We start from the raw sequence: 57,671 nt of genomic DNA, 5'->3' as shown, positions 1-57,671 counted from the left end.
CATTTCAGAAAAGCGTTTCGTCCCTTTTAATAAATCAAATAATATTAATCCTACCCAGCGTGTGCTCAGCAGGTTCATCGCCTTTTCAAAACGGGGACATAAGGCTTCCATATCTATCACCTCACTATTAATAAACCTAAGATCCATTTATTTTATCGCTGATAGTCAATAATTACAAAAAGTAACTTGTTAATATAGTAGCATAATTTTCTTAATCCGTAAATAGTGGGGCGGGAGTACCAGTCTGATTAAGACAATAGTCATTAAAGAATATTTGGTAATTTATTTCATTTTGTGAAATAATACGTATATAATCTTTTGTTATGGAGGTATATTATGATCAATGAAAAAATGAAAGAAAAATACGCCGAGCTGGCACTAAGGACAGGTGTTAACCTGCAGAAAGATCAGGCTTTAATGATCAATGCGCCGATTGAAGGGGCGGATTTCACCAGAATAGTTGTCAGAAAGGCATATGAAATGGGCGCAAAAAATGTACATATCAATTGGGTTGACGATGAATTGACTTTGTTAAAATATGAAAATGTGTCGGACGAGGTCCTTACTGATATTCCACAATGGAGGGTGGATATGCAGAACAGTTTCGCTGAAGATGGAGCTGCAGTCCTGAATATTCGTTCCACCAATCCGGATTTGCTGAAGGATATTGATCCTGCCCGTGTGGCCAAAGCAACTAAAGCAGCTTCGGAAGCGATGAAAAATTTCCGTAAATATACGATGAACGATAAGATTGCCTGGTCGATCATCTCGATCCCTACCGGAGATTGGGCACAGAAATTTTTTCCCAATAAGTCAAAAGAGGAAGCTGTGGAGAGTCTTTGGGATGCTATTGTGAAAATAGTACGTGTCGACCAGGACGACCCTGTTGCAGCATGGGAGGCACATAACGCGACACTGAAAACGGCCCGGGAAGTGTTAAATGAAAAAAATTATCAAAAGCTGATCTTTAAAGCACCGGGGACAAATTTGGAACTGGAGCTGCCTGAAGGGCATATTTGGAAAGGCGGTGCAGCGGAAACAGAAGGCGGAGTTACCTTTAATCCGAACATGCCTACTGAAGAGGTATTTTCCCTGCCGCATAAATATAGGGTTAATGGAACTGTTGCGAGCACAAAACCGTTAAATTATGGGGGAAGCCTGATCGATAACTTTAGTCTGACCTTTAAAGATGGAAAAGTGGTTGATTTTAAAGCAGAGCAGGGCGAGGGTACGTTAAAGCATCTGCTTGATACCGATGAAGGAGCACGCCGTCTTGGCGAAGTGGCGCTCGTTCCGCATGAATCTCCGGTATCCCAGTCCGGGCTTGTATTTTACAATACATTATTCGATGAAAATGCTTCCTGCCATATTGCATTGGGTAAAGCCTATCCAACGAATCTGAAGGGCGGTTCAGAGATGAATGAGGAGGAGCTGGACCAGCACGGTGTAAACGACAGCCTTACGCACGTCGACTTTATGATCGGCTCTGAAAAACTGGATATTGACGGTGTGAAGGCTGATGGGACTACGGAAGCCGTATTCCGTAATGGAACATGGGCATTGAATGTAAAAGGGGACTAAAGATATTAGGCAACCGGGCATAACCCTCTGTTCATGAAAAACAGCATAAATTATCTTTATTATGAAGAAGCAGATTGAAAGTAAACGTCAGTGTACAAAATTTTCATACGTGGTATACTATGATTAGAAAATCATATAATACTAAAAACCGTCCCATGCTGGTAACATGGAACGGTTACAATAGACTAACCCCATCAAGAGAGGTTAGACACAAGAAAGGATAATCCCTCAAGCGTCTGGCAAATTACAGCATGAGGGATTATTCATTTTTATCGGACATGACCAATGCGATTAACATGCCGAAAGAAATCATCAGCGTTAAAACATCATTCATACCCATAAGCATCACCTCCTTCCCCGGGAAAGTTCCCGAAGGAGGTATGCCCAACCCCTCATGTGAAACCAGCCTATTGTTCTTTTCAGTATACCATATAAGAACCTGTGTTCCCATATATATTCTAAAATCCTCCCTGAAATAAAATATTCCGGGGAGGATGTTTTAAATGGTTCAATTTATTACTGGTACCGCTCTGCCATATTTGCCATGGTGCATTTTATTTTGCTGTAATTTTAGTTTGTTCAACTGAATAACACCAGTGACAATTCCAATTATGAGCAGAGTATTTTAGTTCATTCATCTGTCATTGTCTTTTTAAAGCACATATACATAAACACTGCTGCACCTATCACCCAAACAGCAATGATCCCCAGGGGCAGCCAGGAGGTGGTGTCATGTATTTCAATGGCCTGCATAATTGGAAAGGTATCGGCAACTTTTAAGGCGATACCGTCTTCGTTCAGCCCGAACATCTCAATCATCGGTGTGAAACCGAACAGAAACATGACTGGCATAAGGTATACTGAGGTTGCCGCAATTGACTTTGTGAAGAGACCAATCCCAATTCCAAGCAAAAGAAAAAATAAAAACAGCAATATTAATCCAATAATGACTCTGAAGTTCAGGAATGGTTCAATATCTGTAATCAGTAGTGAGACAGTCAGAGATATAAACGTTATAAGTCCGGTCACTAAACTTTTTCCGACAATAACATCCATCATGGATGCAGGTGACTGAATAAGCCCCCGCAATGTCTTCTTTTCATTTTCTTCAGCCATCATCGTCATCATACTGCTTGATGTTACCGCTGAATAGGTTGTCCCCACAATAACATAGAGAAGGAAAACAGGGAACTCTTCATTACCTCCGCCCATCCGGGTATAAAGGAGCGCCAATACGATCGGAATCAGCGGCATGGTTAAAAGCATCATATTTTTCATGAAGTCTTTTAAATCTTTTTCAAATATGGCAGTAATCCTTTGTATATGCATTATACAAGCTCCTTTCCAGTCACTTTTAAAAAGACTTGACCAAGTGTTGGGTTGTCTGTGTGTATTGCCCTTACTTGTCCGCTTGCGATCAGTTCCCTGATTTGATCGGCATTTTCGGCTTGGTTTTCAATAACCAGTCGTTCTCCTTCAAATGTTTCCACATGAAAAGCATGGGTGGAATATTTGTAGCGAAGAGCATTAGGACTGTCCACTTCCTGCAGTTCACCATTGTGCAGGAATGCTACACGGTCACATAACTCAGTTGCTTCTTCCATATTATGCGTAGTCAGGAAAATCGTTGTTCCAGCCGCGTTGAGCTTCTTTAGCCCACGGTGAATATGTGCCATATTCCCCGGATCCAGTGCAGATGTCGGTTCGTCCAGATAAACAAGGTCAGGTTTATGCATCAGTGCTTTTGCCAGCAGTACACGCTGTTTCATCCCTTTGGACAGCTTCGAAACCGTTTTGGAACCCTCATCCTGCAAATTAACTTCATGAAGGATAACGTCGATTTGCTTTAAAGGCGCATTGTATAATTTACAAAATAATTTCAGGTTATCGCGGACGGTCAGACGCTCATATAATGCACTGTTATCCGATAAAATCCCGATTTTGGATTTGAAATCAGCAGTTCCAAATAGTTTTGAATCATTCCCGAGGACGTTTACTTTGCCGGCAGTTTGCGCCAATTCACCGGTTAAAATTTTAATAGTTGTTGTTTTACCTGATCCGCTTGGTCCGAGCAACCCGAAAATTTCACCTTTTTTTACATTGAAACTGATATTCTTAATAGCTGGATTTGAACCAAAAACTTTTTGCATTCCAGTGATTTCAATTGCATTTTCCAACTGAAAACCTCCCTCTATATAATTAAAATATCTTCAAAATGCTCTTGTTTTCTTAGAATTTCATAAACATCCACTTTGGAATGTGTTGGAGCTAATCCTTTATAACACGGAATACAGAATATTCTTACTGGGGTATATCCATCCTATCAGCCAAATTGTGAACATTTGGTGCTTAAATGGTATGACCATGCTTCATTCTCCACGCTTCTTATGGTCGCTTACCCTCCCATGTATCACGGGATGTTATCCACACATTCCCTCGTCCTGCGTATCCACAAGGTGGAGGTCGGATATGCTCCTTAGCTGGGTCATATGCCCGAATGGTGTAAATAAGCTCCGACTCTGCATTGTTGGTGTTTGTTTAATTCTAGAATTCCAAGTGCATTTATCCATCCATTTTGTTCATAAAGCCTAAGCAGCCTGTAATGATTCTATTTGAGGTAAACCTTTTAGTAACTTGCTTCCATCAAATTCACATTGTTTCTTGCCTATGGTGAACATAACACGTATTAATTTCCCGCATAACGCAATAAGTGATTGCTGTTTCTTTAACGGATTGTTGGGGCGGGTAGTGTAATACCTGTGCAGTGCCTTAAACGTCGGGTTACTCGCCACTAGGGGGCGTACAGCCAGATATAGGGCTTTTCGCAATTTTTTTCTGCCACGTTTGGTGATTTTCGTTTGCCCTTTCAATCTCCCGGAGCTGTGTTCCCGTAACGTTAAACCCGCCATGTTTACCAATTGCTGTGGGTGATCATACTTGGTGAGATCCCCTACTTCAGAAAAGAACGTGGCAACGGTTATGGCACCAAGCCCCTTAATATTTATCAATTCCTCAGCACCCGGTATATCTTTCAATAGCTCTGTGATTTCCTCATCCAACTCTGTTAACTGATTTTGATACAGCTCATACTGGTCTAAAAGGCTGTGTAGTTCTTTTCTTGCGAACCTGAGCCCAATTTCAATGCCAATGCTCTTCTGTGCTTTCTTGACTAATTTCCTTGCCCGTTCTATACCCATGCCGCGTTTGATAACGGTTTTCCACGCTGCCAGCACTTCTTCCGGAGTCATTTGACGGATCTCATAAGGGAACGGGAACTCGCGCAGTGTGAATAACGCTGTCTTACCGGACCAGTCTTTAAAGACGTCATCAAATTCCGGAAAGTACCGCTGAATATGATTCTGAACGCGACCTTCGATGATCATCAGCTGCTTGATGAGTTGATCTCTTAATTTGATCCCTTCCCGTAATTCGGCATAAATGCCGTCGAGAAGATTTGGTACGGAGTATCTCCCATCTTTCACAAGCTGTGCAATAACGCGCGCATCTTTGGTGTCATTTTTCGTTGGTGAGTTGTCATCAAGTTCTTTGGACTTCTTAACGTGCATTGGATTTACAACCACAAAGCGAATGTCTTTGGCTTTTAGATAGTAAGCCAAACCAAGCCAAAAGTGTCCGGTTGGTTCTGCACCAACAATCACTTCGCTTTTGTTGTTTTTCTCCTGCAATCTGGAAATCCAGTCTAAAAGCTGTTGAAAGCCATGTATGCGATTGTCAAAGACCAATTTCTTACCCAATTCCACGCCCCGATCATCCTGGGCACGTGCCACATGTTTATCCATGGCAATATCGATTCCTACTATCAATGTGGATGGTGTGATTTGCGCTAATTTAAGATTTTGATTATAATTCATTACGAGTCCTCCTTGGTATTTATTTAATTTAGGGGTCATGATCATGACACCCAGTACTATACCAAGAGGGCTCATTTTTGTTCAAACCTCAAATTTCTTCATTACAGGAATGCTCCTTATGATGTTGTACATTCATCGTAACGGGAAATACCGGCAGAAGCAGCCATATTACGGTGGAATGTATCATAACAAGGTTCAAATGTACTGGATGAAGGATGAAAATACAGCCGTACAATCTATAAGCTTACGCAAAATAAAATGAACTGTACTTATTTCAGGCTGAATTTTTCCTGGATATCCTGAATTTTGTTCCGTGACAGTGGAATGGTCGATTGAGACTTGTTATCAATTCGGAGAGAGTACGTGTTTTTTGACCATGTAATAATTTCACGTACCTTTTGCAAATTCACGATATATGACCTGTGACAGCGGTAAAATCCATAAATCTCCAACTTTTTTTCCACTTCTCCGAGTGTGAAATCCAACGCATAGGATTGGTCATCGATGACGATCATTGCCTTTCCATCCTGACTTTCGATATAGTCGATTTCAAGGGGATCAAATAGAATCATTTTATCATCCACTTTTGCCGGAACCTTGAATAATTTTGTGGTTACTGTTGGGTTGGAATTTTCTGCAGCAGTTTGTTCTTCCTCTTCATCGGTTTCAATTTTCCTGATGCCTTTTTCCTGCAGCTTGTATGCCATCTCCCCAACCAACAATGCGTGTTCCATATTGGATACCAAAACAAGAACCGGTACATTATTATCTTTGATCTTTTCAATCATATGAATAAAAGTATTGATCGTTTTGATATCAACACCATGAATTGGCTCACGGAATACCATTGGATTCATTCCGCTCATATAGTATCTGGCAAAGTAGACCCGGCGAATTTCAGAATCAGAACATTTATATAATGGGGTTTTTGCGCAGGTCTGAAGCTCAAACAACACGAGTATTTCGGGGATTGGTGTGTTAAAGCCGAACCATTTATGATAAAAAGTAATATTATCTTCCACTGTCAGCCGTTTGTATAAACCATCCTGAAAGTCAAAAACGGAAATTTTTCCGTTACTTTGAAGGGTTTTTGCCAGTTCAGCCTGCATGTCTGTATCGCTGTAAAGAGACGTTATGCAGGAATCTTCTATTGTAAGGGAAAATGCCGGGAGATATTCACTGTCTGCAATGTCATTATCTATTTTAAAATGTGCCATTTGTCATTAGCTCCTGTGTAGAAAAGTCATTTAAGCATAAATGTAGTATATCATGAAGTTTCAAGGTTATCTTTTTTCTTATAATCTAAATTAAATTCAATTGCTCCATCAAAAACTCATGCGTTCGCGAGGCCGCGATAGGCTGTACTGATTTTAGAATTACATGCCATACGCAACAAGGTGGTTTCCTTTACATAATAAAACCGTCCTAAAGCAAAATGCCTCAGGACGGATTTTTATGCCAGTTCATTTTTAACCAACACTGCCTTAATGGTACTGTATTCATATTCTTCAGGCAGTGCTTCCTTCAATGATCTCAGTCGGGGCTCCTCTAAAGATTCCCGGGCTTTCAGCACAGCAGCTTCCTCTGCTTCATTAAAAAATATCTCCCAGGCAATCGGGTGGCCATCTTTATACGCTTTAAACAAGTGTTCTTCAATCGTTTGTTTTTTTACTTCTCTGATGACGGAAATATCTTTTACAGACTTGCCTGATTGAAACATCTGATAGCTGATCAAATGGCTTGGCTTGTCCTCTTTTATCCGATTTGTCCGCTTTTTTGGCTTATCGTCGATCCGTACTTTTTCTTTTATATCCGGATTATGCTTGCGCCACTCCTGTATCACCTGCAGAAATGTTTCTCCGTACTGCTCATATTTTCTTTCGCCAATTCCCTTAATGGTTAGCATATCTTCCCTGGTGACAGGGAAATATCTGCTCAGTTCTTTTAATGTCATATCGGAAAACAAAACATATGGCGGCACATTTTTCTCGTCTGCCAACTCTTTTCTCAGCTTGCGTAAAGCCTGAAATAAGTCTTCATGATAATCTGCTGTCTCTGTTGCCGGAATGGGGGCCGTCCGCATGAGAACGGTCCGGTTGCCTTTCAGCACCTCAAGTGATTTTTGGTTCAGTTTTAATGTCGGAAACTTGCCTTCCTCTGTTGCCAAAATCTGTTCTGCAACGAGAAAATGGATCCATTCTGTAATCTCTTTTTCCGTATAGGCCGACAACAGTCCATAGGTGGAAAGCTTACTCAATCCGAACATATTTATTTTCTTGTCCCTGGATCCCTTCAGTACTTTGGCTGTCATGGAAATGCCAAATCGCTCGTCCATCCGCTTCACACAGGAGAGAATCATTTGGGCCTCGGTCGTCATATCCGTTTCTTCCTGGCGGCTGACACAATTGCTGCATCTGTTGCATGAACTTCCTGTATTTTTGTCATTGAAATAATCCAAAACATAAGATGTCAGGCAACCTTGGGTGTGACAGTAGTTAATCATAGCCTGCAGCTTTCTGTACTCTCCCTGTTTTCCTTCTTCATCCATGTTGGATTGCTCGATTAAAAACTTTTGCAGCTGGATATCCTGGGCAGAAAACAACAGAATACAATCACTTTTAATCCCGTCGCGCCCTGCTCTGCCAGCTTCCTGATAATAGGACTCAATATTCATCGGCATGGCATAATGAATCACAAATCGTACATTGGATTTGTCTATCCCCATACCAAAGGCATTGGTGGCAACCATGACGTTCACTTCATCATGAATAAAAGCAGTCTGTGCCTGTTTACGTTCTTCCTCAGACAGCCCGGCATGATATTTCGCCGCTTTAAAACCCCGCTGGTTCAACTGCTCGCATAGGGTATCCGTCTGTTTTCGGGTAGCTGTATAAATGATGCCGGACTCCGATTCATGCTCTTTTAAAAAGGAGCGGACATATGTGGCTTTATCTTTTCCCTTCACTACATGAAAGGCAAGATTTTCTCTTTCAAATCCTGTATGTACCACTTGATTGATGTTCAGCAGCTGTTGGATATCCTGTACGACCTCTTTCGTAGCCGTAGCTGTCAGCGCCATAAAAACCGGAATGTTGGACAGTTTTTTTAAATTGGGCACGATCGATCGGTAGCTTGGTCTGAAGTCATGTCCCCACTGGGAAATACAATGTGCCTCATCGAAAGCTACCAGTGACAGTGGAATCCTGCTCACAGCATTCGCAAAAAACCCGGATTCAAAACGTTCCGGGGCAACATAGACGAACTTATACCTGGACTGCATCATATTTTGCAGACGTTCCTGCTGCTCAGGGGCGGTTAAGGAGCTGTTTATGTAAGTGGCTGGTATGCCTAGCGAGGTGAGTGCGTCCACCTGATCCTTCATAAGGGATATGAGCGGGGAAATAATAATTGCTGTGCCGTCGAGACTTAACCCCGGTATTTGATAGCATAAGGATTTACCCCCGCCGGTTGGCATCACAGCCAGTGTATTCTCAAGATTTAGCGCGTAATTAATCGCTTCCTCCTGACCGGGTCGAAAATTTTCATACCCAAAATACGTTTGCAGAATATTTTTCTCTTTTACGGTCATGATGAGCCTCCTTTCATACAGGCTATTTTATCATATATATAGTATAAATAGACTGTTCGTTTGGTAAAAAACATTTGGAAGAAAAGTAAATCATGCTTATGAGCTGGCATATAAGGCTTTTCCACACGAATACACTGTCAGGGAATAAATTTTTTAAGAAAAAATGTTTACATTCTCCGAGTACCCAGTTAAAATGGTTTTTATCTTTTTGTTTAGGAGGGTAAGCGTGGAACCTTCATTATTATTTCAAATCATGCTGATAGGCATTTTGGGAATAGGCTCCCAGTGGCTGGCATGGCGTTTTCGCATGCCTGCTATTGTTATTATGTCCATTACTGGACTGTTGGCAGGGCCATTTTTAGGAATTATTAACCCTGAAGAAGACTTTGGGGATTTATATAGTCCGATTATTTCCGTAGCTGTAGCCATTATTTTATTTGAAGGCAGTTTAAGTTTGAGTTTTAAAGAACTGAGAGGGCTTGAAAAACCGGTGTTCCGTATAGCATCCGTAGGCGCTTTTATTGCCTGGATACTTGGATCACTGACAGCACATTATGTTGCCGGACTTTCATGGGCAGTAGCCTTTGTTATCGGCGGTTTGTTTATCGTTACCGGGCCTACTGTCATTATGCCGTTATTAAGACAGGCGAAACTGAGGCCGAGACCCGCAAAAATCCTGAAATGGGAAGGGATTATTGTCGATCCGATTGGTGCATTATTGGCAGTGTTTGCATTTGAAATCATTACATTTTTATCCGCCAATGACCCGGATGTAACACAATTGCTGCTCTTCTTTGCAGCTTCTGTTTTTGCTGCAGTATTTGGCTGGGCCTGCGGCAGGGGGCTGGGCTGGGTGTTTGAATCAGGGCATATCCCGGAATTTTTGAAATCACCTGCAGTCATTACAGTAGTTATTCTATGCTTTACCGGCGCAGATGAAATCATGCATGAAACCGGACTGCTGTCTGTAACTGCTATGGGGATCACCTTGGCAAACATGGGCATCAGCTCCATATCCGATATGCGCCATTTTAAGGAAAATATTTCTGTATTGCTTATTTCAGCCATCTTTATTATGCTCACAGCTTCTTTGCAGCTGGACACATTAATGCAGATGTTTAGCCCGAATATCATTGGATATGTACTATTAATGATGTTTATCGTCAGACCGTTATCCATATTTTTATCAACCATCCGCTCCGGACTGTCCTTGAATGAAAAATTACTGGTGGGCTGGATTGCCCCAAGAGGAATTGTTGCTTTAACGGTTTCAGGTTACTTTGCAGGGGTGTTGCTGGAAGCAGGATATGAAGATGCGGAAATTCTGACGACCCTGACCTTTGGGCTCGTGTTTTTTACGGTGATTGCGCATGGCTTCTCCATTGGCTGGCTTTCCAGGAAGCTGAATTTATCGATGGAGGGGCGGCCGGGCACCCTGATTGTTGGTGCAAATCCATTTACCGTGGAGCTGACCAAGTCATTAAGGAAAGCAGGTATTCCGACGATCATTGTGGATTCGTCCTACAGAAGGCTGAGCGAAGTGCGAAAAGCAGGATTGCCGTTTTATCATGGCAGCATTCTTTCCGAGCAAACGGAATACAATCTGGATACAGTACCTTATGAGTATTTAATTGCTGCTACCGACGATAATGCCTATAACTCTCTGGTCTGCACCACGTTTATGCCGGAATACGGGAGGACGAATGTATTTAAGGTAAGTCCGTTTCGTAAAAATAAAAACGGTAAACCGGAGATCGTTTCCAAAGTAGGAGGTAGAATTCTGTTTAATAAGAAATTCCCTATGGAGGAGCTTAATGAGAAATTGGAAAACGGGTATATATTCCGTCAAACGACATTGACTCCGCAATATAATTATAAACAATATGTGGCGGATAAAGATGATTCAACTGTTTTTCTCTATTTAATCAAACCTTCCGGACAGCTGAAATTTTATTCGGAGGAAATGCGGACCGTTCCAACGGTTGGAGATACAATTATCAGTTTAACTCCGCCAATAAAGGAAAAGGCAAAGATCAAGGAAAGAATAGAAGTGCAGCGAAATGGGAATGGGAAGAACGGTAAAGAATAAAACCTGGTGCTGATCGCGCCATGGGACATCTCCATATATCACAGTAAAATACGAGGGTTCACGTTTCTTCAATTCCCGATAAAAAAGCTCTTCTTTCTGTGAATCAGGAAGAAGAGCTTTCTATACATATAAATTATTTCATTTGTTCCAGCTGGCGGTTCACCTCGCTGATTTCTCTCTCCAGCCGAATTAACTGTTGTTCAGCAGAAGACACCCTGCCGCGCACATATTCCAATTTATCCATATCACCCTGAATACGGGTATAGTCCGATTTTAATTCGTCCAGTTTCTGCTCCAGTTCTTTTTTGGTCATCCATATCACCTCACTAACAGTTTAGCGGATTATCACTTTACTAAACAACTATTTCGAGTATTATAGAAACTAAAAAGGGGAGGTCCTATGAGGATTATAACCGAAACCTCTGTAAAATCCTATGCGGAAAAAGTGGAAAAATTATTGTTGGAAAAAGAAGCGTGCAATAATTTGATGCTTGGATTGCTTGACCGCCTGAAGACGGTCAGTATGGAATGAAACGGACTATGAAGAGGCGGTCCAGCATAAGGCATTGATGGAACCGCCCCCTCAATCACTCCCTAAATGAGCGCATCCTTCTCATCTTTCTTCGACTCCCTGTATGTCTGGTAGAAATGGACGATTATTGTCCGTAAAAGCGCATAAAACGGTACAGCAAACAGGATGCCGATAAATCCGGCGATGCTTCCGGCTGCAAGCACGACCGTAATCACCGTTAATGGGTGAAGTTTCAGTACCTGTCCCATCACATTTGGAGAGATAAGGGAACTTTCTATTTGCTGGGCAACAAACATAATGAGAGAAATCCATAACAAATTCAACGGATCCTGAAGCCCTCCCACGATTAAGGCGGGAATAACAGCCAAATACGGTCCGAGAAATGGAATTACATTTGTGATCATGCCGAATAAAGCAAAGGCAAGAGCATAATCCAGTCCGATAATAAGGTAGCCAATCAGCAATAATACACCAACGAAAAAACTGACCAGCAGTTGTCCCTGAATAAATGAAGACAGCACATTATCCATTTTGGAAAGCAGGCTTTTTATATTGTCTGCTTTCTTTTTGCTGAAAATCTGGGTCATAAAAGGGGATAGCTTGTGCCCGTCTTTCAGCATAAAGAACAGGAAAAACGGAATAAGAAAAATCCCAAGTACAACAGATACTACCTGACCGATAATTCCGCCAATCATCCCAAAAAGATTATTTGCCACCCCTTCCAAATGCTGCGGGATATCTGCAATGAAATCATTGATCATACTTACCGCCTCATCCGGAAAGGTCTGGTAATTGTTCTGGAACCAATGGAACGTTTCCTCTGCCCACTTGACCATCTGCGGAATGCTGTCAACCATATTGTTAATCTGCTGCTGGGCAATCGGCCAAATATAAACAATAAATAAGGAAACGACTAGAATAATAGTTAAGTAAACCAGAAGGATGGAAATAATCCGGTTTATCTTAAATCGCATAAACAGATGCATCAGTGGTTTTGTTAAATAGTATAGAATGCCTGCACCTATAATCGGCAGTGCTACAGCACCAATCAGTCTGACGACAGGGATGAAAAGAAAATCCGTTAATGAAATAAGCCAGACAAGAAGGAAAAACATAATAAAAAAGAGCATAATCCGATACCAGCGTTTTTGAACCAACCTCATCACTACTTTCTGCTTAATTACCTATAGTATAACGAACATACTAAATATAAGTTTCATTTTTTCATATTTTTCATTTTACCTTTAAACCAATTTAATAGAAAGTATTCTATGCTTAAAAAATACCGGCCTGTCCCCCTTTGCTATATAAATGGCAAAATGCGAAGAGCGCCACCTCTCTTTGCTGGGAAGGCATTTAGAACAGTCCCAGGAACCTATCATCATTCGACAAAATTCGGGAAGTGACACATCTTTTCGGTGGGACGAGGAACCACTGTACCGTAGTCCCAGGCACCTACCTCTATTTTTGCCTAATTTTGGGCAGGTTAAACGAGGGCGTGGAATATTTCCTGTGGCTGTGCTAGAATCGAGCCATATACATATAGTTGGAGGAATGAACGATGGTCGAGTGGGAAAAAGTTTATCAAAAATGGCGTGCATTTCAACAGCTGGATCCAGACTTAAAGCGGCATCTGACTGAAATGGAAAGCGACAGACAGGCACTGGAAGATGCTTTTTATACAGAATTAACATTTGGAACAGGTGGCATGCGGGGAATTCTTGGACCGGGCATCAACCGCATGAATGTCTATACGGTAAGAAAAGCCGTGCACGGACTTGCCAATTATCTGCTGCATACAAAGAGCGATGCAAAAGAACGTGGTGTCGTCATCGCCTATGATTCACGTCATATGTCGAGGGAATTTGCTGTCGAATCGGCAAAAGTGCTTGGTTCTTCAGGTATCCGCACTTACGTGTTTGACACATTAAGGCCCACACCACTGCTCTCCTATGCGGTACGTTACCTGGATACCGCTGCAGGAATTATGATTACCGCCAGCCATAACCCGCCGGAGTACAACGGTTTTAAAGTTTACAATGAAGTTGGAGGGCAAATTACACCTGAGGAAGCGGACAAAATTATTGCTTCCATACAGGAAGTGGAGAATGAATTGGCGGTTCCTTTTAAAGAAGCGGATGAACTGGAAAAAGAAGAATTGCTCATCTGGCTGAAAAAAGAAGTCGATCAAGCATATTTGCAGCAGTTAAAAGGTATTTCCAAAATAGATGAGCAAATGCAAACGGAAGAAAAGAACCTGCAAATTGTCTTTACGCCGCTGCACGGGACAGCCTTGTATTTAGTTGCACAGGGACTGGAGCAACTTGGCTTTTCCCATGTGGAAGTAGTGAAGGAACAGGCAAAGCCCGACCCGGAATTTTCCACGGTTTCCTCGCCGAACCCGGAAGAACACCAGGCATTTACCCTGGCGATTGAAGAGGGTAAACAAATGGGCGCAGATATTTTGCTCGGAACAGACCCTGACGCGGACAGACTGGGCGTCGCCGTAAAAAACGAGGATGGCGAATATCAGGTGCTGACAGGGAATCAGCTCGGGGCACTCCTGCTTGATTATATTTTATCCCATAGTGATGCACAATCACTGAAAGACGGCAGGATGCTAAAAACAGTAGTAACCTCTGAATTGGGTCAGGCAATTGCTGATCACTATGATATTAAGACGATCAACACATTAACCGGTTTTAAATATATTGCCGATAAGATCCGTCAGTTTGAAGCAACAGGAGAAAGATTTCTCTTTGGTTATGAAGAAAGCTACGGTTATTTAATAGATGCATTTACAAGGGATAAAGATGCGGTTCAGGCTGCCGTCATGGCTGCGGAAATGGCATATTACTGGAAGAAAAAAGGAAAAACCCTATTGGATGCGTTAAACATATTGTTCGATAAGCACGGTTATTATCTGGAAGGTCTGTCATCATTGAAGATGGAAGGGAAGGCAGGATCGGAAAAAATTAATAAAATCATGTCGGAAATCCGGCGGAGACCACAGAAAGAAATTGCAGGCATGGCCGTCAAAGCCGTAGAGGATTATGCTTCCCGGGAAAGAACTTTTTACGGTGAGCAGGATAAAATGGAAACGATAGAACTGCCGAAAGAAAATATGGTGAAATTTCTGCTGGAATCCGGTGGCTGGGTCTGCCTCCGCCCTTCAGGTACAGAACCAAAGATTAAATATTATTATGGTGTTTGCGGGAAAACCGCTAAGGAAAGTGAAGAAAAGCTTCAATCATTGAAAGTGGCAATGGATGAAATGGTTCAGGAAATCATTTCGCAGGGTGATACTGAATAATATAGCACCGAAGTTTTTCAGGGGCTTGTACTTTTTTTGTTGACATTTTTCTTCGTTAGCGTTTTAATAAGAATAGAATAAAGGGGAGTAGCTGTACAATCCAAGTCGTCATTTCACGAGATAATCTTTCTCCGGCTGGGTTGGCAACTCACGTTGTTTGCGAGACCTTTACCACGAGCGGGTAAGGTCTCTTTTTTATTGGTCTTGCCTGTTGGTGAGATCATTTTTTATGAGGAGCGTAACCATGGACAGCGCATTGCTTATAGAATATTTATGGGTGCTTATCATTTTAATTGGACTCGAAGGTCTTTTGGCGGCGGACAATGCCCTCGTGTTGGCGATTATGGTAAAGCATTTACCGGAAAAACAGCGGAAAAAAGCATTGTTTTACGGGTTGGCAGGAGCTTTTGTTCTCAGATTGGGCTCTTTATTTGTCATTTCCTTCCTTGTGGATGTGTGGCAGGTACAAGCCCTGGGAGCAGCATACCTGCTGTTTATTGCGATCAAGCATTTATATGGTAAATTAAAGCCGGCTAAAGAAGTGCAGGCGGATATGAAAGCAAAGGAACAAAAAGGAAGCGGGTTTTGGATGACCGTTGTGAAGGTGGAATTTGCCGATTTGGCTTTTGCTGTAGATTCCATTCTGGCTGCTGTTGCCTTGGCGGTAGCGCTGCCGCCTACCGGGCTTGGTACGATTGGAAGCCTGGATTCCGGCCAATTTTTTGTGGTGTTTGCAGGTGGGATGATTGGCTTAATTATCATGCGTTTTGCAGCAAATATTTTTGTGGAATTATTGTATAAACGGCCCGGCCTGGAAATAGCAGCTTTCCTTATCGTTGGCTGGGTAGGGGTAAAACTTACGATGATTGTACTTGCTCATCCGGATGTTGCCTTGATTCCGCATAACTTTCCGGAATCAACGGAATGGAAACTCATTTTCTATATCATTTTAATTGGTATAGCAGCAGCAGGTTGGTTTTTATCAGGAAGAAGTTTGAGGAAAGTAAAAGAGAATGGATAATAGGTAATTGCTTCTTAATGGTCATGGTAATAATCAATAAGGAGTGATGTTGCATGCCTGTACAAATAAAACGCATTTATGAGGAAAAAAAGACAAATGATGGTTTACGGATACTTGTAGACAGGGTTTGGCCGAGAGGTGTATCGAAGGAGGCTGCTGCGCTGGATAAATGGATGAAGGAAGCAGGGCCTTCCCGGGAATTACGGCAATGGTTTAACCATGACCCGGAACAATTTGCCTTATTCAAGGAAAGGTACAAAAAGGAATTGGAAAGCGGCAAACAGAAGGAAGCATTGGACAAGCTGAAAGATATGACGAAAAAGCATCATAAACAAGTAACCCTTCTTTTTGCGTCGAAGGAGGAAAAGTACAATCAGGCTGCGGTGCTGAAAGAAATATTGGACAGGCAGGAATAACGCATGGGGAAGCACTGAACAAGAGGCGTTATAATAAAAAACATGACTTGGATGATGATTCTTTCAAAAGGCGTTATACTGGGGATGTTTACGTGACAATTATTAGATTGAGGTGGTTATGTGGCAGAACATCATTTTCATTTAAAAGCCGACTGGCCGGGTGGAAGAAACAGTGATGGCTATATAGAGGCAGGTAATTTAAAAACGAAAATCTCGATTCCGCCGGAAATGGATGGACCGGGGGTAGGAACCAATCCGGATGAAATGCTGCTCGGGGCAGCGGCAACATGCTATTTAATTACGCTGGCTGCGATGATTGAGCGTGCGGAACTCCCTTTGGCTGACATGAGCCTGGAGTCAGAAGGCATTGTAGATGTTACCAACGGTGTATTTACGTATAAAAAAATTATTCACAGACCGGCAGTTTCTTTAAGATCCGATGCGACAGATAAAGAGCACCGAACACTCCACAGGCTGGTTGAAAAAGCGGAGAAAAGCTGCATGATATCGCGGGCAATTAAAGGAAATGTGGAAGTGGAGCTGGAGTTTAACGGGTAAAGACCAGAGAGCTCTTCTATGGTATGTCATTGCAGAGAAAAGTCAAAATGAAGTATCAAAGAGCTCTTCTATGGTATGTCATTGCACGGAAAACGCAAAATGAAGTACCAAAGAGCTCTTCTATGGTATGTCATTGCAGAGAAAAGTCAAAATGAAGTATCAAAGAGCTCCTCTATGGTATGTCATTGCAGAGAAAAGTCAAAATGAAGTATCAAAGAGCTCTTCTATGGTATGTCATTGCAGAGAAAAGTCAAAATGAAGTATCAAAGAGCTCTTCTATGGTATGTCATTGCAGAGAAAATTCAAAATGAAGTACCAAAGAGCTCTACTATGGTATGTCATTGCAATGAAAAGTCAAAATGAAGTACCAAAGAGCTCTACTATGGTATGTCATTGCACGGAAAACGCAAAATGAAGTATCAAAGAGCTCTTCTATGGTATGTCATTGCAATGAATATTCAAAATGAAGTATCAAAGAGCTCCTCTATGGTATGTCATTGCAGAGAAAAGTCAAAATGAAGTATCAAAGAGCTCTTCTATGGTATGTCATTGCAGAGAAAAGTCAAAATGAAGTATCAAAGAGCTCTTCTATGGTATGTCATTGCACGGAAAACACAAAATGGTGTTCCCGGGAAAGGTATCCGCTTTTTATCAAGGCAACATCATCCCTGAATCAGCTTCTTTAACTTCGATACATCCTGTTTTTCTCCGGTTTCATCATAGTTTGCGAAAGGGCAACTATAAGTTTGCACACGCTCTACTACATTTTTAATCGTAAATGCTTCCGGCCGCAGTCCTTCTTTCACTTCTTCCCAAAACAACGGAGCCGCCACAGTAGCTTCTTTTGTTTTTCTCGGGGAGTAGGGTGCTATAAGGGTTTTATCTTTCCCGTGCTGCACATAATCGATGTATAACCGTCCATTTCTTTTGCTTTTCATGCGCTCCGTCGTAAAAAGTTTAGGGTAAGCTCCTTCCACGGTATAGGCGATGGCTTGTGTGAACAGGCCGGTTTCTTCATAATTCATGCTTCCCTCCGGAATAGGGATATGAACCTGCAGCCCTTTATTGCCGGATAATTTTACAAAAGAAACAAGGTCCAAATCATCCAATATGTTTTTAATTAATAGGGAAGCCTTTACTGCCAGGTCAAATTTGCTTCTGTCGGGAGGATCCAAATCAAAAACAATTTCAAGCGGGTGATCGTTTTTAATACGTTGAAAAGGAACATGAAATTCAACGGTTCCATGATTTGCCAACCAGACGACAGCACTTAAATCATTCGCCAATATCAGTTTACCGTCTTCTGTTTTTACATATTTCATGAAAGACGGTGCATAATCAGGCAGGTGTTTCTGAAAAAAATATTCCCCTTCCACCCCATCAGGCGCACGGATAATCGTTAAGGAGCGATCCTGCAAAAAAGGAAACATATAAGGAAAAGCCTCGCGTATATAAATGAGCAGATCTCCTTTTGTATACCCATCATCAGGCCAGAAAACTTTATCCGTATTCGTATATTCCACGTTGGATGGCAGCATCGCCAAATCCAGTTGCAGCTTTTTTAAATGACAGGATGCAGCGGGAGCTTCAGGCAGTAGTTCAGAAAACTCCGGTTCACGAAATTCTCCCTCATACAAATCCAGTGTGCGAACGGAGGCACAAATGGCAGGAGGCAGATGATAATGATTGCCATGTCTTTCTCCCTGCGATGTAAATAATTTTCTTACCGTTTCCTCGGCATCCTGGTCCAGCCCGTGTTTACACTTGCCGATTTCTAAAGTGGAAGCCTCGGTATAAACCTGAATGGTAAAATATTGATTTTCCGTATTAAATGATGTTAAGAACCCTTGAACATGTCGCCAGTTTTTAATTTTCATCCAGTCACGATGATTTTTTCCGGAAAGATAGAGACTGCCCTTTCGCTTGGCAATAATCCCTTCTCCCTTATAGGTAAAGACGATTTCCTGCAATTCATTCTTATTTTCAAAGGTTCTCACAGGCTGTAATTGTTTCGTATTAGGCGAGTTCTGAAACACTTGCAGCAATTGTTTCTTTCTGTCCAATAGTTTTTGTCTCTCCAGTGACTTTCCTTTTACTTCAAGCAAATCAAAGGCCATAAAACTTGCAGGCCTGGCTTTGGCTGCTTGATTGATGGAATCCTTGTTTTTTAATCTGCCCCGTTTTTGAATCCGGGAAAAATTTGCCTGAAATGCATTATTCAGAACGACCAGTTCACCGTCCATCTTCATTGGCAGCAGGGGTTCCAGGTCCTTTTCCAGATGGAGGCATGCTTCCACGATTTCGGGAAAGCGGGAAGTCAAGTCTTTCCGGTTTTTACTGGTAAGCCGAATTTGGTTTTTTTCCCAATGTAAAATACAGCGGAATCCGTCATACTTCACTTCATAGACCCAAGTGTCCCCGGTAGGAATGTCCTCCGTCCTGACCGGTTTCATAATTTTCATCAACAGCACCTCACTATGTTTAACTTGGCACATACGGGAAAAAATTAAACGGCTAACAAGGATAAAATACTTTCGCGCTGACAAACTATAAAAAAGGAGGTTGTGTATATGCATACAATGTGGAAAGGTACGATCAGCTTTGGACTGGTCAACATTCCTGTAAAAATGCACGCGGCGACCGAAAATAAGGATGTCCGGCTGAGACAGCTGCATAAGGAATGCGAGTCGCCGATTAAATACGAAAAAGTCTGTCCGGTCTGTGACCGGGAAATAGAAAATGAGGAAATTGTCAAAGCATATGAGTACGCGAAAAATAAATTTGTGATCTTGGACGAGGAAGAATTGAAAGCCTTGCAGAAAGAACAGGGAGACAAAGCAGTGGAAATTATGGATTTTGTTAAATTGGAGGAAATTGATCCAATATACTTTGAGAAAAGTTATTATTTATCTCCAAATGATGGGGGATCGAAGGCATATGGGCTGCTGAGGTCCGCTTTAAATGATACAGGAAAGATTGGCATTGCCAAGATGATGATCCGTTCCAAAGAGCAGCTTGCTGTCATTCGGGTTTACGATAACACGCTGGTGGTGGAGACGATCCATTACCCGGATGAAGTCCGTGATGTGCAGGACGTTCCTAATGTTCCGGAAAAGGTGGAAACTGCCAAAAAAGAACTGGATACGGCAAAAATGCTGATTGATCAGCTGACAACGGAATTTGAACCTGAGAAATATACGGATGAATATCGGACAGCGCTGCTGGAGCTGATTGAACAGAAGAAAAATAATGAAGAAGTAACAACAGCAAAAGATGTGAAGCCAACAACCCCGACAGGTGCCGACAATCTTATGGATGCCCTCCAGGAGTCGCTGGACAAGGCGAAGAAAGAGAAGCCGAAGCCTAAGCAGCCCAAGAAAAAGAAAAGTGGAGGCGCAGCACGGAAGAAAAAAACAGGCACGTAGAAACAAAGAAAATGACTGCAGTTGTAGTCATTTTTTTATGAAAAAGTGTAAATGCTCCGGACAGAAACAGGATTTCTGTGGGGTGGGGCTTACCAAACAGGGGATCAGTCACTGTAATATTTAGGACCGTCTCCATGTTTCTGCCACACTTTTTACATGGGATTTACAAATTACTAACAAGTCAGTGAAACAGCTTAATTTATAAGGGGGAAGGTGTAAAATGGGGTATAGAGGAGTATACCAAGTAAAGGGATGAGAAACTGTGGAAAGAAATGCATTTGTGGATAATGCGAAAGTGATTTTAATTTTTCTAGTTGTTTTTGGACACATGATCCAACCCTTTGTCAGCGGATCGGCTCCAATGAATACCTTGTATATGTGGATTTATACCTTTCATATGCCGGCATTTATTTTGCTTGCCGGATTTTTTGCCAAGGGACTGGGCAATCTTAAATATGTCATTAATTTAATGAAAAAATTGATTGTACCCTATATTATTTTTCAACTTATTTACACCGGCTACTATTATCTTATCGGAAGGTCGGGATGGCAGACGGAACTATTCAGTCCGCACTGGTCCCTATGGTTTTTATTCAGCTTGTTCTGCTGGCATATACTGCTATATTGGTTCAAAAAAATTCCCCCTGTCTGGGGCATTGTGATTGCGGTTCAAGTTGGATTAATTGTGGGTTATTTCAGTGAAATTGGGCATACGTTCAGTTTATCCCGTACCTTTGTATTCTTCCCGTTCTTTCTGATCGGGTATTGGGTGACGGAAAAACAGCTGTTGAAGACGGTAAAAAATAAACAGATGAAATTTATTTCCATAGGGATAATGGCTGCACTGGCTATTGCCATCTATGTCCTGCCGAATTTTCAAACAGGCTGGCTGCTTGCGTCAAGTTCCTATAGTGATCTCGGGATGCCGGAATTTGGCGGTTTAATACGGCTGCTCGTCTATACTGTTTCTGCGTTAATGGTGGTCAGTATATTTGCGTGGATTCCAACCAGGCACTACAAATGGACGAAACTAGGGACGCGAACATTGTATGTGTATTTATTGCACGGATTTTTCATTCAGTTTTTCCGTCAGGCCGATCTGTTTGAAGTAAATAACGTGTTTGATGTGCTTGGTCTGGCAGCATTATCTGCAGCACTCGTGCTGTTGTTGTCCAGCAGGCCGATAGTCGGAATCTGGCAGCCATTGATTGAAGGTAGACTCTCGATCTTGAAGAATGCTCTTAGGAACAAATGGAAAAATGATCCGAAAACAGAGTCATAAACGGTTATGGTTGTTGAAGAGGCTGAAATTAAAAATATGAAAACAAGATATGATTGAAACAAAAACGCAGTCTGAAACGTACCATTAATACCCCCTTTTTTAAAAACAGACGGCATTCGAGGCCGTCTGTTTTATTTTTTTCGCACATTCGACAAAATTCGAGCATTTTCGGGGAGTGACAGGCACCACCCCTTAAAAAATGATATGTGCGATCAGGACGATGATTGGCAGGGTGATGATTGTTCTCAGCAGGAAGATGACGACCAGATCCAGGAAGGATACAGGTATTTTGGAACCGAGAAGGAATCCACCTGTTTCGGACATAAAAATAAGCTGTGTGACCGATAATGCTGCGATAATAAATCGAGTCATCTCCGCTTCGATTTCTGAAGCAAAAATGGCAGGAAGGAACATATCCGCAAAACCGATTAAAACCGTTTCGGATGCTTCCCGGGCAAAAGGCACCTGCATTAATTCAAGCAATGGAACGAATGGCATTCCGAGCCATTGAAACAGCGGCGTATTATCCGCGATAACAAGGGCAATCAGACCAATCGCCATGACGACCGGAGCAACACCCATCCACATATCCAAAATGTTTTGCCCGCCTTGTTTAAAGAAATTATAAACACTTTTTTCTTTTTTGCTTCGTTCGAGCGCTTGGACATAACCATGTGTAACAGCATTATGATCTTCAGGAATTTTCTCCTCAATTCCTTGCGCATTTTCATCGATATACGTGTCTTCCTTCCGGGAAAGCGGCGGAATACGCGGCATAATTAATGCAGCAATGAACCCGGAAAAAATAACAGTTAAATAAAATGGCAGGAACATATGCTCAAGCTCAACATGTGCGATAATGACGAGGCTGAATGTGATCGATACAACGGAAAAGGTTGTTCCGATGACGGCAGCTTCCCGTTTCGTATAGTATCCGTCTTCATACTGCTTACTCGATAAAAGCACCCCGATCGTTCCGTCTCCAACCCATGATGCAAGAGAATCAATCGAAGCACGCCCGGGCAGCCGGAATAACGGCCGCATTATTTTTGTCATGAGACTGCCGAAAAATTCCATTAACCCAAAATTCATGAGTAACGGTAAAAACAGTCCGGCAAATAAGAATACGGCAAAAAGGACATGCAGCAAGTCATCCAATAGAAGCTGGCCGGTATCCGGTCCATGGACAGCTTCAGGACCAATCTGAAAGAATACCATTACTGCAAAAATCGCTGCAAGCACTCTAATGACAGTCCAGGATATACTTACGTGAAATAAATTATGAAAAAAAGGTTGCTTTTTAAATGTATCCGATCCACCGAATTTGGCTATAAGTGTGAAAACAGCTGTTATAACAATGATGACCATCATAATGGCAGATAATTGTCCAGCCAGCATGTCCTGTACAAAGTTGGCCAGTACAGCGATCGGGATGGTGAAGCCTTCTTCTGTATTAACCGGGGTGATAAATAAAAACACGCCGATGAAAGAAGGTATTATAAACCGCAGATGATCGCTGAGTTTATATTTATTATTCATCGTAAACCCCCTTGCAAAAAATAATGTATTATTTTTCTATTATAAGTGAAGAAATGGTATATATCCATTTAATTTTAAAAAGTGTATGAATAAATTTCCGAGTAAATGTTAAAGGATTGTTAAAATGGGGAACAGATAAAGATAGTTGTTATTGTCATGTCAGGGGGCGTGGATTTTTATGTATATTTTTCGACGCATCCATTAATTACTCCATTGATGTCCTCATCTTTGTTATACTAAAGATATAAATTCATGCATCTATCAAAGTTTGGAAAGGGTGTTTTTAATGAATGATTTAATCAGAAAAGGTTTTTTACTCGGTTTGGGAGCAGCAGTAACGAGCAAAGAAAAATTTGATCAAAAGCTGAGGGAAATGGTGGACCAGAATGAATTAACCCAGGAAGAAGCAAAATCTGTTATGCAGGGTTTTATGGACAAAGGTGAAATGAAAAAGGACGAATGGAATGCACGTCAATATGAACAGGCGCAGAAATTTGCCAAAGAAATCGGGCTGGCAACCAAAGAGGATATAAATGAATTGCGTGCACGGATCACCCAACTTGAAGCAATGCTTGACAAAAACGAGTTATAAACCGAAAAGCGGAAGAGAACCGGAAAAACATTACTGCATCAATCACCCATTTTTATTCGGTTTTCTTCCGGCCCTGTATGGCAGGGAAAACATGTCGCAAAAACCGTCTCAGTATCCCGAAAACATCCTGATAAAAGAATTGTCAAAAAAAGCAGTTATCTGTAAATTCAGCTTATTTTTTATAATTAGTTGATTTTTGCTTTTCTTCACGTTACAATGAATTATATTACAAAACTGTGTTTGGGGGGAAGTACAAAATGAATAATTTTGTACAACTTTGTGAGAACACAAGGGAAAAGCTTGGACGGCAGCTGAAAGAAAACGAGAAAGCGTTTTTACAATGGATGTACGAAAACTACAAAGATGAAGAAAAGAAGAAAATACAGGGGATTACGAGCCAATAACCATACAGGAGGTAGAAATTTGCAATGCAGCTTCTAGTCTATATCATAGTAGCTATTATTGTCGGATTAATTATGGCAGCGTTATTCGGCTTTAAGTATCCCGGTAAATGGATTGGTGCCGTCGTAGCAGGTTTATTAGGTGCATGGATAGGAGACGTACTAATAAGGGAATTGGGCCCGACAGTCGGCGGTTACTACATATTTCCGGCAACCCTCGGCGCAATTGTCGTCACATTAATCATCGGGTTGCTCGGAAGAAAAGCAAACGTAAAAGAATAGATGCAATAAGGAAGGTACGCTTGTTGTAAAGGAAATACATGAGGCATAAATGGAATATGATGTGCACCCCTGAAGTTAGACCAAAACCTAACCTCAGGGGTGTTTTGTGTGTTTTGACAATTCTCCTCCATGTCTCAGGTTGTCAGGCAGGAAATTGCTCCCCAAATCCGTTATCATGTACAATGGAATCAGCATTAATGCAAAGGAGCGTTAATAATGGCTGTTGATAACGAAAAAGTATTACAGAAAATGATGACGGAACTGCAGCAGGCAAAACAGTTAAAAGATAATGATACGGCTATGCTGAAGCATATTCAGCATATTCGTCTGCTGTGTGATTTGTTTTTGGATGAAGAGAACATGGTGACACAGCAGAAACAACCGGATGCCATAGAAGAAGCGGAAATGAAAGCCATGCTTGGAGAGAAGGCTTATGGGTTAGAAGTAAGCAGACAGCAGGAGAAAAAGGCAGAAATAGATCACGATGGAGCAAATGGTAAATCCATTTTTGACTTCTAACACTCAAAAATACTATACCTTCTATCGGGAAATTCCAGGAGGTTCTATATAAACAGTAGAGGTGAACTTATTATGAAAATTTTTTTATTGCTCGGAGTAATTAACGGATTTTTAGCTGTAGCATTAGGGGCATTTGGCGCCCATGGACTGGAAGGCAGAATATCTGAAAAAGCACTGGGAACGTGGGAAAAAGCGGTAAATTATCAAATGTTTCATACGATGGCCCTTCTCGTTACAGGCCTTCTATTGGCGAAAATCACCTCCGGTGGCATCCACTGGGCGGGTTGGATGTTTTTCATCGGTATCATTCTGTTTTCCGGCAGCCTGTACTTGTATTCAACAACAGGTGTCAGAACTTTTGCGATGATTACCCCTCTTGGCGGTGTTGCCTTTTTAATCGGCTGGGTACTGCTCGGAACAGCCATTGTAAGGTATTTGTAATAAGCATTAGAAGAAAAAGATAAGATATGTCGTAAATATAAATAAGAGCAAAGCACGGGAAGCATGTTTCAGAGCTTCCTGTGTACGATACGTATGAAATTCTATGAGGGCCGTTAAAATAAGGCTGATGACCAATAGATAGAGGCCGAGAAATAAAAAAATAATATACGTTTGGATGATGGCAAATAAGCCTAATACGAATACAAGGATGATCGTAATCAATTCAAGGCGGATGAACTTTTCATAAGGATGTCTCATAATACAGCCCCTTCCGATGACATTACAAACAGATAAGAAGAAAAGGATGACACCTGAAACTGTGTGTCATCCCTATTTCTGGCAGGTAAGCAGTATAAAACTTACTTATCAGCATTCGTTCTGGACTTTAGGTCATACCCATTGTGATCCTGCGGCCGGCGCTTCATCCTGAAATTTGCCTCTCCCGGCTTATTAACGTCATAACGAGTCTGAGAAGAAAGCAAAATACACTTTTAAGAATTCCTTTTCCGGCAAGCCGAGCTTTCTAATTACACCTGTTTTAACGCGGCGGGTATGCTGCCAACTGTTCATTTCCGGCAAAAGGATACGCATACTCAATTTCTTCATCAAACGTGACATAATCCAAATAAACCATAAGTAATAAGTATCTCCTGTCTGTATCAGGATCACTCAGAATGAGGTGATCCCTTCCTGCTGCTTCGATTACCCCTCTGAAAATTTTCGCGTTCCATTGATTATTATACTCAAATGTCATGTAGACGGTGGCAAGTTTTCCCCTGTTTAACCGCAAAATGTTTTCAATATATGATTCCTGAAGGGGAAGCATTCCGGGTGTCTGCTGCTGTTGCTGCTGTTGGGGCATCTGCTGCTGCGGTTGAGGCTGCTGCTGCCGGTAATTATACATTGGGTAATACGCCGGGGAAGCAGCCGGATAATAATACATTGGATATGCCTGATAAGGGTTGCCTTCCTGCTGCTGGTACTGTCTGTCATCATTTTCGCTCATATAAAAACCTCCTTATAAAAATATACGGATTTAAATGGGAACCGATAACAATATCCGCTCCCATTAATGTGGAGAAGCATCAATATCGATATACTTCCGGACATTCAGCCTGGGTTGGACTGTAATAACAATGTGCTTTAAATCTCCCTGTATTCCACTGGCCAAACCATTGCTCAGGACAGGTGCCTTCCGGACGAAAGAACCACAGTGAATTCGTTGCAGGATGCTGGCGTTCCCCTTGAATCACTCTCCGTGCCAATCGTCTTTCCGATTCTCTTGCCCGTTGGTAAAAATAACCTTTCTGTGTTGCTTCAAAGCCGCCGGGGCTTTGGAATACCATATCGTTAATACTTCGGATATCCGGAAAATCGAGACAAACAGCAATGACCCGGTTAATTCCCGTATTGCCGACCATGAGCATGCCCAACTCCCCATCTTCTTCGGCTTCAGCACGCATCAGCCTTGCCAGCAATTTAACATCACTTTCGTTATATGCAACAACACCCATACATCATTCCTCATTTCTGTTCAATCTTGATGCAAGACATTCTATTTATATGTATGTTATTTGCCCGGAAAAAATGACAAGGAAAAATATAGGGGTAACAAGTCAAACAGAGGGAGAAGGGGACTAACTTTTTGAACATTAAACAGCGAAGCGGAAGAGACAAAAAAATAGCATATGAAATCGAGAGATCCCACATGCTATTTGTACTATATAAATTCAATTGAATATCATCTTTTGCCATCCATCAAATTCAGACTGAAAAATAGTCTGCAAGCTGTTCTTTCGGAAAATGATTACCCACAAAGAACTCCCCAAACTCTCCGTAACGGGAGCTCACTTCATCCCAGCGCATTTCATAAACAATTTTTTTGAACTGCAATGGTTCGTGGGCAAATAATGTCACTCCCCATTCCCAGTCATCCAGTCCGATGGACCCTGTAATAATCTGCTTTACTTTACCGGCATATTTCCGTCCGGTCATGCTATGTTCATAAAGCAATTTACCGCGTACATTTTTTTCAAGGGTATACCAGTTGTCGTCGCCTTCCCGCCGTCTGTCCATCGGGTAAAAGCAAATATGCTCCCATTTCGGCAGAATCGGCTTTAACCGGGCTTGTGTCTCCGGCAATGTTTCCGGGTCCGGTTCCCCTTCTTTTTGCGGGCGGTATTTGGAAAGTTCCACCACAGACACATAGGAATGTGCCGGAATCAGATATTCACCCATTTTTGATTTATTTAGTTCCGTTTCCATGTCTGACAGTTCATCCATGGTAGGCCTTAAAAACATAAAGATTAAATCGGCTTTTTGTCCAACAACCTTATAAAGTACATGACTGCCGTTTTTCTCTTCTTCCACAGCTTCCCATTTTGTCAGCAGTCTTTCAAAGCTGTCCAAAGCTTCCTTGCGTTCTTCCGCGGAAGCTCTTTTCCAAGCATTCCAGTCAATGGTGCGCAAATCATGCAGGCTGTACCAGCCATCCATCGTTTCTACAGGTTCTACCATTGTAATCTCTCCTTTTTAAATGAATGTAACATAGTTATTTATGCAGTCTTGTTGTGCAGCGGATACTTAACTGCATGTCCTGCAAGTACACCCCACTATGCTGCATAAACAGGACAATTTTCATGAAATACTTTATGCTCACGTTTTTACTATAGCATAAATAGGGTATGATAATCATGAAGGACGTACCTGCGGAGGGAAGAAATAGACATATGTAAAAATTTCGTCACAAATGCTCTGATTTTATGTTGCTTATATTTTGTAAACCTAATACTAATCACCTAATATGAGATTGTATAGAATGAGGAGGGTTTATCACAATGAGTGGTTTATTCGATGATCTGAGAAAAAGAATTGCGAATAAAAATAAAAGGATTGTATTTCCGGAAGGTACGGATGAACGGATATTAACCGCGGCAAGTCAATTGAGTGCGGCGGGAGTACTGACACCTGTGCTTATCGGGGATAAAAATAAGATAAACAAAAAAGCGGAAGAAATTGATGTGGATATTTCTTCCTGCGACGTATTAACCCCGTCAGCGTTTCCTGAATTCAATCTGATGGCGGAAACATTTGTGGACCGAAGAAAGGGGAAAGCGACGAGGGAAGATGCGGAAAAAATATTACAGCAGGAAAATTACTTTGGCACCATGCTTGTGTATATGAATCAGGCAGATGGGCTCGTAAGCGGTGCGGTAAATTCAACAGCTGACACAGTACGGCCGGCATTGCAGATCATTAAAACAAAAGAAGGCATTAAAAAAACGTCCGGGGTATTCATTATGGTACGTGGAGAAGAAAAATATGTATTTGCCGATTGTGCGATTAACATAGCTCCTGACAGCAACGATTTGGCCGAAATTGCAGCCGAAAGTGCGGTGACAGGTAAATTGTTCGGTATTGATCCGCGAATTGCCATGCTCAGCTTTTCTACAAAAGGCTCGGCAAAATCAGAGGAAACGGAAAAAGTCGTCGAAGCACTCAACATTGCAAAGGAAAAACATCCATCTCTTGTCATCGATGGGGAGTTCCAATTCGATGCAGCGTTTGTTCCAAGTGTGGCGGAGAAAAAAGCCCCTGACTCCGTTCTGCAGGGAGATGCGAATGTTTTTATCTTTCCAAGTTTGGAAGCGGGTAATATCGGATATAAAATTGCCCAGCGATTAGGGGAGTTCGAAGCGGTTGGTCCCGTTCTGCAGGGATTAAATAAACCGGTCAATGATCTTTCCCGCGGCTGCAGTGTAGACGATGTGTATAAGTTAGCGTTAATTACCGCTGTACAATCTGATGCATAGAAAAGAAACCTTGCAACGGAGCCGAAAGCTCTGTTGCAGGTTTTTTTAGTTTTTGATTTCTTTTTTTATTTCCAGGATTCTTTCCGGGGAAAGACCGGTGGCTTCAGCGATAACTTCAACTGTCATCTCCATTTCCAGCATTCGGAATGCAATTTCCTCTTTTCCCTTTTCCAACCCTTCTTCTCGGCCTTCCTTCCGTCCTTCTTTCCGTCCTTCTTTCCGTCCTTCTTCCATCCCTTTTTTTCTGCCTTCCCTGATTCCTTCCTCAAGTCGAATCTCAGCTTCACGCTTGGCGGCTTCTTCATCAATAATGATTTTCCTTCGTGCTTCATAGGCGAGAAACTCTTTTTCTGTCATACTTAATTCTTCCCAGTCTTCGAAGGCTTTACGCAGCGTTTCATCCTCCATGGCAATACCCTCCAATTCTTCGTATATTTTATCATATACTTTCCCTTCACGGTGATCCACCATACCCAGCAGCAATAACCATCTGACCAGAATATCATTTCGGGGATCCAGCATATTTTCCTCCCAGGCTTTGATTAATTTAGGCATTTCCACAAAATGAAATTCCATCACATCGGTTAGTTTAAACTTTTCCTCATCTTCATATAAATGGTACGTAGTATGAAAACGGTCAGTCTGAGGGAACAGGTCAAAATTCATGATGTTAATCGCAATAACCGGTTTTAATTCATGATAGTTCATTTTCTTTTTAAGTGTACTGCGGTATATTCCCGACCAATAGTATATGGATCGTTTTACCATATCATATTTATTCGTGAACTGAATTTCTACATTAATCTTTTCTGCAGCGTCAGTGACTACGAGTAAGTCCAATCGGGATTGTTTATCATCTCGATATTCCCTGCCTGCTTCCTTATCAGTGAATAGGATGTCAATAATTTTGTCTCTTCCCGTTCTTTTTAAAAATGCGTTTAAAAAAATGATAGTGATATCCTTATTTTTTTCATTTCCGAAAAGCTGTTTAAAGGCATAATCCACTTTCAGATCCATTAATTCACCTAATGGTATATTTCTTAATAGCGGCTGCATTTCCGGATTTTCATTTGCTTGCTTTTCGTAGTTTTCCTGTTCTTCTCGAATGATGCTGTGAAGAATAATTGCGGGCGGTTCTTTGGTCGGGTTTGTGACTGGCATGAACAGCACTCCTTATTAAAATATGAGGACTTTACAGAGGGTGATTTACTAAATTAATAATATCAGATAATACATTACAGAACAAGTGATCCCATGGGATTTTGCAAAAAATGACAATCATATTTTTAATATATTAACCCTGAAATCAAACAGGATCTCAGGGTGTTGCATGGAATGTCTGTTACTGCTGCCATCCTGCCACTTTCTCATTCCGCTTTTTCATTTGGTCCAGCCTTTTGTCAAAGTAAGCTATCTCCTCAGCGGAAAAACTTTTCTCTGTAACCTGTTCAGCAAAATCAATTAAAGCTTGATATGCCCGGTTTTTAACATCTTCCACTGTCAAACGCATATCAAGCAGATCCGACAGAGAGCCCATCACTTCCGGTTTAACGGCGGGATAATTAAATTTTGTCGGCTCATTTTTTTTGCTGATATCATAAAAATCCCGTATATCCGAGGCTCTTTGCAAACTGTTTCCTTCAATGTCCAAATAAATTTGAATGCTGGCTCCTTTTTTCACACGCCGTTGGGAAATACCGGCAAATTTCTTATCCTCAATACTTAGGTCATAATCTCCGGGACAGTAGGATCCGACAATTTCATAGGCTTTTATTTCGTCGGTAAGATCCCGGAACATATGCTGAATAAAACGTACCATGGCTTCATAGCCGTCATGAATCGACACTTTTTCCACATCCGGCAGTACGAGAGAGAGATTCAGTACCCCTTCATCCAGTGCCACGGCCAGGCCCCCGGAATTTCGGACGATGATATGATAGCCCTTTTCTTTCAGTTGGCTGACGCCTGCTTCAATAAATGGAAGCCTGGCATCAGGAATGCCCAATACAATTGTTTTTGGATGAGCCCATAATCGCATGACTGGAGGGGAGAGCTGGTCACTGACCGACATGGCCAATGCGTCATCGATGGCAAAAGAGGTCATAGCTGTTAAAGACTCCCCTTGGAAATGGGCTGTGTTTGTATGGTCCATATAGCGAAATGTTTGATGCTGGATAATTTCCTTCCAATTTTTCATACCTGACTCCTTGATCATTTTTCGTGTATACTGTGTGTTTAAATTGAATCATTAAACTGCCGTTTTTCTGTTTTATTGTCAAAACCCAAGTGGATTTCCTTTCCGTCTCTGCTCCAACTATTATATAATAAAAACAAATTGGGGAAAAGAAACGGATGAAGCAGATGGCTTATAAAGATGAACAATTACATGAAGAAAAGGTGTTTAAAGACCCGGTGCACCGCTATGTACATGTGAAGGACCGGGTTATTTGGGATTTAATTGCTGCTCCTGAGTTTCAGCGTCTGCGCCGGATTAAACAGCTTGGAACAACCTACCTGACTTTTCATGGTGCGGAACACAGCCGGTTTAACCATTCCCTCGGTGTTTACGAGATTGTCAGGAGAATCATTTATAACTTCCAGAACAAACCGAACTGGAATGAGAAGGAGCGCCTGCTTTGTTTATGTGCAGCACTTTTACATGATCTGGGGCATGGGCCATTTTCCCATTCCTTTGAAAAAGTGTTTAAGCTGGATCATGAGCATTTTACAAAGGAAATTATTCTTGGAGATACAACAATAAATGACATATTGGAACGGGTGGAACCCGGATTCGCGCAAAAGGTTGCTGATGTTATTGCAAAAACGTATGAAGATAAGCTTGTCGTCAGCCTGATATCGAGCCAGATTGATGCAGATCGCATGGACTATTTGCAGCGGGACGCGTTTTTTACCGGGGTGAGCTATGGGCATTTTGACATGGAAAGGATACTTCGTGTCATGCGGCCGATCGAGGATCAGGTCGTGATTAAATCGACGGGCATGCATGCGGTGGAAGATTATATTATGAGCCGCTATCAGATGTATTGGCAAGTGTATTTTCACCCGGTTACCCGCAGTGCAGAGGTAATTTTGTCAAAAATTCTGCAGCGGGCGAAATACTTGTTTGAATCGGAAGACTACACGTTTAAACTGAAACCGACTCATTTTATGTCTTTTTTCACCGGCGATGTTAAATTGGAGGAGTACCTGAAGCTGGATGAAGGTATTGTTTCCTATTATTTTCAGCTTTGGCAGGAAGAAGACGATGCCATACTAAGGGATTTATGCGAACGGTTTGTCAATCGCCGTTTATTTAAATATATTGAATTCAATCCGAACCTCCAGATGAATACGTGGATGGAGCTGTATGGCTTGTTTAAAGAAGCGGGGATGGATCCGGATTACTATCTTGTCGTTGATTCCTCTTCAGATTTGCCCTATGATTTTTACCGTCCGGGTGAGGAAGAAGAAAGACTTCCGATTCATCTGCTTATGCCGGATGGGAGCCTGAAGGAATTATCCAGGCATTCCGATATCGTGGAATCCATTTCCGGGAAAAAAAGGACAGACCATAAGCTGTATTTTCCGAATGACTTTGTGGAGAAATTGCCGGATGAACATATAAAAAAGCGGATAAAGAATATATTGGGCCTGGATGGTTAAGCCCGGGCCGACGGTTGTTTTCTTCATTGGGGGTAAGGGTGCAGATGCCCCTTTGGACCTCTGAAATGAGGAGGTCAGCAGAGTTTTTCATAATAACAGGAGATGTGTGAAATGTTAACAAACCATGCCAAATTAATGGAGTTTTTTTCGGTTGCAGATGAAATTACCGGTAGAAAAAAACTGCAGAAAATGATCTATATCCTGCAGAAATGCAAACTTCCTTTTGAAGAGAAATACGAATTTCATTTTTACGGTCCGTATTCCGAAGAGTTGACATTGCGGGTGGAAGAACTGTGCAACCTCGGTTTTTTGCAGGAGATAAAAGAAGAAAAAAGCAATTATTTTCAATATCATTATCATATTACCGGGGACGGAAGATCTTTTTTGCAGCAGTTCGCTTCCCATTTGCCCGGTTTGGGGGATAAGGTGAAGCTTTTGAACCGGCAAAGCTCCCGTTTCCTGGAGCTTGTTGCAACAATGATGTATTTTGATGCATTGCCAAAGCCTGCGGTGACGGAAAAAATTCATCAGGTAAAATCCAAGCAAAAGTATACCGAGGAAGAAATAGAGCAGGCCTGGGAATTCATTCAACAGATGAAGGAAGAGGACACCGGCCAATAATTGCCGGACTGATACAGACGAAGGGCAGTGCAGGGAATGAAAATGACCATGCAACTGTGCTACAATGAGAAGCAAATGAGAAGAAGGAGGTTCCTCGAATATGAGTGCAGATCAATCTTCAAACCAAAAAAAGAAGAATACATTCACTATTATAAAAGATGATTCCACAGACGGTCATGGTGGATACGGAGCAGGGACAGTCAGTCTGGAAAATATGTCCTCCGTTATTGTGGACCCGAATGAAAATAAAGCATATGTTGATATGGCAGCGATGCATGCCCGCAGCGAAATTGAACGCCGGGTGAAGTATTTGCCGAATAAGGACGAGGTGCCGAATGGAAAGCTGTACTGGATTGTCTGGGTAAATGTGGAACGCGGTGAACATGGACCGTACTATGCAGGTGTGGCAGGCAGTGAGCTGCGGGTGGACCGTTCGATTAAACGGGCGTATAAGTCCATGCCGGAGCATGTTACCCATATGGAAAAATCCCTGAAAGGCAAAATCGTTGTGGAACATATGGATGACCATTCCAAAAAATTACTTAAAGATTTCCTGGAAGAATATGATGAAGATATGTGGAAGAACTCTACAGATGAACTGAAAAGTGCCCTGCCGGAATAAATGCCAATTATGAACATTTTGTGACGGAATAAAAACTGACCGGGAATACCTTGTACTTTCGAATAGAAATTTGTAAAATATGAGTACATGGGCTACTCATGTATTACTAGGACAAAAAAGAAGCCGACCAATATACACCGGGTCGGCTTCTTTTTATTTAAATGAAAAAGCAGGAATTTCTTTGAGGTTTTAAAGCTATGTCCAAGCCATGTCCCCTTGTTTATCCGCCAAACATGTCAAATAGGCGTTCCACCATGCTTTTGTCATCTGGATGGTTTTCTTCATGAAAATGGTCTCTGCAAAAGGCAGTTGGTTCAGTGCCTTTTTCAAAGTACATCACCCGGCTTTGACCACAGTATGGTGTTGCCCGCTGCCCGGATTCCGGGTCTACGGGAACGGCAACAAGGCCCGGGGGCTGCGGGAATGCTTCCTGTTCCTTGTTTTCATGGATCCTTTCCATGAAATTGGACCATATCGTTTTGGCATAATCCTTTTCCCGGGTCATTTCGATGGAACGATTATCATCATAGCCAATCCATACACCGGTAACAACAGAAGGGCTATAGCCGATCATCCAGCTGTCAGAGGAAGTCGTACCTGACTTCCCGGCGTATGGACGTGAGAGGTGATCCGCTATCGTTGATCCCGTCACTGCCATATATCCATCCAATTCACGGTCAAACATCCCCGTCAATAAATGGGTTAAAATGAATGCGCTTTGCGGGTTAAGCATCGATTTCCCTTCCTGTTCCTCTCTTTTATATACTGTTTTCCCGTTTCGATCGACAATTTTTTTAATCAGGTGGGTATCGATTTCCTTCCCGCCATTGGCAAGCATGCCATAACCTCTGACCATTTCTTTTACGGAAACAGCGGCCGATCCAAGCGCAAGTGACGGCACAGCAGGCAATTCACTGGTCAAGCCGAATCTGCGCGCGGTTTCCACGAGATTCTCTGTTCCGAGATACATATTGGTTTTGACGGCATATATATTGTCCGATAGCGCAATGGCTTGTGCCAGGGTGATAGAATCATTTGCGTAATACCCGTTAAAATTACTTGGCTGGTACACTTCGTCGTCGTCAAGCTGGAAGGCAGTTGGCTGACTTAACAGCATGGTGTTTGCGGTATAGCCGTTTTCCAGTGCCGCATAATAAAGAAATGGTTTAAAAGAAGACCCAGGCATCCTTTTTGCCTGCACCGCGCGGTTAAAGGGACTTTCCCGGTAATCACGGCCACCGGCCATGGCAAGTACCTCCCCTGACTGCGGGTCTATCGTAAGCACACCGGCTTCAATTTCACTTTCTGTATGGATTGCAGCTTTGATCTCAGCTTCCAGATCTTTTTGATAAGATTCATGCATGGTGGTGTATATTTCATAGCCGCCGGAACGGATGTCATCCACTTCCAGCTTCAGAATTTCTGCAGCCTCTTTGGAAGCTTCTTCCTGAAAATAACCGCTTACCGTCGTTTCACTGTTTTCACTGTTCTCCTCATAAACTAAATTTTCCCTGGAAGCAAGAAACAGTTCCTGATTGCTGATCATGTTCTCATTGTTCATCAAGTGCAAAATCCGCTGCTGCCGACTTTCTGCCCGCTGTCTATCCGCTATTGGAGAATAGTAGCTTGGCCCTCTGGGTATGGATGCCAGCATTGCTCCCTCGGCCAGTGATAGTTCCGCAGCCGGCTTGTCAAAAAAATAATTGCTTGCAGCCTCAATACCATAGGCGCCATGTCCGTAATATATCGTATTTAAATAGCCTTCCAGTATTTCCTCTTTCGAATAAAACATCTCCAATCGTATCGTAAAAAAGGCTTCTTTTAATTTGCGTGACCAGGTTTTTTCCTGTGTCAAATATAAATTGCGTGCGTACTGCTGGGACAGGGTGCTCGCTCCTTCTTTCAGCGACCAGTGCCTTATATCCGTAATAAGTGCGGACAAAATCCGTTTAAAATCAAAACCGGAGTGGTCAAAAAAGTGCCGGTCTTCCACCACTAAGGTTGCATGGACGGCATCTTCGGAAATATCTTCCAAAGAAACCCATCTTCTGTTTTCTGTACCGCGCTCCTCGCCGATCACGTCGCCGCCTCTGCTGTAATAAACGGTGTTTTGGTCATTGGCGAGGCTGGGCGGCCCCATGAGAAAGCTGAGGAAGTAAACGCTGAAAATCACACCTGCCACAATAAGACAGGTGCTTACGGTAATTTTGATCAAAAGGGGGTATTTGATACGAGTGAATATGCGCTTCATCTTTGATTGCTCCATTATTTTTAATTACAGATAGTTGTATCGGAAAAATGCTGTAAAAACTTGTAATTGCCTATATAGCCGGCACCTTCTGCCGTGCCAACGACTGACCATTCCATACGTGTGACGGGAACACCGGCACAGGCTGTACTAACATTATTGGTGAATTTTCGCTGAAATAAACCACTTTTTAAAAACTCATTAATGAAAAAGGGGAGCTAAAGTAGAGCGTGGAGCTTATTCGGCATATTTCGCAATATATATTGCGTTAGCGTAGTGAAGTTAGCTATAATAGGAAATTATATGATGATAAAAATTAGAGGCGGTATTATGGGAACTGTACATAAAAAGGTTAGGGTTATTCTACGGACAACGATTACCGACCAGGGGGAAACGGAAGAAAATAAGCTAATTCATTCGGGATATTTTTACCGTAATCATACATTTGATGTTGTAAAGTTTGATGAGCAGCCGGAAGCGGGAGGAACGGTCCATAACATGATCACCATGCAACAGCAGAAGGTAACCATTAAGCGGACAGGTGCTGTTTCGATGAACCAAAAATTTCAGGAAAATAAAATAACCGAGAATGTCTATCATCACCCCCACGGAACGATACATATGGAAACATTTACCGATTCCATCCGCTATCAGCCGCTGGGTGAAGCAGGAGAAGGCAAATTGAACATCTCCTATCAAGTGAAACTGAATGGACTGAATAACCGCAAACATGAATTGACGTTAACTTTGAAGGAGGAAAATTCCCAATGAACGTATTGGAACAGACGGAAGATACACTGAAACAGGAAATAGCTGCAGCAGTCATCAAGGCGGAACTGGCTAAGGCGGAGGAATTGCCGGATATCGTGCTGGAAAAACCAAAGGATAAAGCACACGGGGATTTCGCTGCAAATATTGCCATGCAGCTGGCTCGGATCGCCAAAAAAGCACCGCGGAAAATTGCAGAAGACATTGTAGAGGAACTGGATAAGACGAAGGCATCCATTGAGAAAGTGGAAATTGCCGGTCCCGGTTTCATTAATTTTTTTATGAAGGATGATTTTCTTGGGGAAATAATCCCAATGATTTTAGAAGCGGGAAAAAATTATGGACAGACAGATATCGGAAAAGGGGAACGTATTCAGGTGGAATTCGTTTCCGTGAACCCGACCGGAGATTTACATTTCGGCCATGGAAGAGGAGCTGCATTTGGCGATGTGTTATGCAATTTGCTTGCTGCTGCCGGATATGAAGTGGAACGGGAATATTATATCAATGATGCCGGCAACCAGATTGATCAACTGGCTTTATCGGTGGAAGCCCGTTATCTGCAGGCATTGGGTGATGAGGCAGAAATGCCTGAAGACGGGTATCACGGGAAGGATATTATTGAAATTGGAAAGACGCTTGCCACGGAATATGGGGCAGAATGGAAAGAGAAAGACAGAGATGAACGCCTGGCGTTTTTCCGGGAATATGGTTTAAAGTATGAACTTGGCAAGATCCGAAATGATTTATCGGAGTTCCGTGTCGAGTTTGATCACTGGTTCTCCGAGCAATCATTGTATGAAGGCGGACAGATTGACAAAGCACTTGAAAAGCTGAATGATTATATCTATGAAAAGGACGGGGCAACCTGGTTCAGAACGACGGATTTTGGGGATGACAAAGACCGTGTACTCATCAAGAAGGATGGCAGCTACACCTATCTGACGCCGGATATTGCCTATCATAAAAACAAACTGGATCGAGGTTTTGACAAGCTGATTAATGTTTGGGGAGCGGACCACCACGGATATATCCCGAGAATGCAGGCAGCTATTCAGGCAATGGGCTATGAAAAAGACACGCTGGATGTCAGAGTGATTCAGATGGTGAGCTTGTTTGAAAATGGAGAAAAACTAAAAATGAGCAAGCGTACCGGGAATGCCGTTGCATTAAGAGAGCTGATGGAGGAAGTCGGTGTGGATGCGGCCCGTTACTACTTTATTACGCGTTCCAACGATACCCAGCTCGACTTTGACATGGATCTGGCACGCTCCGAATCAAATGATAATCCTGTCTATTACGTGCAGTACGCCCATGCACGGATCTGCACCATGCTGAAACAGGCAGAAGCAAAGGGTTTTGATCTGAATGCGGCATTTGATGCAAAGCAGTTAACAACGGAGAAAGAAACAGATTTAATGAAGAAGATGGGAGAATTCCCGCAGATGGTGGCAGATGCGGCGCAAATGTCCACTCCGCATAAAGTGACACAATACGTATTTGATCTGGCAAGTATGCTGCACAGCTTTTACAATGCTGAAAAAGTGCTTGATCCGGACAACGAGGAAAGAACGAACGCAAGAATTGCTTTAATGAAAGCTGTGAAAATAACAATCGCCAATGCATTGCAGCTGATCACTGTGACAGCACCGGAAAAGATGTAATACTCTTACCCAGCTCCGGGAATATACGGAGACTCCTTGAAAATGCTATGCATTTTCTCACGAAGATGTAATGCTGCCGAAGCGTTACTTGTCCAGCAGGAGAAAAGGCATCGATGAGACCCCGCAGGGCGCCATTAATGAAGGCCGACTAAAAACGCCCTTTGCGGGCAACATCGGCATACCCCTTGTCGGGGCAAGGAGGCTCATCAGCCGCCTGCGGCAAAGAAGACACTAAGAAAACGACCAACAGGAGTTTGATTAATGCTTTTCGGTGGGACGAGCATTTACGCGCAGTCCCAATGCTTTTCGGTGGGACGAGCATTTAGCGCAGTCCCAGATGTCGCACTTGTGCCCGCGGTGAAAGCGAAGTATATTCCCGGAGCGGCCTGGGATACTCTATCATCATGATTTGTAGTTATATCCCAGGCTCCGCAGTTAACCCAAAGGCTGAAAAAAACAGAAGGTGAAAAAGACGGTAAATAGTTCCAAAATTTAAAATCATATTTGCCGGTGAACAGTCCAAACACCTTGGGAGCAAAGGGTTTTACAATTTAAACAGAAATGATCAAGGCCTGAAATTTGTCGAATACCAGTTGACTGAATGATCATTCATGATTTAAAGTATACATATATTAACTTAGCAGGAAGCTTACTATTATTCTTAAAATTTAGCTTGTCGAAAAGCAAAGAGTAATAGGTTAAGAAATTTTTATGCTTTCTTAATCTGCACAAAACTGCAATCGGTATCATTTTGCTAAATTGCAAATATTTGCGTATAATAGTTTGCGAGACATAATAAGGGGGAGCGGATCATGGAAACATTTTTGCTGATTAACTGGATTGCATTTCTTGCAGTCACCATCTATGGGGTATATTTATTCGCCAGAGTGGTCGCAACACGTATATCATATATCCGGCTCGGAAAAAAGTCGGAATTTGACCGTGATTTTAAAGAAAGATTCAAACGGATCGGGGTCATTGTATTCGGCCAGTCCAAACTCTTGAAGGATAAGAAATCGGGTATTATTCATGTGATGATGTTCTATGGATTTATCCTTGTGCAGTTTGGCGCGATCAATATGTTTGTCATGGGCCTCTCGCCAGGAAACCATTTGCCGTTTGGCATATTCTATCCAGGATTCACGTTTTTCCAGGAACTTGTCACACTGATGATTCTGGTAGCGGTCGTATGGGCCTTTTACCGCCGTTACGTGGAAAAACTTGTTCGCTTAAAACGTGGATTTAAAGCAGGGCTTGTGCTGATTTTTATCGGAACATTAATGCTGTCCGTGCTGTTCGGTAACGGTATGCACATTATTTGGCAAGGGGAAGGATTAACTTGGACTGAACCTGTCGCAAGTGGGATAGCTGCAGCATTCAGCTGGTTAACACCAACAGCAGCCATGGTATTGTACTATGTGTTCTGGTGGATTCATACATTGACGATTTTGACTTTCCTTGTTTATATACCGCAATCCAAGCACGCACACTTAATCGCTGCACCAATCAACGTGTTCCTGAGTAAGCGTGTACCGGGAAAACTGAAGCCAATTGACTTTGATATCGATGAAGATGCAGCAGAAAATGAGGAAGATATTTCCTTTGGTGTTGGAAAAGTAGAAGATTTTGATCAATTTCAAATGCTTGATTTTTACGCATGTGTGGAGTGCGGACGCTGTACCGATGTATGTCCGGCAGCAGGAACAGGAAAAATGCTGTCTCCGATGGATATTATGATCAAGCTCCGTGACCACTTAACGGAAAAAGGTGCTGCCATTACAGGAAAATCCGCATGGGTTCCTTCCTATGCATTTTCTGGAGCTGCAGGCAACCAGGCAAGTGCCGGAGGAGAAGCAGCAGCTACGGTACAAAACTTAAGCATGATCGGCGATGTGATTACCGAAGAAGAGCTGGCAGGATGTACCACTTGCCGTAACTGTGAAGATGCATGTCCGGTAAGCAACGAACACGTCAGCCAGATTCTTGATATGCGCCGTTACCTGGTGATGACAGAAGGTAAAATGGATCCGGAAATTCAGCGTGCAGTAATGAATATTGAGCGCCAGGGAAATCCATGGGGACTTTCCAAGAAAGACCGTACGAAATGGCGTGAAGAAGATGAAACTGCATATGTACCAACAGTGAAAGAGCTGAAAAAAGAAGGAAAAGACTTCGAATATTTATTCTGGGTAAGCTCCATGGGTTCATTTGACAGCCGCAGTCAAAAAATTGCACTGGCATTTGCAAAACTAATGAACCAGGCGGGCGTAAGCTTTGCCATTCTTGGAAATAAAGAGATGAACTCCGGTGATACGGCACGCCGTATCGGAAATGAATTCCTGTTCCAGGAAATCGCGGAGAAAAACATTAAAGAATTCAACAAGCATGACGTGAAAAAGATCGTAACGATCGACCCGCATGCATATAATATTTTCAAAAACGAGTATCCTGATTTTGGCTTTGAAGCAGAAGTCTATCACCATACGCAAATGCTGTTTGACCTGGTGATGAATGGGAAACTGAAACCGCAGCGTGAAATCAATCAGCGGTTGACTTATCACGATTCCTGTTATCTGGGAAGATATAATGGCGTATATGATCCGCCTAGGGAAATTCTGAAATCCATCCCGGGACTTGACCTGGTGGAGATGAAGCGCAGCAAGGAAAATGGCATGTGCTGTGGTGCAGGCGGCGGCTTAATGTGGACGGAGGAAACAACCGGAAATCGCATTAACGTGTCCCGTACAGAACAGGCCATGGAAGTGAAGCCGGATATGATCTCCAGCGCCTGCCCATTCTGCCTGACGATGTTAAGTGATGGAACGAAGGCAAAAGAGGTGGAAGAAGATATCAGCACCATGGACGTTGCTGAAATTCTGGCACTATCCGTATTGGTGGAAGATGAGCAGAAAACGGCTTAATAGATGAATAGAATTGAGATTTTAAGTATACTAATTTAAAAGAGGGGTAAAAATTGCCCCTCTCCTTTTTCAAAAACCAATTGAGCGAGCGTTCAATCGGAGGGGGCTGCAACGCGGGAACGGTGCACTTATTCCAAACAAAAGGTAAGCGTTATCAATGGGTGGAGTAACATGATGCATGGCTGGCTCCATTCAACCATGGTGAATACATAGAAGGTGAAACATAACTAATTTAATTGGAAAAAAAGCCAAACAAACCACTTACCCAGCTCCGGGAATATACGTAGACTCCTTGAAAATGCTATGCATTTTCTCACGAAGATGTAATGTTGCCGAAGCGTTACTTGTCCAGCAGGAGCAAAGGCATCGATGAGACCCCGCAGTGCAACATTAATGAAGGCCGACTAAAAACGCCCTTTGCGGGCAACGTCGGCATACCCCTTGTCGGGGCAAGGAGGATTACCAGCCGCCCGCGGCAAAGAAGACACTAAGAAAACGACCAACGGGAGTTTGATCGGATGTCGCACTTGTGCCCGTGGTGAAAGCGAAGTATATTCCCGGAGCGGCTGGTACTCTATCACCATGATTTGTTCGTACTTACCTTGAGACTTATATTTATGCCCCCGCCCAACACAGATAACAAAGATATTTTACAGGTAAAAAAGGGGTCTACCCCTTCAAAAAATTTAAAAGGAAAGGGAGTAAAACAATGAGAAAAACAGTAATTGTTTCAGGTGCAAGAACCCCATTTGGAAAATTTGGCGGAGGACTTAAAAGTTTTACCGCATCCCAACTGGGCGGAAAAGCAATTAAAGAAGCCCTGGAGCGGGCCGGTATGGAAGGTTCGCAAATCGATGAAGTCATTATGGGTAATGTGCTTCAGGGAGGACAGGGGCAGATTCCATCCCGTCAGGCATCACGTGAAGCTGGGATTCCATGGAACGTGAAAACAGAAACGATTAATAAAGTATGTGCTTCCGGTCTGCGGAGTGTAACTTTGGCCGATCAGCTTATTCGCCTTGGAGATGAAGATGTCATCGTGGCCGGTGGCATGGAAAGCATGAGCAATGCGCCGTATATTCTCCCGGATGCCCGCTGGGGACATCGAATGGGAGATAAAAAAGTAGTGGATATGATGGTACATGACGGACTTACATGCTCATTTGCCGGTGTTCATATGGGAAGCTACGGGAACTCCACGGCAGAAGAGTTTGAACTGACAAGGGAAGCCCAGGATGAATGGTCTTACCGAAGTCATCAGCGGGCAGGGAAAGCGATTGAAGAAGGCAAATTCGCCGAGGAAATCGTACCGCTGGAAGTGCCGCAGCGAAAAGGAGATCCTGTCGTCGTTGATACAGATGAAGCGCCACGGAAAGATACAAGTGTGGAAAAACTGGCAAAATTGCGTCCGGCGTTTGATAAAGACGGTACAATTACTGCCGGGAATGCACCGGGAGTAAACGACGGGGCTTGTGCATTTGTTGTCATGTCCGATGAGAAGGCGGAAGAACTCGGAAAGAAACCGATGGCAACCATACATGGCCATGCCGAGGTGGCAGTGGAAGCAAAAGATTTCCCGCAAACTCCTGGGCTGGTTATTAATAAATTGCTGGAAAAAACAGGTCATAAAGCAGATGACATCGACTTATTCGAAATTAACGAAGCTTTTGCAGCAGTATCCCTGGCAAGCGGGAAAATTGCCGGGATCGATCCTGAAAAAGTAAACGTTAACGGTGGAGCGGTAGCACTTGGACACCCGATCGGTGCGAGTGGGGCACGTATTATCCTCACCCTGGCACATGAATTAAAACGCAGAGGTGGCGGCCTTGGTATTGCAGCCATCTGCAGTGGCGGCGGTCAGGGAGATGCCGTTTTAATTGAAGTACCGAAACAATAAACAAGACAACTGGAAATACTTTAAGGAAGACATGGGGGCGAAGCAATGCAGAATTCCCGGCTAAGAAAACGGGAGATTTTTGCAATAAGAGATTTGTCCCGATGTTTCAAAGCAAGGAGGAGATACTTTTATGCGAATTAATAAAGTAATGGTAATCGGTGCCGGACAGATGGGCTCCGGGATTGCACAGGTTTGCGCGCAGTCGGGTTATGATGTGCTGCTGCATGATATGAATGAAGAGGCATTGGATAAAGGCTTGAAAAATATTGAAAAACTATTAAATCGGAATGTGGAAAAAGAAAGAATGACAGAATCAGAGAAAACAGATGCATTAAACAGACTGAGCCCTTCCCGGGAGCTGAGCGATGCATCCTCATGCGATATCGTCATTGAAGCTATTGTGGAAAACATGGATGTGAAAAAGAAAGTGTTTTCCGACTTGGATAAATTTGCACCCGCGCATGCGATTCTGGCAACGAACACGTCTTCTCTGCCTATTACGGAAATTGCAGCGGCGACGAATCGTCCGGAACAGGTAATCGGCATGCATTTTATGAACCCGGTACCTGTAATGAAATTGGTGGAAATCATCCGCGGGTTGCAGTCAAGTGATGAAACCTATCAGGCAATTGAAGATATGGCCAAATCCCTGAACAAAACACCTGTGGAGGTAAACGACTTTCCCGGTTTTGTTTCCAATCGGGTTCTCATGCCCATGATCAACGAAGCTATTTACACGGTATATGAAGGGGTGGCATCACCGGAGGATATTGATACAGTCATGAAACTGGGGACGAATCATCCGATGGGCCCGCTGACATTGGCGGATTTCATCGGTCTCGACACTTGCCTCTACATTATGGAAGTGCTGCATGAAGGTTTTGGTGACAGTAAATACCGTCCATGTCCACTGCTACGCCAATATGTAAAAGCCGGCTGGCTGGGCAAAAAATCAGGCAGAGGTTTTTACCAATACGACTAAACGGACAGCGAAGATGGTAAGGAGGCTTTACAACCATGAACATGACATTTACAGAAGAACAGAACATGATGCGTAAAATGGTTCAGGACTTTGCCAGGAAAGAATTAGCGCCGGCGGTCGAACAGATGGAAAGAGAAGACTGTTTTCCGAGGGAAATCATTCAAAAAATGGGAGAACTCGGTCTCATGGGGATCCCCGTACCGGAAAAGCACGGCGGGACCGGGATGGATTTCATATCTTACATTACGGCCATTCATGAGCTTTCCAAGGTAAGTGCCACCATTGGTGTTATTCTTTCTGTTCACACTTCAGTCGGCACGAACCCAATCCTTTATTTCGGCAATGAGGAACAAAAGAAATATTACCTTCCAAAGCTGGCCTCCGGGGAATATCTTGGCGCATTCGCCCTGACAGAACCCGGCGCCGGTTCGGATGCCGCCAACATCAGGACGAAAGCCGTAAAAAAAGGTGACAGCTATATATTGAACGGCTCCAAAGTGTTTATTACAAATGGGGGAGAGGCGGACACCTACATTACTTTCGCACGGACCGGAGAAGGAACAAAAGGAATTAGTGCTTTTATTGTTGAAAAAGATACACCGGGTCTGGAAATCGGTAAAAAGGAAAGGAAAATGGGCTTGCACGGGTCCAATACGGTTTCCTTGAACTTTGACCAATGCGAAGTTCCCGCCAAACAGATGCTGGGCGAAGAAGGAGAAGGGTTTAAGATTGCCATGGCAAACCTGAATGTCGGCAGAATTGGAATTGCCGCTCAGGCGCTCGGTATTGCTGAAGCTGCACTGGAACATGCGACTGCCTATGCAAAAGAAAGGGAGCAGTTCGGTAAGCCGATTGCTGCCAACCAGGGAATATCTTTTAAATTGGCAGATATGGCAACAGAGACAGAAGCTGCAAGACTGCTTGTGTATCATGCTGCATCATTGGTGGACCAAGGTCTCCCATGCGGAAAAGAAGCTTCCATGGCCAAAATGTATGCATCGAAAACAGCGGTCAATACAGCCATTGAAGCAGTGCAGGTCTACGGAGGCTATGGCTATACAGAGGATTATCCGGCAGAACGGTTTTTCCGTGACGCAAAAATCACCGAAATCTATGAAGGTTCCAATGAAATTCAGCATATCGTTATCGCAAAAAATTTACTGAACAACTAGGCGACCAATGAGGAGGAAATAAAGATGAATTTTCAATTGACAGAAGAACAGGAAATGCTGCGCAAAATGGTCCGGGACTTTGCCACGAAAGAAGTAGAGCCAACCGCGGCAGAACGGGATGAAGAAGAACGATTTGACCGGGATATTTTTGATAAGATGGGTGAGCTCGGCCTGACCGGTATTCCATGGCCGGAGGAATATGGCGGTATTGGAGCGGATTATGTCAGCTACTGTATTGCAGTAGAAGAGCTCTCACGGGTATGTGCTTCCACCGGTGTTACGCTGTCGGCACATCTTTCCCTGGCGAGCTGGCCAATTTACACATATGGGAATGAAGAACAGAAGAAAAACTTTCTGTATCGTTTGGCTACAGGGGAGGCACTCGGCGCGTATGCTTTATCCGAGCCGGGAGCCGGAAGTGATGTTGTTTCCATGAAAACAACCGCCAAAGCTGACGGGGACGACTATATATTAAACGGCAGCAAAGTGTGGATCACCAATGGCGGTGTGGCGGATATTTATATTGTATTTGCAAAAACCGATGCAGATGCCAAACATAAAGGCATCAGCGCATTTATCGTCGAAAAGGGAACAGAAGGATTTACATTCGGCAAAAAAGAGAAGAAGCTGGGGATTCGTTCATCCCCGACGACGGAACTGATTTTTGAAAACTGCCGCATTCCAAAAGAAAACATGCTTGGAAAAGAAGGGGAAGGATTCAAAATTGCCATGACCACCCTGGATGGCGGCCGTAACGGGATTGCGGCCCAGGCACTCGGAATCGCGCAGGGGGCATTGGATGCAGCTGTTGATTATGCCAAAGAGCGTGAGCAGTTCGGCAAGCCTATCGCGGCAAACCAGGGTATTTCCTTTAAACTAGCCGATATGGCAACAGAAGTGGAAGCATCCCGCCTGCTGACATACCAGGCAGCATGGCTCGAGTCACAGGGACAGCCGTACGGGAAAGCCTCAGCCATGTCCAAATTATTTGCCGGGGATGCGGCGATGAGAATTACCGTAGAAGCTGTACAGGTGTTTGGCGGCTATGGTTACACGAAGGACTACCCGGTGGAGCGCTACATGCGTGATGCCAAAATCACACAAATTTATGAAGGCACAAACGAAGTACAACGTCTCGTCATCGGCCGTATGCTGACGAAATAAGGGGACGGAGGGACAGGTACCTCCCGGAAAGGATGGACGCGATGCATGAAATCGTTGAACGGATGCAAAAAAAAGATATACGCGCATTGGCAAAGGCGATTACCATGGTGGAAAATGATCACCCGGAAAAGCTGGAGCTTCTGAGTGATGTATTTTCCCTGAAAAAACATGCGCTCTATTTCGGGCTGACCGGTTCCCCCGGTGCCGGAAAAAGCTCTCTCGTCAACCGGCTGATCAGCCACATCCGTAACGAAGGAAAAACCGTTGCAGTCATCGCCGTGGATCCGACCAGTCCCTTCAGCGGCGGGGCATTGCTTGGGGATCGTGTCCGCATGAATCAGCATTTTACCGATGACGGTGTGTATATACGCAGTATGGCAACGAGAGGAAGCCTTGGCGGATTGGCCCGTGCGACGAAGGATGCTGTCCGGATTTGTGATGCTTACGGATTTGATGTCATTATCGTGGAGACGGTTGGCGTTGGCCAGTCCGAGCTGGATATTATGAAAATTGTCGATACGACAGCAGTTGTTTTAACCCCCAACAGCGGGGATGTGCTGCAGATTTTTAAAGCAGGGATTATGGAAATTGCAGATATGTTTATCATTAACAAAGCTGATCTGCCTGGCTACGGAAAACTGAAAGCACTGCTGAAAGAGCTGGTTATGATGTCCAAACAGGAAGAGCATGAAACAGCTATCGTCAAAACGATTACGACAGAAAATAAGGGCATTGATAAACTGTGGGGAAAAGTCAAAGAACACCATAGCTATTTATACAGCACAGATGAGGGAACACGGAAAAGAACCGAACAGCAGGAACTGGAAGTATATGAACTGATCAGGGAAGAAATCTGGCGGGACGTTAAAGCCTATATTGAAACAGAAGAAGGTCTGCCGCCAATTGAAGCAAACAGTGATCCTTACCAATTGGCAAAAGTGCTATTTGAAAAGTGGAAGGGGGATGTTACATGAGTGAAGATCAAGTTCTATCCTCCATAAAGGACAGGGAACTGGTGGAAAAAAGACGAAATCAGATGATCCAGGGGGCGATCACCCTTTTCAAGGAAAAAGGATATCATCGCACTACAACAAGGGAGATTGCCAAGGAATCCGGCTTCAGTATTGGAACGTTATATGAATATATCCGCACCAAAGAGGATGTCCTATTCTTAGTTTGTGACTCTATTTATGAAGAGGTCAGGAAACGCCTTGGATCAGCGATTAATCTGGAAAGGCCTTCCGTGGATAATCTGGTATCCCTGATCAAGTCTTATTTTCATCTGATGGATGAAATGCAGGAAGAGATTCTCATTATGTACCAGGAAGTGAAATCACTGAAAAAAGAAACAAAAGACTATGTGATGGAGAAGGAACGGGACATGGTGAAAATGCTGGAGCGGGCAATCAATACTTCTCTGCCCGGAAAAATAAACAGTCAGGATGCAGTTTTATTGGCAAATAACATTTTTGTTCAGGGGCAGATGTGGGGATTCCGCCGCTGGATCCTGCAAAAGGAATTTACGTTGGAAGAATATATGGACAGACAGATTGATTTTATTTTAAAAGCTTCGGGTTTGGAACAGACAGAAGATATAACGGAAACAAACGAAGGAGGAGCATAAAAGTGGAACAGCCAACCACCTATAAACCAAAAAATCCGGTGCGGTTTGTAACAGCGTCGAGTCTTTTTGATGGGCATGATGCGTCCATTAATATTATGCGGAGAATTCTGCAGGCAAGCGGAGCAGAAGTGATTCACCTCGGCCATAACCGCTCGGTGGAGGATGTTGTCCATGCAGCCGTGCAGGAGGATGTACAGGGAATAGCGATCTCTTCCTATCAGGGCGGGCATGTGGAATATTTTAAATACATGGTCGATTTGCTGAAGGAGCTTGGAGCTGACCATATTAACGTTTACGGCGGCGGTGGCGGTGTCATCATTCCCCGGGAGATTAAAGAGTTGGAGGAATATGGCGTTTCCCGTATTTTCTCACCGGACAATGGCCGTGAACTCGGCCTGCAGGGCATGATCAATCTCATGCTCGAAGAATGTGACTACATTCCGCCACTGGATGTGGTGAAAGATCAGGAAGAATTGCTCAAAGGGGATAGGAAAACCATCGCCAAATTTATTACTTATGTGGAAAGTGAATCGGTCAGTGAGGAAGATAAACAGAAGGTACTGAGCGATCTGCGGGAAAAAGGCAATAAAAATATTCCTGTGCTCGGCATTACAGGTACTGGCGGAGCAGGAAAAAGTTCCCTGACCGATGAATTGATCCGCCGGTTTATTAATGAAGTTCCGGATAAAAAAGTAGCGATCATTTCGATTGATCCGACGAAAAAGAAAACCGGGGGTGCCTTGCTGGGGGATCGTATTCGCATGAATGCCATATTTACCGACCGAGTATATATGCGTTCCCTGGCGACAAGGGATTCCCGGGATGAGCTCTCTAAGGCGATTCAGGAAGTCATTGATGTCGTTCGCGCTTCCGGATACGACTTTATCATCGTGGAAACAAGCGGGATCGGCCAGGGGGATGCAGCAATTACCGACATCACAGACCTTTCCATGTATGTCATGACAGCGGAATTCGGGGCACCGACCCAGCTGGAAAAGATTGATATGATCGATTTTGCCGATTTTATTGTGATTAATAAATTTGAACAAAAGGGTTCGGAAGATGCACTGAATCAGGTGCGTAAACAGTATGAGCGCAGTCATATGCTGTTCCATCAAGATAAAACGAAATTTCCTGTATTTGGCACGATTGCCAGTCAGTTTAATGATAAGGGAACCAATGCCTTATTTGCTTCCCTCATCGATAAATTAAATGAAAGCTATGGCTGGAATGAAGACGTTGATTTTGAAAGACATGTCATTGCCGAAAAAGATAATATGATCATTACGAATGAACGGAGACATTATTTGCAGGAAATTGCTGCCCATGTGCGCAACTATCATAAACATGCAAAAGAGCAAAGTGATGCGGCCAGAAAGCTTTATCAGCTGGAGGGGGCAAAAGAGGTGATCGGCACCGACAGCGGGACAGAGGTGATTGATCAAACGATTGATCAATATGAAGAACAACTGGATGCCCGATCAAGAAATCTGCTGGATAAATGGGATGAAACGAAAGATCGCTACGGGCAGGAAAAGATGACATTTAAAGTTCGCGATAAAGAAATTGAAATGGATATTGTGACAGAATCCTTATCCGGTTTGAAAATACCGAAAGTAGCTTTTCCGAAGTACCAGGATTGGGGAGAGCGCCTGCTGTGGCTGATGAAGGAAAACGTGCCAGGTGCGTTTCCATTCACAGCAGGCGTATTTCCATTTAAGCGAAAAGGGGAAGACCCTACTCGCCAGTTTGCCGGGGAAGGGACACCGGAACGGACGAATCGCCGTTTCCACTATCTGTCCAAAGACGCAGAGGCAAAACGCCTGTCCACGGCTTTTGATTCGGTGACACTGTATGGGGAAGACCCGGCGCACCGTCCGGATATTTATGGAAAAGTCGGGGAGAGCGGTGTAAACATCTGTACCCTGGAAGATATGAAAAAGCTGTATGACGGCTTTGACCTGACAAGTCCGACTACATCCGTCTCCATGACCATCAATGGTCCGGCGCCGATTATTCTGGCTATGTATTTCAACACGGCCATTGATCAGCAGGTGGCGAAGTTTAAAGAAGATCAGGGACGTGAACCGTCACAGGAAGAATATGAAAAAATAAAAGCAGAAACGATCTCCGTCATCCGTGGTACGGTACAGGCAGATATTCTAAAAGAAGATCAGGGACAAAACACATGTATTTTCTCCACAGAATTTGCCTTAAGAATGATGGGGGATATTCAGGAATATTTTATAGAAAATGATGTAAGAAACTATTATTCTGTGTCTATTTCCGGCTATCACATTGCTGAGGCAGGAGCAAATCCGATTACCCAGCTTGCCTTTACATTGGCAAACGGGTTCACCTATGTCGAGTACTATTTGAGCAGAGGCATGGATGTGAATAAATTTGCCCAAAACCTGTCCTTCTTCTTCTCAAATGGGCTTGATCCGGAATACTCCGTGATCGGCCGTGTTGCCCGCAGAATTTGGGCGATTACCATGCGTGATAAATACGGGGCAAACGAACGCAGCCAGAAATTGAAATACCATATTCAGACATCCGGCCGTTCACTGCACGCGCAGGAAATTGATTTTAACGACATCCGGACTACTTTGCAGGCACTGCTGGCCATCCAGGATAATACAAACTCACTGCATACGAATGCATACGATGAAGCAATCACGACGCCAACGGAAGAATCCGTAAGAAGAGCCATGGCCATCCAGATGATTATCAACAAGGAACTCGGCCTGACGAAAAACGAAAACAACCTGCAGGGCTCCTTTATTATTGAAGAGTTGACAGACCTTGTGGAAGAAGCCGTGCTGCAGGAATTCGAAAAGATGAACGACCGCGGCGGTGTGCTTGGTGCGATGGAGCGCCAGTATCAGCGCGGAAAAATCCAGGAAGAATCTCTTTACTACGAAGGTAAAAAGCATTCCGGGGAATTGCCGATTGTCGGGGTGAATACGTATCTGAACCCGAATCCGCCATCCGAGGATGAAATTAACTCCATGGAACTGGCACGGGCGACAAAAGAGGAGAAAGAACATCAAATCAGCGAGCTGCGTAAATTCCAGGAAACGCATAAAGACAAAACAGAGGAAGCATTAAACAGATTAAAAGAAGTGGCTGCTTCCGGCGGAAATATTTTTGCCGAGCTGCTGGAAACAGTAAAAGTGGCAAGCCTTGGCCAGATTACAACAGCTCTTTATGAGGTTGGCGGTCAATACAGAAGGAATATGTAAGATATTTTCTGAACCAGCCTTGACCCAGGATTATAATCACACTCTCCAATATAGAGCCTGGCACAGCATATATAGTTCTAAAAGTTCAATTATACAGTGGAGGACGGATTGATCTTTGGACCATGTGATTTACCCCTCTTTAAAGAGGGGTTTAATTTTTATGAGGACATTTTAATCATTGACAATTTTGTACCTGAGGATGATAGGGGATTACAGATAAAGATTTTAAGGAGTATAAAGCCTTGGATGATCAAAATGAAGATTTTGATTATCTGGATCCACTTTACATTAAATAATCAATTAGGAATAAAAAAGTAATCATCAGTTTTGCCTGCCTGCTGTGAATGGTACTTTTTTTATTTTTCAATAATATATTCTTCCATTAAATAAGTTTGAAAATGCTTCGGACCAGGCAAGAACTACCTGGTTCTTTATTATAGATTTTTCTTAAGTGTTACAGTTTAAATTATTTACCCATCATACCAAACTTGCCCTCCGTCAAAATGGGCGGTTCCAGGATCATTATTGCGAAGTTGAAGATAATAAGATTGACCCCTATCTAAAAATGTTAAGGGGACATGGATTCCTCCTGTCCATCCACCTGGCACATTTACACTGCCCGCTAGATCTGTTGTACCAGGATAATATGCTTCTACCCTAACAGAGTTAGCAGTACCGGATGTATTCAAAAGAATTGTTCCAGGATTAAAAAAATTAAACCCCTGACGTATTAAAACAGTGTTAGTAATCTGAGTCTCTCCAAATGTGTAAATAGTCCAATCTTGTTCTAAGATATTTTGAATTGATCTTAACTCTTCTTCTGAATAAGGGTAAATACGTTCATTGTTCTCATCATAAAATTCAAGTACCGGTTCGTAGTTCTCGATCGATTCTGCATTAACTTTAATGCTCGGTGTCATTAATAAAGATAAACCTAAAACAAAAACTAAGGACAACAGCATAATTTTTAATTTCATAAATACCCTCCTAGTATCAAATCTTTTTTTTAATCAAAACTAAAACTAACACCCCCTTTCCCTTTTAATAAACAATTTCTACATAAATTAGGATAATCCTTCTAAAAATAGTAAAATAATAAAAAAATAGTATATTCTCACTGGTTTATTATTTTCCTTTAGTAATTCATTGAATTGATTATACTTTTTTGAGATAATGTTCTTTAAAGAATAATTTTAATTAAATGGGAGGATTATAAAGTGAAAAAACCATACATTGTTATTTCTTTTGTTTCCTTGATTGTTTTTGTATCATTATTTTCTGAATTTGGAACTGATGCTGCTATCGAAGGAAAAGATGAGAGTTTATCTCAAATACTTGAAGAGATATGGATAGATCATGAGGTTAATGCCTATTCAGTTAATAATACTGACTCAGTATTGTACTTTAAGATTGCTGATACGGAAGATAAAAGTAAATTTCAGCACGAAATACAAAGTAAACTTAAAAAGCATAATATAGATCATTATACACTGGAAATCGATTATGAGCGTGATATTAAAAATAGACTGGGGTTAGAAACTTGATTATAAATGCAAATAGTTTTGCCCTTTAAGCTGTTTACGGGTGAATGGAAGCAATGAAATAAGGATATAAAATAATATGTTATTATCCACTAGCGTTGCATAAATATTTATCCAATTTTCAGTTTTTATCACTATCCAAATTAGAGCCAAAAAAGTAAATACCCAATCAAAGGTGGCTCCATCCATTTGGAAATTCAATTAGACTAATGTGACAGCGACAATTTGTTTGTTAAGAAGCACCTCTTCCTTCTATTTTCAGAAGCCAGATATATGCTGGTTTCCACAGGGATGCTCTTAAAAATCGGCTGATTTGTAAGATAGTTCGCTTACTCTTTGTATCGATTTGAGCGAGTACATTTAAGCAAAACACAATGAGTGCAATAAACACCTGATTGTGGATTGCTGCTTCACTTTGACCATAAAACTTTTTAATGTTTAAATGTTGTTTTATCCATTTAAAAAACAATTCGATGGCCCAGCGTGATTTGTACATCTCTGAAATTTCATCAGCACTCAAATCAAAGCGATTTGTAACTAACAGAAGTTCATTTCCGTTTGAATCTACAACTTTTATGAGGCGAAAGTAATTCTCGGCACGGTTTTGCGTTGTACCGATCACCACCATTTGATCCGATAAAACAGCTGAATCATCAGGTAGTTTAAAGTCTTCAACCACCCGTATAAAAGCATTTTTTCGGAGTCTGCTAAGGAAAAAGTAGCCATCATCCGTCATGCGATCGAATCGCTCGTAATCCAGATAGCCTCGATCAAACACATACATGCATTCTTTGTCATCGACCATGACTTCAAGCTGGTTGCGATCATGTTCTTTCGCATTAGTCAAAACGGCTTTTTCGGGATAAGATACTCCTTTTTCCATAAATACAAGACGTAGATGTATCTTTACACCAGCTTTTGTTTTACGAAATTTTGCCCACCTATGATTGGTTAAATTAAGTGGTAAAGTACTCGAATCAATGATTTTCAATGGCATGGCAGTTTTTGAATCATGTGTTTTCTCATGAATTTGACTCACCAAATCAAGAAATAGCCGTTGAAATATATTAGGGTTCAAACCGTTCAATCGGCGTGACAGCTGGGAAATACTGATAGAATCAAGATCTATTTCCTTCTGAAGCTGATCATCGAAAAGACTATCGCCTAACGCGTGCAAACTTTCCACTTCCTGTAGCTGTGCAAAAAGCAATAACTTTAGGAATGACTCTGTCGTTAATTTTTTCGTATAGTAATCTAATTTCATCGTTTTCACTTGTTCTTCAAATAATTGAAGGTTTATTGGTGAAAACCATTGCCCAAATGAAGTTTTTCGTGTAATCTTGTCCATATGTTGTGTCCTTTATTAGTGGATTTGGACGGGTTACCACCTGACTATATCCATTATAAAGGACTTTTTCTTTGGATAACAGTAAATTAGCGAAAGTTTTGGGTATTCTTAATTTTTATTTTTAATTAATGCAATGCTAGTGGTTATTATCATAAAAAAGGAGAGATTTTCTCCCTATATTGGAGAGCTCGAAACGAAAAAGCATGGAATCACAGTGAAAAAAGCTGGGAAAGTTGTTATCTCAGCTTTTTTCTTGACGGTTACATAATGAAAAATAGTGATTGTAAATTACTGCCCTGTTGAACAAAGGTTTCTATGTAATACCCGGGGCTATATGCAACCAAAGTTTTGAAATGTGCGAGGAGCAGCTTCAAACCGTAGATGCAGGGAGGCTTTATACGCAGGGCAATGTCCGACATAAAAAAACAAAGAAAAAAAGCCGTTTTTTTAAATTTTTTTCTGGCATAATTGGTAAAGATTTGTTTATAATGTATGGTATGGTTTAGCATAAGCTTAAAAAATAGTATAATTCGAGAAATATAATGTAGTGAATAACCATAGCAACAGCCTTCAATATATAAGTAAAGGGAGTGCATGACCGTGAGCTTGAAAAAGTACAGCCACGAAGAACTGGAAAGAATGTCCAAGATTGAACTGGCGAACGCATTATTGATGGATGAGAAAAAAACAATGGATTTTCAGGACATTTACGCGAAGGTCGCTGAGATTAAAAATTTATCCGAAGAAGATCAGCAAGCAGGGATTGCTCAATTTTATACAGATTTAAATGTGGATGGCCGTTTTCTTACTGTTGGTTCCAATAAATGGGGTTTGAAACGCTGGTATCCAGTAGATAAGATTGATGAAGATGTTGCTGCAGCTCCTAAAAAGAAAAAGAAGAAAAAGAAAAAAGCAGCAGAAGAAGACGTGGTTGAATTGGAAGGAGAAGAGCTCGATATCCCGGATGAAGATATGGATGAAATCATTGAATCCTTTGATGAAGAAGAAGTTGTAGATGAACTCGACGTTGAATTTGAAGAAGAAGCGGAAGAGGAAGAGGATAAAATTTAAAGAAAGCAAGCTTGACTTTTAGACCGAGGATGAGTACAATTTTTATTGGGCTCTATAAGTGTAATTACAGCGTTTCCCCCAGTTTCAGGGGGAGACGTTTTTTGTTTTTAAAGCTTTTTTTCTATAAATTGTTGTTAATGTCTTTCGGAATCAAGATTCGAAAGACATGTAAATTGTTCGTTTTTTATTTTTATGAACAGGAATGCATCATACGCTTTGATAAAAAAGAAATACTAAAATAGAATACTGCAGGAAAGAAGGATGAATCATGACAAAGTATATTTTTGTAACAGGCGGCGTTGTATCTTCATTGGGAAAAGGCATTACTGCTGCTTCACTGGGGCGGTTATTAAAAAATCGCGGGTTAAAGGTGACCATTCAAAAGTTTGATCCATATCTTAACGTGGATCCCGGGACCATGAGTCCTTACCAGCACGGAGAAGTATTTGTAACCGAAGACGGTGCGGAAACGGATTTGGATTTGGGCCATTACGAACGTTTTATAGATATTAATCTGAATAAGTACAGTAATATTACAACCGGAAAAGTATATTCCAGCGTCATTAGAAAAGAAAGACGCGGAGATTATCTTGGCGGGACTGTCCAGGTTATTCCGCATATTACAAATGAAATCAAGGAGCAGGTATTCCGTGCTGGAGAGGCTACCAATGCCGACGTTGTCATTACGGAAATCGGTGGTACGGTTGGGGATATAGAATCTCTGCCGTTTTTGGAAGCGATCAGGCAGATAAAAAATGATGCCGGCAGAGAGCAGGTCATGTACATCCACTGTACGCTTGTCCCATACATCAAAGCAGCAAGTGAAATGAAAACAAAGCCTACGCAGCATAGTGTGAAAGAGCTGCGTTCGCTGGGCATCCAGCCGGATGTAATTGTGTTGCGTACAGAGCAGGAAATCAGTGCAGAGATGAAAGAAAAAATTGCTTTGTTCTGTGATATTAATAAACAGGCAGTTATTGAGATGCAGGATGTGGGGAATTTGTATCAGGTGCCACTTTCCCTCCAAGCCCAACACCTGGATCAGATTACATGTGACCATTTCAACCTGGATTGTAAACCATCGGATATGAAAGAGTGGAATGCACTCGTGGAGAAAGTGGATAATCTGTCCAAATGTGTGGAGATTGGCCTGGTCGGCAAATATGTGGAACTGCCGGACGCCTATCTTTCCGTTGTGGAAGCCTTGAAGCATGCAGGATTTGATTTTGATGCAGACATTAAAGTACATTGGATCAATTCGGAGAAATCAACGGAAGCAGAGATCAGGGAAAAACTTGCCAGTGTAGACGGTGTCATTGTTCCCGGCGGTTTTGGAGACAGAGGGATTGAAGGTAAAATTACGGCCATTCAATATGCCAGGGAGAACAATATTCCGTTCTTGGGCATTTGCCTTGGTATGCAGCTGGCGACGGTGGAATTCGCCAGAAATGTGCTTGGATTGGAAGGGGCTCATTCCACTGAAATTAATCCGGCTACTGCGCATCCCATCATCGATCTTTTACCGGAACAAAAAGAAGTGGAAGAACTCGGGGGAACATTGCGGCTTGGCATTTACCCTTGCGAACTGAAGGACGGAACAAAGACAAAAGCTGCATATGATAATGAAGATGTTATCCATGAACGGCATCGCCATCGTTATGAATTTAATAATTTATACCGGGATCAAATGGAACAAAACGGGTTTATTTTCTCCGGACTCAGCCCAAACGGCAGGCTCGTGGAAACAATAGAGATTGAAGGACACCCATGGTTTGTTGCCTCTCAATTTCACCCGGAATTTTCTTCTCGTCCAACCAGGCCTCAGGGTCTTTTCAAAGGATTTATCGGCGCATCGG

General features: G+C 42.6%; 52 protein-coding genes (2 of these 52 only partly in view). 32 read left to right on the top strand and 20 right to left on the bottom strand.

What is annotated here, in order from left to right:
* A protein-coding gene (locus tag ACZ42C_RS12215; RefSeq protein WP_461180890.1) for a winged helix-turn-helix transcriptional regulator crosses the window boundary here: on the bottom strand, positions 1-111 show its beginning. Its footprint begins 219 nt before the window's first position; the window shows 111 of its 330 coding nt (coding positions 1-111); it begins with the start codon at positions 109-111; the stop codon falls past the left edge of the window.
* A 225-nt stretch (positions 112-336) separates the two neighbouring features.
* On the opposite strand from ACZ42C_RS12215, the gene ACZ42C_RS12210 reads away from it, so the two are divergent.
* A complete protein-coding gene (locus ACZ42C_RS12210; protein WP_461180891.1) occupies positions 337-1,581 on the top strand; it encodes an aminopeptidase in 1,245 nt (414 codons plus the stop codon).
* A gap of 259 nt (positions 1,582-1,840) precedes the next feature.
* Here ACZ42C_RS12210 and ACZ42C_RS12205 read toward each other — a convergent pair whose 3' ends face one another.
* From ACZ42C_RS12205 to ACZ42C_RS12190, 4 genes are all read right to left on the bottom strand, one after another.
* The gene (locus ACZ42C_RS12205; protein ID WP_461180892.1) at positions 1,841-2,032 is read right to left on the bottom strand and encodes a hypothetical protein; all 192 of its coding nucleotides are present in this window, start codon (positions 2,030-2,032) and stop codon (positions 1,841-1,843) included.
* 179 nt (positions 2,033-2,211) lie between these two features.
* Entirely contained in the window at positions 2,212-2,910 is a 699-nt protein-coding gene (locus ACZ42C_RS12200) for an ABC transporter permease (protein WP_461180893.1), read from the bottom strand.
* Positions 2,910-3,758, bottom strand: a complete 849-nt coding sequence (locus ACZ42C_RS12195; protein ID WP_461180894.1) for an ABC transporter ATP-binding protein — start codon at positions 3,756-3,758, stop codon at positions 2,910-2,912. The genes ACZ42C_RS12200 and ACZ42C_RS12195 overlap by 1 nt, the downstream gene beginning before the upstream one ends.
* A gap of 411 nt (positions 3,759-4,169) precedes the next feature.
* Complete coding sequence (locus tag ACZ42C_RS12190; protein WP_464891266.1) at positions 4,170-5,453, bottom strand: IS110 family RNA-guided transposase; 1,284 nt, start codon at positions 5,451-5,453, stop codon at positions 4,170-4,172.
* A 118-nt stretch (positions 5,454-5,571) separates the two neighbouring features.
* Here ACZ42C_RS12190 and ACZ42C_RS12185 point away from each other — a divergent pair, with 118 nt between their 5' ends.
* Positions 5,572-5,715, top strand: a complete 144-nt coding sequence (locus ACZ42C_RS12185) for a hypothetical protein (protein ID WP_464891265.1) — start codon at positions 5,572-5,574, stop codon at positions 5,713-5,715.
* A 7-nt stretch (positions 5,716-5,722) separates the two neighbouring features.
* Here ACZ42C_RS12185 and ACZ42C_RS12180 read toward each other — a convergent pair whose 3' ends face one another.
* Together ACZ42C_RS12180 and recQ are read right to left on the bottom strand one after the other, a co-directional pair.
* Positions 5,723-6,670 (bottom strand): LytTR family transcriptional regulator DNA-binding domain-containing protein, encoded by a 948-nt coding sequence (locus ACZ42C_RS12180; protein WP_461180038.1) that lies wholly within the window; start codon positions 6,668-6,670, stop codon positions 5,723-5,725.
* Positions 6,671-6,906: 236 nt separating this feature from the next.
* Complete coding sequence (gene recQ, locus ACZ42C_RS12175; protein WP_461180039.1) at positions 6,907-9,042, bottom strand: DNA helicase RecQ; 2,136 nt, start codon at positions 9,040-9,042, stop codon at positions 6,907-6,909.
* A 226-nt stretch (positions 9,043-9,268) separates the two neighbouring features.
* Here recQ and ACZ42C_RS12170 point away from each other — a divergent pair, with 226 nt between their 5' ends.
* Positions 9,269-11,131: a cation:proton antiporter gene (locus ACZ42C_RS12170; RefSeq protein ID WP_461180040.1), complete on the top strand. Its 1,863-nt coding sequence runs from the start codon at positions 9,269-9,271 to the stop codon at positions 11,129-11,131.
* A gap of 133 nt (positions 11,132-11,264) precedes the next feature.
* Here the strand turns inward: ACZ42C_RS12170 and ACZ42C_RS12165 are convergent, their stop codons facing one another.
* Positions 11,265-11,444, bottom strand: coding sequence for an SE1832 family protein (locus tag ACZ42C_RS12165; RefSeq protein WP_461180041.1), 180 nt, complete (start codon positions 11,442-11,444; stop codon positions 11,265-11,267).
* A gap of 87 nt (positions 11,445-11,531) precedes the next feature.
* Between ACZ42C_RS12165 and ACZ42C_RS12160 the strand changes: the two genes are divergently transcribed.
* Complete coding sequence (locus ACZ42C_RS12160; RefSeq protein WP_461180042.1) at positions 11,532-11,663, top strand: hypothetical protein; 132 nt, start codon at positions 11,532-11,534, stop codon at positions 11,661-11,663.
* A 62-nt stretch (positions 11,664-11,725) separates the two neighbouring features.
* On the opposite strand, the gene ACZ42C_RS12155 is transcribed toward ACZ42C_RS12160, so the two are convergent.
* Positions 11,726-12,826, bottom strand: coding sequence for an AI-2E family transporter (locus ACZ42C_RS12155; RefSeq protein WP_461180043.1), 1,101 nt, complete (start codon positions 12,824-12,826; stop codon positions 11,726-11,728).
* A gap of 398 nt (positions 12,827-13,224) precedes the next feature.
* On the opposite strand from ACZ42C_RS12155, the gene ACZ42C_RS12150 reads away from it, so the two are divergent.
* From ACZ42C_RS12150 to ACZ42C_RS12135, 4 genes are all read left to right on the top strand, one after another.
* Positions 13,225-14,976, top strand: coding sequence for a phospho-sugar mutase (locus tag ACZ42C_RS12150; protein WP_461180044.1), 1,752 nt, complete (start codon positions 13,225-13,227; stop codon positions 14,974-14,976).
* A 244-nt stretch (positions 14,977-15,220) separates the two neighbouring features.
* Positions 15,221-15,997 carry a TerC family protein gene (locus ACZ42C_RS12145; RefSeq protein ID WP_461180045.1) on the top strand — a complete coding sequence of 259 codons (777 nt, stop codon included), beginning with the start codon at positions 15,221-15,223 and terminating at the stop codon, positions 15,995-15,997.
* Between the two features lie 53 nt (positions 15,998-16,050).
* Positions 16,051-16,413 (top strand): DUF488 domain-containing protein, encoded by a 363-nt coding sequence (locus tag ACZ42C_RS12140; RefSeq protein WP_461180046.1) that lies wholly within the window; start codon positions 16,051-16,053, stop codon positions 16,411-16,413.
* Positions 16,414-16,533: 120 nt separating this feature from the next.
* Complete coding sequence (locus ACZ42C_RS12135; protein ID WP_461180047.1) at positions 16,534-16,971, top strand: OsmC family protein; 438 nt, start codon at positions 16,534-16,536, stop codon at positions 16,969-16,971.
* 662 nt (positions 16,972-17,633) lie between these two features.
* Here the strand turns inward: ACZ42C_RS12135 and ACZ42C_RS12130 are convergent.
* Positions 17,634-19,433, bottom strand: coding sequence for a DNA ligase D (locus ACZ42C_RS12130; protein ID WP_461180048.1), 1,800 nt, complete (start codon positions 19,431-19,433; stop codon positions 17,634-17,636).
* Positions 19,434-19,541: 108 nt separating this feature from the next.
* Between ACZ42C_RS12130 and ku the strand changes: the two genes are divergently transcribed.
* Together ku and ACZ42C_RS12120 are read left to right on the top strand one after the other, a co-directional pair.
* A complete protein-coding gene (gene ku / locus ACZ42C_RS12125) occupies positions 19,542-20,396 on the top strand; it encodes a non-homologous end joining protein Ku (RefSeq protein ID WP_461180049.1) in 855 nt (284 codons plus the stop codon).
* A 262-nt stretch (positions 20,397-20,658) separates the two neighbouring features.
* Positions 20,659-21,678 (top strand): acyltransferase family protein, encoded by a 1,020-nt coding sequence (locus ACZ42C_RS12120; protein ID WP_461180050.1) that lies wholly within the window; start codon positions 20,659-20,661, stop codon positions 21,676-21,678.
* A 192-nt stretch (positions 21,679-21,870) separates the two neighbouring features.
* Here the strand turns inward: ACZ42C_RS12120 and ACZ42C_RS12115 are convergent, their stop codons facing one another.
* Complete coding sequence (locus ACZ42C_RS12115) at positions 21,871-23,217, bottom strand: YjiH family protein (RefSeq protein WP_461180051.1); 1,347 nt, start codon at positions 23,215-23,217, stop codon at positions 21,871-21,873.
* 286 nt (positions 23,218-23,503) lie between these two features.
* Between ACZ42C_RS12115 and ACZ42C_RS12110 the strand changes: the two genes are divergently transcribed.
* The 5 genes from ACZ42C_RS12110 to ACZ42C_RS12090 all read left to right on the top strand — a co-directional run bounded on the left by ACZ42C_RS12110 (position 23,504) and on the right by ACZ42C_RS12090 (position 25,452).
* Positions 23,504-23,809: a phasin family protein gene (locus ACZ42C_RS12110; protein ID WP_461180052.1), complete on the top strand. Its 306-nt coding sequence runs from the start codon at positions 23,504-23,506 to the stop codon at positions 23,807-23,809.
* 257 nt (positions 23,810-24,066) lie between these two features.
* A complete protein-coding gene (locus tag ACZ42C_RS12105) occupies positions 24,067-24,213 on the top strand; it encodes a hypothetical protein (RefSeq protein WP_461180053.1) in 147 nt (48 codons plus the stop codon).
* Positions 24,214-24,237: 24 nt separating this feature from the next.
* On the top strand, positions 24,238-24,492 hold the full coding sequence (locus tag ACZ42C_RS12100) for a GlsB/YeaQ/YmgE family stress response membrane protein (protein ID WP_461180054.1): 255 nt from the start codon (positions 24,238-24,240) through the stop codon (positions 24,490-24,492).
* A 216-nt stretch (positions 24,493-24,708) separates the two neighbouring features.
* A complete protein-coding gene (locus ACZ42C_RS12095) occupies positions 24,709-25,011 on the top strand; it encodes a YwdI family protein (RefSeq protein WP_461180055.1) in 303 nt (100 codons plus the stop codon).
* 72 nt (positions 25,012-25,083) lie between these two features.
* A complete protein-coding gene (locus ACZ42C_RS12090) occupies positions 25,084-25,452 on the top strand; it encodes a DUF423 domain-containing protein (RefSeq protein WP_461180056.1) in 369 nt (122 codons plus the stop codon).
* A 6-nt stretch (positions 25,453-25,458) separates the two neighbouring features.
* On the opposite strand, the gene ACZ42C_RS12085 is transcribed toward ACZ42C_RS12090, so the two are convergent.
* The 4 genes from ACZ42C_RS12085 to hemQ all read right to left on the bottom strand — a co-directional run bounded on the left by ACZ42C_RS12085 (position 25,459) and on the right by hemQ (position 27,969).
* Positions 25,459-25,710 carry a hypothetical protein gene (locus ACZ42C_RS12085; protein WP_461180057.1) on the bottom strand — a complete coding sequence of 84 codons (252 nt, stop codon included), beginning with the start codon at positions 25,708-25,710 and terminating at the stop codon, positions 25,459-25,461.
* 280 nt (positions 25,711-25,990) lie between these two features.
* Positions 25,991-26,458, bottom strand: a complete 468-nt coding sequence (gerQ, locus tag ACZ42C_RS12080) for a spore coat protein GerQ (RefSeq protein ID WP_461180058.1) — start codon at positions 26,456-26,458, stop codon at positions 25,991-25,993.
* Positions 26,459-26,537: 79 nt separating this feature from the next.
* The gene (locus tag ACZ42C_RS12075) at positions 26,538-26,966 is read right to left on the bottom strand and encodes a cell wall hydrolase (RefSeq protein WP_461180059.1); all 429 of its coding nucleotides are present in this window, start codon (positions 26,964-26,966) and stop codon (positions 26,538-26,540) included.
* A gap of 250 nt (positions 26,967-27,216) precedes the next feature.
* Positions 27,217-27,969, bottom strand: coding sequence for a hydrogen peroxide-dependent heme synthase (hemQ, locus tag ACZ42C_RS12070; protein WP_461180060.1), 753 nt, complete (start codon positions 27,967-27,969; stop codon positions 27,217-27,219).
* A gap of 320 nt (positions 27,970-28,289) precedes the next feature.
* Here hemQ and pta point away from each other — a divergent pair, with 320 nt between their 5' ends.
* Positions 28,290-29,264, top strand: coding sequence for a phosphate acetyltransferase (pta, locus tag ACZ42C_RS12065; RefSeq protein ID WP_461180061.1), 975 nt, complete (start codon positions 28,290-28,292; stop codon positions 29,262-29,264).
* Between the two features lie 45 nt (positions 29,265-29,309).
* Here pta and ACZ42C_RS12060 read toward each other — a convergent pair whose 3' ends face one another.
* Positions 29,310-30,425 carry an Rpn family recombination-promoting nuclease/putative transposase gene (locus ACZ42C_RS12060; RefSeq protein WP_461180062.1) on the bottom strand — a complete coding sequence of 372 codons (1,116 nt, stop codon included), beginning with the start codon at positions 30,423-30,425 and terminating at the stop codon, positions 29,310-29,312.
* 181 nt (positions 30,426-30,606) lie between these two features.
* Positions 30,607-31,461: a lipoate--protein ligase family protein gene (locus ACZ42C_RS12055; RefSeq protein WP_461180063.1), complete on the bottom strand. Its 855-nt coding sequence runs from the start codon at positions 31,459-31,461 to the stop codon at positions 30,607-30,609.
* A 164-nt stretch (positions 31,462-31,625) separates the two neighbouring features.
* Here ACZ42C_RS12055 and ACZ42C_RS12050 point away from each other — a divergent pair, with 164 nt between their 5' ends.
* From ACZ42C_RS12050 to ACZ42C_RS12040, 3 genes are all read left to right on the top strand, one after another.
* Complete coding sequence (locus ACZ42C_RS12050; protein WP_461180064.1) at positions 31,626-32,927, top strand: HD domain-containing protein; 1,302 nt, start codon at positions 31,626-31,628, stop codon at positions 32,925-32,927.
* A gap of 111 nt (positions 32,928-33,038) precedes the next feature.
* Positions 33,039-33,548: a YwgA family protein gene (locus ACZ42C_RS12045; protein WP_461180065.1), complete on the top strand. Its 510-nt coding sequence runs from the start codon at positions 33,039-33,041 to the stop codon at positions 33,546-33,548.
* Positions 33,549-33,648: 100 nt separating this feature from the next.
* Entirely contained in the window at positions 33,649-34,170 is a 522-nt protein-coding gene (locus ACZ42C_RS12040) for a YwhD family protein (RefSeq protein ID WP_461180066.1), read from the top strand.
* Between the two features lie 220 nt (positions 34,171-34,390).
* Here the strand turns inward: ACZ42C_RS12040 and ACZ42C_RS12035 are convergent, their stop codons facing one another.
* On the bottom strand, positions 34,391-36,421 hold the full coding sequence (locus tag ACZ42C_RS12035) for a transglycosylase domain-containing protein (RefSeq protein WP_461180067.1): 2,031 nt from the start codon (positions 36,419-36,421) through the stop codon (positions 34,391-34,393).
* 327 nt (positions 36,422-36,748) lie between these two features.
* On the opposite strand from ACZ42C_RS12035, the gene ACZ42C_RS12030 reads away from it, so the two are divergent.
* The 10 genes from ACZ42C_RS12030 to icmF all read left to right on the top strand — a co-directional run bounded on the left by ACZ42C_RS12030 (position 36,749) and on the right by icmF (position 51,855).
* Entirely contained in the window at positions 36,749-37,189 is a 441-nt protein-coding gene (locus ACZ42C_RS12030) for a YwiB family protein (RefSeq protein ID WP_464891264.1), read from the top strand.
* A complete protein-coding gene (gene argS, locus ACZ42C_RS12025; RefSeq protein ID WP_461180069.1) occupies positions 37,186-38,850 on the top strand; it encodes an arginine--tRNA ligase in 1,665 nt (554 codons plus the stop codon). Before ACZ42C_RS12030 ends, argS begins: the two co-directional genes overlap by 4 nt.
* Before the next feature lie 812 nt (positions 38,851-39,662).
* Positions 39,663-41,771, top strand: a complete 2,109-nt coding sequence (locus ACZ42C_RS12020) for a heterodisulfide reductase-related iron-sulfur binding cluster (protein WP_461180070.1) — start codon at positions 39,663-39,665, stop codon at positions 41,769-41,771.
* Between the two features lie 709 nt (positions 41,772-42,480).
* Positions 42,481-43,668, top strand: coding sequence for an acetyl-CoA C-acetyltransferase (locus ACZ42C_RS12015; RefSeq protein WP_461180071.1), 1,188 nt, complete (start codon positions 42,481-42,483; stop codon positions 43,666-43,668).
* Between the two features lie 130 nt (positions 43,669-43,798).
* The gene (locus ACZ42C_RS12010; protein WP_461180072.1) at positions 43,799-44,650 is read left to right on the top strand and encodes a 3-hydroxybutyryl-CoA dehydrogenase; all 852 of its coding nucleotides are present in this window, start codon (positions 43,799-43,801) and stop codon (positions 44,648-44,650) included.
* 35 nt (positions 44,651-44,685) lie between these two features.
* On the top strand, positions 44,686-45,822 hold the full coding sequence (locus ACZ42C_RS12005) for an acyl-CoA dehydrogenase (protein WP_461180073.1): 1,137 nt from the start codon (positions 44,686-44,688) through the stop codon (positions 45,820-45,822).
* Between the two features lie 24 nt (positions 45,823-45,846).
* Positions 45,847-46,986: an acyl-CoA dehydrogenase gene (locus tag ACZ42C_RS12000; RefSeq protein ID WP_461180074.1), complete on the top strand. Its 1,140-nt coding sequence runs from the start codon at positions 45,847-45,849 to the stop codon at positions 46,984-46,986.
* 41 nt (positions 46,987-47,027) lie between these two features.
* Positions 47,028-47,960: a methylmalonyl Co-A mutase-associated GTPase MeaB gene (meaB, locus tag ACZ42C_RS11995; RefSeq protein WP_461180075.1), complete on the top strand. Its 933-nt coding sequence runs from the start codon at positions 47,028-47,030 to the stop codon at positions 47,958-47,960.
* A complete protein-coding gene (locus ACZ42C_RS11990; protein ID WP_461180076.1) occupies positions 47,957-48,610 on the top strand; it encodes a TetR/AcrR family transcriptional regulator in 654 nt (217 codons plus the stop codon). Before meaB ends, ACZ42C_RS11990 begins: the two co-directional genes overlap by 4 nt.
* Before the next feature lie 2 nt (positions 48,611-48,612).
* Positions 48,613-51,855, top strand: coding sequence for a fused isobutyryl-CoA mutase/GTPase IcmF (icmF, locus tag ACZ42C_RS11985; RefSeq protein ID WP_461180077.1), 3,243 nt, complete (start codon positions 48,613-48,615; stop codon positions 51,853-51,855).
* A gap of 470 nt (positions 51,856-52,325) precedes the next feature.
* Here icmF and ACZ42C_RS11980 read toward each other — a convergent pair whose 3' ends face one another.
* On the bottom strand, positions 52,326-52,832 hold the full coding sequence (locus ACZ42C_RS11980) for a hypothetical protein (RefSeq protein WP_461180078.1): 507 nt from the start codon (positions 52,830-52,832) through the stop codon (positions 52,326-52,328).
* A 240-nt stretch (positions 52,833-53,072) separates the two neighbouring features.
* Between ACZ42C_RS11980 and ACZ42C_RS11975 the strand changes: the two genes are divergently transcribed.
* On the top strand, positions 53,073-53,399 hold the full coding sequence (locus tag ACZ42C_RS11975; protein WP_461180079.1) for a hypothetical protein: 327 nt from the start codon (positions 53,073-53,075) through the stop codon (positions 53,397-53,399).
* A 229-nt stretch (positions 53,400-53,628) separates the two neighbouring features.
* On the opposite strand, the gene ACZ42C_RS11970 is transcribed toward ACZ42C_RS11975, so the two are convergent.
* Positions 53,629-54,744 carry an IS4 family transposase gene (locus tag ACZ42C_RS11970; RefSeq protein WP_461180080.1) on the bottom strand — a complete coding sequence of 372 codons (1,116 nt, stop codon included), beginning with the start codon at positions 54,742-54,744 and terminating at the stop codon, positions 53,629-53,631.
* Between the two features lie 600 nt (positions 54,745-55,344).
* On the opposite strand from ACZ42C_RS11970, the gene rpoE reads away from it, so the two are divergent.
* On the top strand, positions 55,345-55,815 hold the full coding sequence (gene rpoE, locus ACZ42C_RS11965; protein ID WP_461180081.1) for a DNA-directed RNA polymerase subunit delta: 471 nt from the start codon (positions 55,345-55,347) through the stop codon (positions 55,813-55,815).
* 268 nt (positions 55,816-56,083) lie between these two features.
* Positions 56,084-57,671 carry the 5' portion of a CTP synthase gene (locus ACZ42C_RS11960; RefSeq protein WP_461180082.1) on the top strand. It continues 29 nt past the right edge of the window, so the window shows 1,588 of its 1,617 coding nt (coding positions 1-1,588); the start codon lies at positions 56,084-56,086; the stop codon falls past the right edge of the window.

The organism is Virgibacillus kimchii (assembly GCF_055379185.1).
Note: the sequence above shows the minus strand (reverse complement) of the source record. Positions and strands in the feature narration are given on the sequence as shown.

What these genes read in the sequence shown, in the direction of transcription:
- ACZ42C_RS12110 (WP_461180052.1), top strand. Translation starts at nt 23,504, where the DNA reads ATGAATGATTTAATCAGAAAAGGTTTTTTACTCGGTTTGGGAGCAGCA.
- ACZ42C_RS12115 (WP_461180051.1), bottom strand. Translation starts at nt 23,217, where the DNA reads ATGAATAATAAATATAAACTCAGCGATCATCTGCGGTTTATAATACCT.
- ACZ42C_RS12105 (WP_461180053.1), top strand. Translation starts at nt 24,067, where the DNA reads ATGAATAATTTTGTACAACTTTGTGAGAACACAAGGGAAAAGCTTGGA.
- ACZ42C_RS12185 (WP_464891265.1), top strand. Translation starts at nt 5,572, where the DNA reads ATGATGTTGTACATTCATCGTAACGGGAAATACCGGCAGAAGCAGCCA.
- ACZ42C_RS12205 (WP_461180892.1), bottom strand. Translation starts at nt 2,032, where the DNA reads ATGGGAACACAGGTTCTTATATGGTATACTGAAAAGAACAATAGGCTG.
- ACZ42C_RS12050 (WP_461180064.1), top strand. Translation starts at nt 31,626, where the DNA reads ATGGCTTATAAAGATGAACAATTACATGAAGAAAAGGTGTTTAAAGAC.
- ACZ42C_RS12055 (WP_461180063.1), bottom strand. Translation starts at nt 31,461, where the DNA reads ATGAAAAATTGGAAGGAAATTATCCAGCATCAAACATTTCGCTATATG.
- ACZ42C_RS12100 (WP_461180054.1), top strand. Translation starts at nt 24,238, where the DNA reads ATGCAGCTTCTAGTCTATATCATAGTAGCTATTATTGTCGGATTAATT.
- ACZ42C_RS12165 (WP_461180041.1), bottom strand. Translation starts at nt 11,444, where the DNA reads ATGACCAAAAAAGAACTGGAGCAGAAACTGGACGAATTAAAATCGGAC.
- ACZ42C_RS12190 (WP_464891266.1), bottom strand. Translation starts at nt 5,453, where the DNA reads ATGAATTATAATCAAAATCTTAAATTAGCGCAAATCACACCATCCACA.
- ACZ42C_RS12030 (WP_464891264.1), top strand. Translation starts at nt 36,749, where the DNA reads ATGGGAACTGTACATAAAAAGGTTAGGGTTATTCTACGGACAACGATT.
- ACZ42C_RS12090 (WP_461180056.1), top strand. Translation starts at nt 25,084, where the DNA reads ATGAAAATTTTTTTATTGCTCGGAGTAATTAACGGATTTTTAGCTGTA.
- ACZ42C_RS12045 (WP_461180065.1), top strand. Translation starts at nt 33,039, where the DNA reads ATGTTAACAAACCATGCCAAATTAATGGAGTTTTTTTCGGTTGCAGAT.
- ACZ42C_RS12000 (WP_461180074.1), top strand. Translation starts at nt 45,847, where the DNA reads ATGAATTTTCAATTGACAGAAGAACAGGAAATGCTGCGCAAAATGGTC.
- ACZ42C_RS12180 (WP_461180038.1), bottom strand. Translation starts at nt 6,670, where the DNA reads ATGGCACATTTTAAAATAGATAATGACATTGCAGACAGTGAATATCTC.
- ACZ42C_RS12060 (WP_461180062.1), bottom strand. Translation starts at nt 30,425, where the DNA reads ATGCCAGTCACAAACCCGACCAAAGAACCGCCCGCAATTATTCTTCAC.
- recQ (WP_461180039.1), bottom strand. Translation starts at nt 9,042, where the DNA reads ATGACCGTAAAAGAGAAAAATATTCTGCAAACGTATTTTGGGTATGAA.
- meaB (WP_461180075.1), top strand. Translation starts at nt 47,028, where the DNA reads ATGCATGAAATCGTTGAACGGATGCAAAAAAAAGATATACGCGCATTG.
- ACZ42C_RS12130 (WP_461180048.1), bottom strand. Translation starts at nt 19,433, where the DNA reads ATGAAAATTATGAAACCGGTCAGGACGGAGGACATTCCTACCGGGGAC.
- ACZ42C_RS12085 (WP_461180057.1), bottom strand. Translation starts at nt 25,710, where the DNA reads ATGAGACATCCTTATGAAAAGTTCATCCGCCTTGAATTGATTACGATC.
- hemQ (WP_461180060.1), bottom strand. Translation starts at nt 27,969, where the DNA reads ATGGTAGAACCTGTAGAAACGATGGATGGCTGGTACAGCCTGCATGAT.
- ACZ42C_RS11970 (WP_461180080.1), bottom strand. Translation starts at nt 54,744, where the DNA reads ATGGACAAGATTACACGAAAAACTTCATTTGGGCAATGGTTTTCACCA.
- ACZ42C_RS12150 (WP_461180044.1), top strand. Translation starts at nt 13,225, where the DNA reads ATGGTCGAGTGGGAAAAAGTTTATCAAAAATGGCGTGCATTTCAACAG.
- ACZ42C_RS12095 (WP_461180055.1), top strand. Translation starts at nt 24,709, where the DNA reads ATGGCTGTTGATAACGAAAAAGTATTACAGAAAATGATGACGGAACTG.
- ACZ42C_RS12020 (WP_461180070.1), top strand. Translation starts at nt 39,663, where the DNA reads ATGGAAACATTTTTGCTGATTAACTGGATTGCATTTCTTGCAGTCACC.
- pta (WP_461180061.1), top strand. Translation starts at nt 28,290, where the DNA reads ATGAGTGGTTTATTCGATGATCTGAGAAAAAGAATTGCGAATAAAAAT.
- ACZ42C_RS12015 (WP_461180071.1), top strand. Translation starts at nt 42,481, where the DNA reads ATGAGAAAAACAGTAATTGTTTCAGGTGCAAGAACCCCATTTGGAAAA.
- ACZ42C_RS12005 (WP_461180073.1), top strand. Translation starts at nt 44,686, where the DNA reads ATGAACATGACATTTACAGAAGAACAGAACATGATGCGTAAAATGGTT.
- ACZ42C_RS12200 (WP_461180893.1), bottom strand. Translation starts at nt 2,910, where the DNA reads ATGCATATACAAAGGATTACTGCCATATTTGAAAAAGATTTAAAAGAC.
- ACZ42C_RS12035 (WP_461180067.1), bottom strand. Translation starts at nt 36,421, where the DNA reads ATGAAGCGCATATTCACTCGTATCAAATACCCCCTTTTGATCAAAATT.
- argS (WP_461180069.1), top strand. Translation starts at nt 37,186, where the DNA reads ATGAACGTATTGGAACAGACGGAAGATACACTGAAACAGGAAATAGCT.
- ACZ42C_RS12010 (WP_461180072.1), top strand. Translation starts at nt 43,799, where the DNA reads ATGCGAATTAATAAAGTAATGGTAATCGGTGCCGGACAGATGGGCTCC.
- ACZ42C_RS12155 (WP_461180043.1), bottom strand. Translation starts at nt 12,826, where the DNA reads ATGAGGTTGGTTCAAAAACGCTGGTATCGGATTATGCTCTTTTTTATT.
- ACZ42C_RS11980 (WP_461180078.1), bottom strand. Translation starts at nt 52,832, where the DNA reads ATGAAATTAAAAATTATGCTGTTGTCCTTAGTTTTTGTTTTAGGTTTA.
- ACZ42C_RS12075 (WP_461180059.1), bottom strand. Translation starts at nt 26,966, where the DNA reads ATGGGTGTTGTTGCATATAACGAAAGTGATGTTAAATTGCTGGCAAGG.
- ACZ42C_RS12140 (WP_461180046.1), top strand. Translation starts at nt 16,051, where the DNA reads ATGCCTGTACAAATAAAACGCATTTATGAGGAAAAAAAGACAAATGAT.
- ACZ42C_RS12160 (WP_461180042.1), top strand. Translation starts at nt 11,532, where the DNA reads ATGAGGATTATAACCGAAACCTCTGTAAAATCCTATGCGGAAAAAGTG.
- ACZ42C_RS12210 (WP_461180891.1), top strand. Translation starts at nt 337, where the DNA reads ATGATCAATGAAAAAATGAAAGAAAAATACGCCGAGCTGGCACTAAGG.
- ku (WP_461180049.1), top strand. Translation starts at nt 19,542, where the DNA reads ATGCATACAATGTGGAAAGGTACGATCAGCTTTGGACTGGTCAACATT.
- gerQ (WP_461180058.1), bottom strand. Translation starts at nt 26,458, where the DNA reads ATGAGCGAAAATGATGACAGACAGTACCAGCAGCAGGAAGGCAACCCT.
- ACZ42C_RS11990 (WP_461180076.1), top strand. Translation starts at nt 47,957, where the DNA reads ATGAGTGAAGATCAAGTTCTATCCTCCATAAAGGACAGGGAACTGGTG.
- ACZ42C_RS12145 (WP_461180045.1), top strand. Translation starts at nt 15,221, where the DNA reads ATGGACAGCGCATTGCTTATAGAATATTTATGGGTGCTTATCATTTTA.
- ACZ42C_RS12040 (WP_461180066.1), top strand. Translation starts at nt 33,649, where the DNA reads ATGAGTGCAGATCAATCTTCAAACCAAAAAAAGAAGAATACATTCACT.